This is a genomic window from Achromobacter pulmonis (genome assembly GCF_902859765.1).
In the GTDB taxonomy this organism is placed as follows: Bacteria; Pseudomonadota; Gammaproteobacteria; order Burkholderiales; family Burkholderiaceae_B; genus Achromobacter; species Achromobacter pulmonis.
This window is the reverse complement of record NZ_CADIJV010000009.1, coordinates 112,440-168,980: the sequence shown is the minus strand read 5'-3', so window position 1 is coordinate 168,980 and position 56,541 is coordinate 112,440. Positions and strand designations below refer to the sequence as shown.

At 68.3% G+C, this 56,541-nt stretch carries 48 protein-coding genes and 1 pseudogene (1 of these 49 cut by a window edge); 23 read left to right on the top strand and 26 right to left on the bottom strand.

Annotated features, from left to right (window positions below; all coding sequences use genetic code 11):
- From HV701_RS10570 to HV701_RS10535, 8 genes are all read right to left on the bottom strand, one after another.
- Positions 1-1,389 carry the 5' portion of an alpha-ketoacid dehydrogenase subunit alpha/beta gene (locus HV701_RS10570; protein ID WP_175133008.1) on the bottom strand. The gene continues 795 nt to the left of window position 1, outside the view, so the window shows 1,389 of its 2,184 coding nt (coding positions 1-1,389); the start codon lies at positions 1,387-1,389; its stop codon lies beyond the left edge, outside the window.
- 43 nt (positions 1,390-1,432) lie between these two features.
- Positions 1,433-2,221: an SDR family NAD(P)-dependent oxidoreductase gene (locus HV701_RS10565; RefSeq protein ID WP_175133007.1), complete on the bottom strand. Its 789-nt coding sequence runs from the start codon at positions 2,219-2,221 to the stop codon at positions 1,433-1,435.
- Positions 2,222-2,246: 25 nt separating this feature from the next.
- Positions 2,247-2,966, bottom strand: coding sequence for an ABC transporter ATP-binding protein (locus HV701_RS10560; RefSeq protein WP_175133006.1), 720 nt, complete (start codon positions 2,964-2,966; stop codon positions 2,247-2,249).
- Positions 2,963-3,715: an ABC transporter ATP-binding protein gene (locus HV701_RS10555; RefSeq protein WP_175133005.1), complete on the bottom strand. Its 753-nt coding sequence runs from the start codon at positions 3,713-3,715 to the stop codon at positions 2,963-2,965. The genes HV701_RS10560 and HV701_RS10555 overlap by 4 nt, the downstream gene beginning before the upstream one ends.
- Complete coding sequence (locus HV701_RS10550) at positions 3,712-4,986, bottom strand: branched-chain amino acid ABC transporter permease (RefSeq protein WP_175133004.1); 1,275 nt, start codon at positions 4,984-4,986, stop codon at positions 3,712-3,714. Before HV701_RS10550 ends, HV701_RS10555 begins: the two co-directional genes overlap by 4 nt.
- On the bottom strand, positions 4,983-5,924 hold the full coding sequence (locus HV701_RS10545) for a branched-chain amino acid ABC transporter permease (RefSeq protein ID WP_006386228.1): 942 nt from the start codon (positions 5,922-5,924) through the stop codon (positions 4,983-4,985). The genes HV701_RS10550 and HV701_RS10545 overlap by 4 nt, the downstream gene beginning before the upstream one ends.
- Before the next feature lie 136 nt (positions 5,925-6,060).
- Positions 6,061-7,296, bottom strand: coding sequence for a branched-chain amino acid ABC transporter substrate-binding protein (locus HV701_RS10540; protein WP_175133003.1), 1,236 nt, complete (start codon positions 7,294-7,296; stop codon positions 6,061-6,063).
- Positions 7,297-7,351: 55 nt separating this feature from the next.
- A complete protein-coding gene (locus HV701_RS10535; RefSeq protein ID WP_175133002.1) occupies positions 7,352-8,149 on the bottom strand; it encodes a shikimate dehydrogenase family protein in 798 nt (265 codons plus the stop codon).
- A gap of 237 nt (positions 8,150-8,386) precedes the next feature.
- Here HV701_RS10535 and HV701_RS10530 point away from each other — a divergent pair, with 237 nt between their 5' ends.
- Together HV701_RS10530 and HV701_RS10525 are read left to right on the top strand one after the other, a co-directional pair.
- Entirely contained in the window at positions 8,387-9,124 is a 738-nt protein-coding gene (locus HV701_RS10530; RefSeq protein WP_175133001.1) for an SDR family NAD(P)-dependent oxidoreductase, read from the top strand.
- Between the two features lie 151 nt (positions 9,125-9,275).
- Positions 9,276-10,037, top strand: coding sequence for a FadR/GntR family transcriptional regulator (locus HV701_RS10525; protein ID WP_175133000.1), 762 nt, complete (start codon positions 9,276-9,278; stop codon positions 10,035-10,037).
- Positions 10,038-10,040: 3 nt separating this feature from the next.
- Here HV701_RS10525 and HV701_RS10520 read toward each other — a convergent pair.
- The 3 genes and pseudogenes from HV701_RS10520 to thpR all read right to left on the bottom strand — a co-directional run bounded on the left by HV701_RS10520 (position 10,041) and on the right by thpR (position 12,665).
- A pseudogene (locus HV701_RS10520) lies at positions 10,041-11,378 on the bottom strand (NAD(P)H-dependent oxidoreductase).
- A gap of 140 nt (positions 11,379-11,518) precedes the next feature.
- Positions 11,519-12,079: a 5'-3'-deoxyribonucleotidase gene (locus tag HV701_RS10515; protein WP_175132999.1), complete on the bottom strand. Its 561-nt coding sequence runs from the start codon at positions 12,077-12,079 to the stop codon at positions 11,519-11,521.
- Between the two features lie 55 nt (positions 12,080-12,134).
- On the bottom strand, positions 12,135-12,665 hold the full coding sequence (gene thpR, locus HV701_RS10510) for an RNA 2',3'-cyclic phosphodiesterase (RefSeq protein ID WP_175132998.1): 531 nt from the start codon (positions 12,663-12,665) through the stop codon (positions 12,135-12,137).
- 211 nt (positions 12,666-12,876) lie between these two features.
- Between thpR and HV701_RS10505 the strand changes: the two genes are divergently transcribed.
- Genes HV701_RS10505 through HV701_RS10480 form a run of 6 tightly spaced genes read left to right on the top strand, consistent with a single transcriptional unit; the run spans position 12,877 to position 18,824 of the window.
- A complete protein-coding gene (locus HV701_RS10505; RefSeq protein ID WP_175132997.1) occupies positions 12,877-13,443 on the top strand; it encodes a Csu type fimbrial protein in 567 nt (188 codons plus the stop codon).
- 49 nt (positions 13,444-13,492) lie between these two features.
- Positions 13,493-14,017 (top strand): Csu type fimbrial protein, encoded by a 525-nt coding sequence (locus HV701_RS10500; protein WP_175132996.1) that lies wholly within the window; start codon positions 13,493-13,495, stop codon positions 14,015-14,017.
- A 38-nt stretch (positions 14,018-14,055) separates the two neighbouring features.
- Complete coding sequence (locus tag HV701_RS10495) at positions 14,056-14,568, top strand: Csu type fimbrial protein (protein WP_175132995.1); 513 nt, start codon at positions 14,056-14,058, stop codon at positions 14,566-14,568.
- 11 nt (positions 14,569-14,579) lie between these two features.
- Positions 14,580-15,386 (top strand): fimbrial biogenesis chaperone, encoded by an 807-nt coding sequence (locus HV701_RS10490; protein WP_175132994.1) that lies wholly within the window; start codon positions 14,580-14,582, stop codon positions 15,384-15,386.
- Positions 15,387-15,429: 43 nt separating this feature from the next.
- Positions 15,430-17,856, top strand: coding sequence for a fimbria/pilus outer membrane usher protein (locus HV701_RS10485; protein ID WP_175132993.1), 2,427 nt, complete (start codon positions 15,430-15,432; stop codon positions 17,854-17,856).
- Between the two features lie 11 nt (positions 17,857-17,867).
- A complete protein-coding gene (locus HV701_RS10480; RefSeq protein WP_175132992.1) occupies positions 17,868-18,824 on the top strand; it encodes a Csu type fimbrial protein in 957 nt (318 codons plus the stop codon).
- Between the two features lie 87 nt (positions 18,825-18,911).
- On the opposite strand, the gene HV701_RS10475 is transcribed toward HV701_RS10480, so the two are convergent.
- The 3 genes from HV701_RS10475 to HV701_RS10465 form a co-directional block, all read right to left on the bottom strand.
- On the bottom strand, positions 18,912-20,399 hold the full coding sequence (locus HV701_RS10475) for an efflux transporter outer membrane subunit (protein ID WP_175132991.1): 1,488 nt from the start codon (positions 20,397-20,399) through the stop codon (positions 18,912-18,914).
- 67 nt (positions 20,400-20,466) lie between these two features.
- On the bottom strand, positions 20,467-23,682 hold the full coding sequence (locus HV701_RS10470) for an efflux RND transporter permease subunit (protein WP_175132990.1): 3,216 nt from the start codon (positions 23,680-23,682) through the stop codon (positions 20,467-20,469).
- 36 nt (positions 23,683-23,718) lie between these two features.
- Entirely contained in the window at positions 23,719-24,909 is a 1,191-nt protein-coding gene (locus HV701_RS10465) for an efflux RND transporter periplasmic adaptor subunit (protein WP_175132989.1), read from the bottom strand.
- A 393-nt stretch (positions 24,910-25,302) separates the two neighbouring features.
- On the opposite strand from HV701_RS10465, the gene HV701_RS10460 reads away from it, so the two are divergent.
- From HV701_RS10460 to HV701_RS10450, 3 genes are all read left to right on the top strand, one after another.
- On the top strand, positions 25,303-26,367 hold the full coding sequence (locus HV701_RS10460; protein WP_175132988.1) for a LysR family transcriptional regulator: 1,065 nt from the start codon (positions 25,303-25,305) through the stop codon (positions 26,365-26,367).
- A gap of 183 nt (positions 26,368-26,550) precedes the next feature.
- Positions 26,551-27,663, top strand: a complete 1,113-nt coding sequence (locus tag HV701_RS10455; protein ID WP_175132987.1) for an AI-2E family transporter — start codon at positions 26,551-26,553, stop codon at positions 27,661-27,663.
- 188 nt (positions 27,664-27,851) lie between these two features.
- Positions 27,852-28,619 carry a phytanoyl-CoA dioxygenase family protein gene (locus HV701_RS10450; RefSeq protein WP_175132986.1) on the top strand — a complete coding sequence of 256 codons (768 nt, stop codon included), beginning with the start codon at positions 27,852-27,854 and terminating at the stop codon, positions 28,617-28,619.
- A 20-nt stretch (positions 28,620-28,639) separates the two neighbouring features.
- Here the strand turns inward: HV701_RS10450 and HV701_RS10445 are convergent, their stop codons facing one another.
- Positions 28,640-30,094 carry an MFS transporter gene (locus HV701_RS10445; protein ID WP_175132985.1) on the bottom strand — a complete coding sequence of 485 codons (1,455 nt, stop codon included), beginning with the start codon at positions 30,092-30,094 and terminating at the stop codon, positions 28,640-28,642.
- A gap of 95 nt (positions 30,095-30,189) precedes the next feature.
- Here HV701_RS10445 and HV701_RS10440 point away from each other — a divergent pair, with 95 nt between their 5' ends.
- From HV701_RS10440 to HV701_RS10425, 4 genes are all read left to right on the top strand, one after another.
- Positions 30,190-31,125 (top strand): helix-turn-helix transcriptional regulator, encoded by a 936-nt coding sequence (locus HV701_RS10440; protein ID WP_236755600.1) that lies wholly within the window; start codon positions 30,190-30,192, stop codon positions 31,123-31,125.
- A gap of 72 nt (positions 31,126-31,197) precedes the next feature.
- On the top strand, positions 31,198-32,094 hold the full coding sequence (locus HV701_RS10435) for a DMT family transporter (protein ID WP_175132984.1): 897 nt from the start codon (positions 31,198-31,200) through the stop codon (positions 32,092-32,094).
- 108 nt (positions 32,095-32,202) lie between these two features.
- Entirely contained in the window at positions 32,203-33,039 is an 837-nt protein-coding gene (locus tag HV701_RS26750) for a PadR family transcriptional regulator (RefSeq protein ID WP_254595160.1), read from the top strand.
- Positions 33,040-33,075: 36 nt separating this feature from the next.
- Positions 33,076-33,891, top strand: coding sequence for a siderophore-interacting protein (locus HV701_RS10425; RefSeq protein WP_175132983.1), 816 nt, complete (start codon positions 33,076-33,078; stop codon positions 33,889-33,891).
- Positions 33,892-33,957: 66 nt separating this feature from the next.
- Here HV701_RS10425 and HV701_RS10420 read toward each other — a convergent pair whose 3' ends face one another.
- Positions 33,958-34,836: a LysR family transcriptional regulator gene (locus HV701_RS10420; protein ID WP_175132982.1), complete on the bottom strand. Its 879-nt coding sequence runs from the start codon at positions 34,834-34,836 to the stop codon at positions 33,958-33,960.
- A 106-nt stretch (positions 34,837-34,942) separates the two neighbouring features.
- On the opposite strand from HV701_RS10420, the gene HV701_RS10415 reads away from it, so the two are divergent.
- On the top strand, positions 34,943-35,803 hold the full coding sequence (locus tag HV701_RS10415; RefSeq protein WP_175132981.1) for an isocitrate lyase/PEP mutase family protein: 861 nt from the start codon (positions 34,943-34,945) through the stop codon (positions 35,801-35,803).
- Between the two features lie 53 nt (positions 35,804-35,856).
- Here the strand turns inward: HV701_RS10415 and HV701_RS10410 are convergent, their stop codons facing one another.
- A complete protein-coding gene (locus HV701_RS10410; RefSeq protein ID WP_175132980.1) occupies positions 35,857-38,745 on the bottom strand; it encodes a WG repeat-containing protein in 2,889 nt (962 codons plus the stop codon).
- A gap of 2 nt (positions 38,746-38,747) precedes the next feature.
- Positions 38,748-41,738: a WG repeat-containing protein gene (locus HV701_RS10405; RefSeq protein WP_175132979.1), complete on the bottom strand. Its 2,991-nt coding sequence runs from the start codon at positions 41,736-41,738 to the stop codon at positions 38,748-38,750.
- Between the two features lie 429 nt (positions 41,739-42,167).
- Here HV701_RS10405 and HV701_RS10400 point away from each other — a divergent pair, with 429 nt between their 5' ends.
- Positions 42,168-43,358: an MFS transporter gene (locus HV701_RS10400; RefSeq protein WP_175133019.1), complete on the top strand. Its 1,191-nt coding sequence runs from the start codon at positions 42,168-42,170 to the stop codon at positions 43,356-43,358.
- Positions 43,359-43,374: 16 nt separating this feature from the next.
- Here HV701_RS10400 and HV701_RS10395 read toward each other — a convergent pair whose 3' ends face one another.
- Positions 43,375-43,755 (bottom strand): cupin domain-containing protein, encoded by a 381-nt coding sequence (locus HV701_RS10395; protein WP_175132978.1) that lies wholly within the window; start codon positions 43,753-43,755, stop codon positions 43,375-43,377.
- A gap of 86 nt (positions 43,756-43,841) precedes the next feature.
- Between HV701_RS10395 and HV701_RS10390 the strand changes: the two genes are divergently transcribed.
- The 4 genes from HV701_RS10390 to HV701_RS10375 all read left to right on the top strand — a co-directional run bounded on the left by HV701_RS10390 (position 43,842) and on the right by HV701_RS10375 (position 46,866).
- Positions 43,842-44,324: an SRPBCC family protein gene (locus tag HV701_RS10390; protein WP_175132977.1), complete on the top strand. Its 483-nt coding sequence runs from the start codon at positions 43,842-43,844 to the stop codon at positions 44,322-44,324.
- 81 nt (positions 44,325-44,405) lie between these two features.
- On the top strand, positions 44,406-44,645 hold the full coding sequence (locus tag HV701_RS10385; RefSeq protein WP_175132976.1) for an Arm DNA-binding domain-containing protein: 240 nt from the start codon (positions 44,406-44,408) through the stop codon (positions 44,643-44,645).
- Positions 44,642-45,190 (top strand): ureidoglycolate lyase, encoded by a 549-nt coding sequence (locus tag HV701_RS10380; RefSeq protein WP_175132975.1) that lies wholly within the window; start codon positions 44,642-44,644, stop codon positions 45,188-45,190. Before HV701_RS10385 ends, HV701_RS10380 begins: the two co-directional genes overlap by 4 nt.
- A gap of 206 nt (positions 45,191-45,396) precedes the next feature.
- A complete protein-coding gene (locus tag HV701_RS10375; protein WP_175132974.1) occupies positions 45,397-46,866 on the top strand; it encodes a DUF1254 domain-containing protein in 1,470 nt (489 codons plus the stop codon).
- A 60-nt stretch (positions 46,867-46,926) separates the two neighbouring features.
- Here the strand turns inward: HV701_RS10375 and HV701_RS10370 are convergent, their stop codons facing one another.
- Positions 46,927-47,607, bottom strand: a complete 681-nt coding sequence (locus HV701_RS10370) for an XRE family transcriptional regulator (protein WP_175132973.1) — start codon at positions 47,605-47,607, stop codon at positions 46,927-46,929.
- A 165-nt stretch (positions 47,608-47,772) separates the two neighbouring features.
- Here HV701_RS10370 and HV701_RS10365 point away from each other — a divergent pair, with 165 nt between their 5' ends.
- Complete coding sequence (locus HV701_RS10365; protein WP_244957869.1) at positions 47,773-48,333, top strand: hypothetical protein; 561 nt, start codon at positions 47,773-47,775, stop codon at positions 48,331-48,333.
- 98 nt (positions 48,334-48,431) lie between these two features.
- Positions 48,432-49,361, top strand: a complete 930-nt coding sequence (locus tag HV701_RS10360) for a LysR family transcriptional regulator (protein WP_175132972.1) — start codon at positions 48,432-48,434, stop codon at positions 49,359-49,361.
- 30 nt (positions 49,362-49,391) lie between these two features.
- Here HV701_RS10360 and HV701_RS10355 read toward each other — a convergent pair whose 3' ends face one another.
- From HV701_RS10355 to HV701_RS10330, 6 genes are all read right to left on the bottom strand, one after another.
- Entirely contained in the window at positions 49,392-50,210 is an 819-nt protein-coding gene (locus HV701_RS10355) for an SDR family oxidoreductase (RefSeq protein ID WP_175132971.1), read from the bottom strand.
- A 32-nt stretch (positions 50,211-50,242) separates the two neighbouring features.
- The gene (locus HV701_RS10350) at positions 50,243-51,442 is read right to left on the bottom strand and encodes an ABC transporter substrate-binding protein (RefSeq protein WP_175132970.1); all 1,200 of its coding nucleotides are present in this window, start codon (positions 51,440-51,442) and stop codon (positions 50,243-50,245) included.
- Between the two features lie 123 nt (positions 51,443-51,565).
- A complete protein-coding gene (gene kce, locus HV701_RS10345) occupies positions 51,566-52,501 on the bottom strand; it encodes a 3,5-dioxohexanoate:acetyl-CoA acetone transferase (protein WP_175132969.1) in 936 nt (311 codons plus the stop codon).
- A 234-nt stretch (positions 52,502-52,735) separates the two neighbouring features.
- The gene (locus HV701_RS10340; RefSeq protein ID WP_006385706.1) at positions 52,736-53,017 is read right to left on the bottom strand and encodes a peptidylprolyl isomerase; all 282 of its coding nucleotides are present in this window, start codon (positions 53,015-53,017) and stop codon (positions 52,736-52,738) included.
- 109 nt (positions 53,018-53,126) lie between these two features.
- On the bottom strand, positions 53,127-55,307 hold the full coding sequence (locus tag HV701_RS10335) for an ATP-dependent helicase (protein ID WP_254595158.1): 2,181 nt from the start codon (positions 55,305-55,307) through the stop codon (positions 53,127-53,129).
- A gap of 119 nt (positions 55,308-55,426) precedes the next feature.
- Complete coding sequence (locus HV701_RS10330; protein ID WP_175132968.1) at positions 55,427-56,443, bottom strand: amino acid ABC transporter substrate-binding protein; 1,017 nt, start codon at positions 56,441-56,443, stop codon at positions 55,427-55,429.
- Between the last annotated feature and the right edge of the window lie 98 nt (positions 56,444-56,541).

Here is a 56,541-nt window from a genome sequence, read left to right as displayed (position 1 = left end):
GCCGCCCAGGCCGGCGAAGGCGTTCTCGGAGATCGGCGTGCCCAGCACGCGGTCGGGGTACTTGTCTTTCAGGCCGCGGGTGGCGCCGTTGGTGCCACCCTTCAGGCGGTGCACGTCCTCGCCCAGCACCACGACGCCGGGGTCGGTTTCCATGCGGCGGTCGAGCACGTCGGCCACCGCGTCCACGAACTTGCGCTCGGCGCGGGCGCCGGCATGGTCGGCGGCGTCCTGGTAGCGCAGGCCGGCCAGTTCCGAGCCGTCGCTGCGCAGGCCCACGTCGCGGAAGTCGGGGCGCGGCCACAGGTCGGCGCGCACGCGGCGCTTGCCGCCGTCGGCGGTCTCGGTCAGGCGGCCGGCGACGTCCGTCATCACGTCCTTGCAGCGCTGGCGCAGGGCATCGACCTCGGCCTGGGTGATCAGCTGGCGGCCGATCATCTCGGCGGCAATCTTGTCCAGCGGATCGCGGCGGCGCCATTGCGCTTCCTCTTCCTTGCTGCGGTAGCCGAAGGCGCTGCCGGGGAAGGGACCGTTCTGATGGAAGAAGCGGTAGACGTCCACTTCGATGATGGTGGGGCCGTTGCCGGCGCGCATGTGGGCCACGGCTTCCGACATGGCCAGGTGCACGGCCAGCGGGTCCATGCCGTCGACCCGCCAGGCCGGGATGTTGAAGGCCTGGCCGCGGGCCGACAGGCGCGGCTCGGCGGTCGATTCCTCGACCGTGGTGGACACGGCGTAGCGGTTGTTCTCGATGAAGAAGCACAGCGGCGTCTTCCACGCGGCGGTCAGGTTCATCGTTTCGAGCACCGAGCCGATGTTGACGGCGCCGTCGCCGAAATAGGTCACGGCCACGCGGTCGGTGCCAGCGTGGCGGTGGGCCCAGGCCGCGCCGGCGGCCAGCGGCACGCCGCCGCCGACGATGGCGTTGGTGCCGAGGGCGCCGGCTTCCAGCCAGCGCAGGTGCATGCTGCCGCCACGGCCGCGGCAATAGCCTTGCGCCAGGCCCATGATCTCGGCCAGGGTCTTGTGCAGCACTTCGTCGATGGCGGGCGTGAGCGGGTCGCGCGGGTCCAGGCCCCGCGGCGCGACGTGTTGCAGCGCCTTGGCCAGGAACTGGTGGTGGCCGCGGTGCGAGCCGTTGATCTGGTCGCCGGCGCCCAGCGCCAGCACCGAGCCGACGGCGCCGCCTTCCTGGCCCACCGACGAGTGGGCGGGGCCGTGCACCAGGCCCGCGGCGGCCAGGTCCAGTACCGCTTCCTCGAAGGCGCGGATCCAGTGCAGCTGCGTCAGCATGGTGGCCAGCAGCGTGGGGTCGGCCTGTTGCCAGTCCGAGGCCTCGACGGTCAGTTGCCGCCAGGGCGCCTGGGAGCCAAGCGGTTGGTAGGTGGCCATGAATGAATCTCCAGAATGTGGGTAAGCGTCGATGCGGCAGAGGTCAGAGGTAGCTGTAGCGGCTCCAGCCGCCGTCGGCCACCAGGGTGTGTCCGGTGATGTAGGCGGCCTGGCGCGATGCCAGGAACACCGCCAGGTCGGCCATCTCGCCCGGCTGCGCCAGGCGCCGCAGCGGTGTGCGCTGCTTGAGGCGTTCGGGGTCGAGGCGGCCGCGCGCGGCCAGGTCGCGCACCAGGTCTGTCTCGACATAGCCGGGGGCCAGCGCGTTGACGCGCACGCCCGCCGGGCCCCATTCCACCGCCAGGGTCTCGGTCAGCAGCACCACCGCGCCCTTGGTGGCGCAGTAGGCGGCGCGGTCGGGCGCGGCCACCACGCCGTACATGGAGGCCAGGTTGATGATGCAGCCCTCGCCCTTGGGCACCATGCGGCGGCCGGCGGCCTGGGCGCACAGGAACACGCCGGTCAGGTTGATGTCGACGGCGCGGCGCCATTCGTCGGGCGTGACCTCCAGCGACGGTTTGTTGGCCGAGATGCCGGCGTTGTTGACCAGCACGTCGATGCCGCCCCAGGTCTGCTCGACCTGGACGAAGGCGCGCTCGACCGCGTCGGCGTCGGTGACCGAAGCCTGCGCGGCCAGGGCCTGCCCGCCGGCCGCCTGCAGCCCGGCCACGGCGGTGTCCAGCGCCGCCGGGTCCATGTCCAGCAGCGCCACCCGCGCGCCCTGGCGCGCGAACGCCTCGGCGGTGGCGTAGCCGATGCCTTTGGCGCCGCCGGTGATCACCACGTTCTTGCCGCGCAGCTCGGCGTGGCGTACTTCGGGAGTATTGTCCAAGTGCTTGCCTCTACAGATAGGGCGGTCAGACCGCCAGCCATTCCTGGACCACGTCCTGGCGCTCATGCAATTGCGCGGGCGGTCCTTCGAAAACGATGCGGCCGTGGCCCATCACGCTCACGCGGGTGGAGACCTTCAGCGCGATGGTCAGCTTCTGCTCGACCAGCACCACCGACACGCCGCGCTGGTGGATGTCGCGGATCACATCGGCGATCACTTCCACGATCTTCGGCGCCAGGCCTTCGGTGGGTTCGTCGATCAGCATGACCTTGGGGTTGCCCAGCAGCGAGCGGCACATGGTCAGCATCTGCTGCTCGCCGCCGGACAGGTTGCCGGCGCGGGTATTGCGGCGTTCCTTCAGGCGCGGGAAATAGCCGAACATTTGCTCGATGGTCCAGGCCGGCGCGTCGGGGCGGACCGGCTGCTCGCCCATGCGCAGGTTCTCGTCCACCGTCAGGTTGGCGAACACCTCGCGCTCTTCCGGCACGAAGCCCAGCCCGGCGCGGGCGATCTCGAAGGGGCGCTTGTTGGTGATGTCGCGGCCTTCGATGGCGATGCGGCCACCGGTCACTTCCACCAGCCCCATGATGCTTTTCATGGTGGTGGAGCGGCCGGCGCCGTTGCGCCCCAGCAGACTGACCACTTCGCCGCGCCCGACCGCCAGGTCGATGCCGTGCAGGATGTGGCTCTTGCCATAGTGGGCGTGCACGCCTTGCAGGGCCAGCAGGGGGGATTGCATGCTCATACCGTTTCCTCTCCCAGGTAGGCTTCGCGCACGCGGGCGTCGCCGCGGATCTCGGCGGGCGTGCCGGTGGCCAGGATCTCGCCATAGACCAGCACACTGATGCGGTCGGCCAGCGAGAACACCACCTGCATGTCGTGCTCGACGATCAGCAGGGTGCAGTCGCGCGTCACGTCCTTGATCAGCTCGACGGTGTAGTCGACCTCGTGCTGCGACATGCCGGCCATGGGCTCGTCCAGCAGGATCACCTTGGGCCGCGAGGCCAGCGTCATGCCGATTTCCAGCGAGCGCTGCTCGGAGTAGTTGAGGTCGCCCGCGGCGGTATGCTGCTTGGGCGCCAGGCGCACTTTCTCCAGCAGTTGGTCGACGTTCTCGTTGACCGCGCGGTGGCGCGCGATGGGGCGCCAGAAGTTGTAGACCAGGCCGTGCATGCGCAGCACCGCCAGCCGCAGGTTCTCGCGCACCGACAGGCGCGGAAAGACGTTGGTGATCTGGAATGAGCGCGCCAGGCCGAGGCGGTTGATGCGCTCGGGCGGCAGGCCGCCGATCGGGCGCGAACGCAGGCTGATGTCGCCCGAGGTCGGCGCGAACGAGCCAGACATCAGGTGGAACAGCGTGGACTTGCCGGCGCCGTTGGGGCCGATGACGGCGTGGCGTTCACCGGCCTCGACCTGCAGGTTGACGCCGCGGATGATCTGCGCGTCGCCGAAGGACTTGCGCACGTCGGTCAGGGTCAGGATGGCGTGGCTCATTTTGCGGTCTCCAGCACGGGCGTGGCCTCGGTCTGGCCGCGCCACAGGGCCTGCGCCCAGCGGCAGGCCAGCAGGCCGCCCGCGAACAGCGCCAGCGGCAGCAGCCAGGTCGACAGCGCCAGCGGCGCCCAGTCGTGGCCGAACAGGGGAATGGCGGGCCAGCCGGCCTCGGGGTTCAGCGCCAGCAGCGAGCGGTAGTCGCGCGCGAACATGCGTTGCAGCATCTCCACCGTGAACACCGTGGCGCCGGTCAGCAGCAGGCCGCCGGCGACGGACACCGCCGCGCGCGGCAGCCAGTCGGCCAGGCCGCGCTGGCGCAGCGACTTGGCGGCGCGTTGCACCAGGCCCACCAGGCCATCCGGAACGAACAGCATCACCAGCACGAACAGGATGCCCTGGTACAGCAGCCACGAACGGGTGATATCGGCCAGCGTCTGCGACAGGAAGGTCAGGATCGAGGCGCCCAGCACCGGGCCGAGGAAGGCGTTGACGCCACCGATATAGGCGAACAGCACCGCGTCGGTCGACAGCTTGACCTCGAACAGCACGTAGTTGCCGGCCTCGATGTTCAGCGCCTGCAGGCCGCCGGCGATGCCGGCGAACATGGCCGACAGCGCGAACACCATGGTCTTGAGCGTGTGCGGCCGATAGCCCAGGTAGCGCAGGCGGTTGGCGTTTTCGCGCAGGCCCAGTGTCAGCCGGCCCAGCGGCGTGCGGGTCAGGCCATAGAGCGCGGCCAGCGACACCAGCACCCAGGCCAGCACCAGGAAGTACACCTCGATATCGGAGCCGAAGGTGAAGCCCCAGGCCGGCATGCGCATGGCCGACAGCCCGGCTTCGCCGCCGAACACGCCCTTCAGGTGCGGCGCCAGCGCGTGCAGCAATTCGGCCAGCGCCAGCGTGATCATCGAGAAGTAGACGCCGGCGCGCAGGGTGGCGAACCAGCCCGCGACCAGGCCGAACAGCAGGCCGGCCACGCCGCCGGCCAGCGGCATCAGCGGCGTCGGCAACAGGCCGGCGCCGCCCAGCGCATTCATGGCGTGAATGGTGGCGAAGGTGCCGACACCGAAGTAGGCGGCGTGGCCGAAGGACAGCATGCCGCCCTGGCCGGCCAGCAGGTTGAAGGCGCAGGCGAACAGGGCCGCGATCAGCATCTGCACCGCCGCCACCAGTTGGCCCGGCGGCAGCAGCCAGGGCAGCGCGCACAGCGCCGCCACGCAGACGAGCAGCAGCAGGGCGGCGCTGGCGCGGCGCGAGGAATTCTGGTTCATGCCTGCTCTCCCTTCAGGCCCGAGGGCTTGACCAGCAGCACCACCAGCATCAGCAGGAACGGCAGCGTCGCCGCCAGGCTGGAGATCTTCACCGTCATCAGACCGCCAACGCTCTCGGCCCATTCGCCGGCGCCGAACAGGCCGAACAGGGTCGCCAGGCTGGCGTCGATGCCGACCGAGAACGAGCTGATCAGGCCGATCAGCAGCGAGGCGATCATGGCGCCTTCGAGCGATCCCAGGCCGCCCACCACGACCACCACGAACACCAGCACGCCCAGCTCCAGCGCCATGTTCGGATTGGTGGTGTAGAACGCGCCCGCGACCGCGCCGGCCAGGCCGGCCATCGCCGCGCCCACGCCGAACACGCTCATGAACACCAGCGGCACGTTGTGGCCCAGGGCCTCGGCCATGCGCGGCCGATAGATGGCCGAGCGCACCACGATGCCGACGCGGGTGCGCGACAGCAGCAGGTAGATCACCGCGAACATGGCCAGCGACACGCCGCCCATCAGCAGGCGGTAGAAGGGATAGTCGGCATCGAACACGCGGAAGGCCGCGAAGTTCAGGAATTGCGGCACGCGGTAGTCGACCGGGAAGTCGCCGTAGAACAGCTTGATCAGTTCGGCCACGATGAACGCCAGGCCGAAGGTCACCAGCAGTTCCTGCGCGTGGCCGAATTTGTGCACGCGGCGCAGGAAGAAGCGCTCCACGCCCATGCCGAGCACGCCGGCGATAACGGTGGCCAGCACCAGCGCGGTCCAGAACCCGGTGACGGGCGTCAGGGTGTAGGCGGCATACGCGCCTATCATGTAGAACGAGGCGTGCGCGAAGTTGAGCACACCCATCATTCCGAAGATCAGTGTCAGGCCTGCCGACACCATGAATAGCAGCAGGCCGTAAATCACGCCGTTCAACAGCGAGACGGTAAAGTATTCCATGTCCGCTCCAAAATCCTTGCGCGCAGGCGCAGCGCGCCTGGCGATCCATCACGCCCTGGTTTTCCGGCCCCGCGCCGGCGAGCGTTTTATTGGCGGGTGACCGCGGGCGACGCGCCGCCCGCGGCGACTCGCGGCATCAGTCCGGACGAACCATCTTGCAAGTGGCCTGCGGCGGCGCGGACACGTCCGCGGCGGACAGCACCTTGACCGGCTCGAAGCCCATGTCGGTGCCGTCGGCCTTGTACTTGGCGTTCTTGCTGACCTTGGACACCACCATCGGCAATTGCACCTGGTGGTCGGCCGCGCGCATGGTGTACGTGCCCAGCGCCGAGGTGTAGGTGACCTTCTCCAGCGCGCGCGCCAGGTCCGGCACCGACAGCTTGCCGTCCTTAGGCTTGACCTGCTTGAGCGCTTCGCCCAGGAAGGTGATGCCGATCACGGTCTGCGGCTCGGTGTAGCTCGGGTAGTGGCCGGTCTTGGACTTGTAGTCCTCGGCGAACCTGGCGCCTTCCTCGCCCGCGGCTTCGATGTTGTAGGGGTGGGCGATGTAATGGCCCAGCGCGACTTCGCCGGCGTTGGCGAGGTTGCCGACCTGGTCCAGGAACACGGTGGCAAAGCGCACCTTCAGCCCGGCCGACTGCGTCGCCTTCATCAGCAACAGCAGGTCGTTGGACCAGTTGCCGGTGATGACGGTGTCGGGATTGGCCGAGCGGATACGCGCCACGTAGGGCGCGAAGTCCTGAATCTTGTTGACTTCGTGCAGCGTCTTGCCGACCACTTCATAGCCGTACTGCTTGGCGAAGCGCTCAGTGGCGCCCTCCATGTCCTGGCCCCAGGAATAGTTCTGGTTGATGGCGTAGACGCGCTTGCCCAGCGTGCCGTCGGCCGCCATGACCGAGGTCAGCGCCTTGACGCGCAGGTCGGCGTTGGTGGCGAAGCGGAAATGGTAGAAGTGGCACTTCTGGCCGGTCAGTTCCAGCGCCTCGCCGCCCACGTTCAGGAACACGACTTCCTTGCCCGGGTTGCGCAGGTTGTGCTTGCGCACGTCTTCGGTGAGTTGGCCGGAGATGGCCGACGACGAGCCCTGCACCAGGATCTGCACGCCTTCGGCGGCCGCGGCGCGGAAGCGGTCGGAGGCGCCCACGGGGCCGCCCTGGTTGTCGAATTCGACCAGCTCCAGCGGTTGGCCATTCCAGCCGCCGGCGGCGTTGATGCGGTCCAGTTCGTACTTGACCGCGGCGCGGAATATCAGGCCGGTCGAGGCCTGCGGGCCGGACAGCGTCTCGATCAGGCCGATCTTGACGGGCGCGGCCTGGGCCGATGCGGCAATGCCGGCCAGGCACAGCAGGCCGGTGGTGAAAGCCAATTTCATGCGTGTCTCCTCCGTGGAACGGGAGTGGTAGGTCCGTGAATCAAGCAAGCGCGCTTTACCGCGGCTCTTCTATGCCCAGGAAGCGGGCAATTTCGGTGAGTTGTCCTTCCAGCATGTAGAGGCCGGGATGGGTGCGGCAGCCGCGCGCGGCGGCGGCGCGCAGCAGCGGCGTGTCGACGCGGCGCATCACGGCATCGGCCACCACGGCGCCGGTCGCCAGCGCATCCAGCTGGAAGGGCAGGGGATCGTTGTCGTCCAGGCCAAGCGTGGTCGCATTGATGGCGATGTCACAGGACTCGGGACGGGGACCGGCCAGCGAGATGGCCAGGCCGGGGAAGTGTTGCGCCAGGCGCGCGGCGAAGGCCTCGGCCTTGGCGGCCGAGCGGTTGTACAGGCGCAGGCTGGCCGGACCGGCCTCGGCAATGGCGCAGGCGATGGCCTTGCCGGCGCCGCCCAGGCCGGCCAGGTAGACATGGCGGCCGGCGGGGTCATGCCCCTGGCCGCGCAGGCCGGCGACAAAGCCCAGGCCGTCGAAGTTGCCGCCGGTCAGGCAGCCGTCGCGCACGCGCACGGCATTGACCGCGCCGATCAGTTCGGCGGCGGGGGTGAGGGCGTCGCACAGCGCGGCGGCGCTTTCCTTGTGCGGCACGGTGACCACCAGGCCGCCCAGGTTGGCCAGGCCGCGCAGGCCCGCGAACAGGCCGGGCAGGCCGGCGGCCGCGACGTGGAACGGCACCATGACGGCGTCGATGCCGCGCTCGCGCAGCAGGGCGTTGAGCCGCTGGGGCGTCTTGACGTGCACGATCGGGTCGGCCGCGATCGCGAATACGGTTGTGCTGCCGGTGATTTCCACCTGATTGTCCCCTGCCTGTCATGCGGCTATTGGCCGTGTTTTCTTGACGCCCTTGCTTGAAATCGCCAGTTGCTTTACGCTTTCAGTACAAGTTGTCAGGCAACTTTATTAAGTTGTCCGATAAATCATAGGGCAAGCGTTTTTCCCGTGTCAAGCGCTGCAATCAGCGGTTCAATCGAATTGCTGGCGGCGCCCCGGGCGCGGGCGCGGGCCGTCGAAAAAAGCTCTGGAGACAGCATGATTTCGTTTGAAGGACAGGTCGCCGCCATTACCGGCGCGGGCAATGGCATCGGTCTGGCGACCGCGCGGCTGATGGCCGCCCACGGCGCCCGCCTGGTGCTCACCGACATTGACAAGGCGCGCCTGGACGAGGTGGCCGCGGAACTGGACCCCAGCGGCCAGCGGGTGTTGGTGCAGGCGCTGGACGTGTCCGCCTCGCACGAGTGCGACCGGGTGCTGGAACGCGCCGCGCAGCATTTCGGCGGCATCGACCACCTGGTGCACTGCGCCGGCATCTATCCCGAGCAACTGGTCAAGGACACCAGCGACGAGGCCTGGAAGAAGCTGATGGGGGTGAATCTGGACGGCACCTTCTACGTGTGCCGCGCGGCCCAGCGCCACCTGCGCCAGAATGGCTCGGTCGTGCTGTTGACGTCGTTGGCGGCGCAGCGCGGCAGCTACGCCCATGCGGCGTACTCGGCGTCCAAGGGCGCGGTGCAGAGCTTCACCCGCAGCCTGGCGCTGGAACTGGCGCCGCAGATCCGCGTGAACGCGGTGGCGCCGGGCATCATCGCCACCTCCATGACGCACGACCTGATCGGCCAGAAGGGCGCGCAACTGCTGGAAAGCACGCCGTTGCGGCGCTTCGGCACGGCCGATGAAATCGCCGGCGCGATCGCCTTCCTGTGCTCGCCGCTGGCCGGTTTCGTGACCGGCGAGGTGATGCAGGTGAACGGCGGCATCTATATCGCGTAAAGTCTGAAACGGCCGCGCCCCTGCATCCGGCAAAATCCTATAATTTTCAAGGGCGTGGCGGCAGTGAAACGTCGAAAATTCCTATAACCACGGGCTGGCGCGCCCCAGGGTCCCTCCGGTGCGAGCCGCCTTCACGTTTTAACGATTCCTCATGCAGCCCATTCATCCTCAGGACCGGCGCGACCCCGAGCCGCAGCGCGGGGCGCCGAAACACTCGCTCTCGGCGGGCGTGGCCGACGCGCTGGCCGAACAGATCCGCCAGGGCACGCTGGCGCCCGGCGACCGCCTGCCCACCGAAAAGCAGCTGACCGAGCTGTATTCGGTCAGCCGCGCCGTGGTGCGCGAGGCGCTGGCGCGCCTGAAATCCGAAGGCCTGATCACCTCGCAGCAAGGCAGCGGCGTGTTCGTCGATCCCAACTTCCAGCGCAACGCCTTCCGCATTGCCGCGCCCACGCCGGGCGATAACCAGGACCTGGAACACATCCTGGAACTGATGCTGTCGATCGAAGTCACCGCGGCGCGTTACGCCGCACAGCGCCGCAGCGATGCCGACCTGAAGAAGATGCGGCAGGCGCTGGTGGGCATGGAATACGCGCTGATCAACGACAAGCTGGGCGATGAAGAGGATTATCAGTTCCACCAGGCCATCGTGCAGGCCACCCACAACCCGCATCTGGTGGCGCTGAACGATTACCTGGAAGCGAATGTGCGGCGGGTCATCCGCAGCGCCCGCAACAACACGGCGCGCATGTATGCCGAGCGCATGGCGGCGGTGCAGAGCGAGCACCAGGCGATCTTCGCCGCCATCGAGGGCGGCGATTCCGATGCCGCCGGCAAAGCGGCCGAGCAGCATCTGCGCAATGCGGCCGACCGCCTGCGCCTGTTCCAGGCCGAGCGGGCGCCCCCGGTCTGAGCCTCAGGCGAAGGTCTGCTCCATTTCGCGGCGGAACTGCACGGCGGCCGCGCGCTCGTCGTATTCGACGTCGCTCCAGCGGATCGCCTGCGACTGCCGCACCGGGTGCTTGAGCTTGACCTGGTGCGACAAGCCTAGCGGCAGGTAGCCTTCGTCGACCGAGTCGCGCGCCGGCATCAGCCGGCCATACACGGTATAGCCGCCTTCGCCGTCGAGCAATTGGCCGGCCTGCAGGTCGCGCTTGGCGGTGGCCACCACGTCGCCATGCCAGCCGGCGGGCGCGCCGGTGGGCTCGCATCGCAGGCCGACGCTGGCCACGCTGATGCCCAGTTCCAGGCCGATCAGGTGATACGGCTTGTACATGGCGGTGTAGTTGCCGCTGGGGTCGGTGACCAGGCCATATTCCTTGAAGCAGCGGCGCACGTAGTCGCTGTCGGCGGCCAGCGTCACGTACACGCCCCAGCGCAGGTCGCGGAACACCGGCCGGCCGTCGCGTTCCAGCGAGGAAATCACTTCCACCTGGCCGCGATGGTGCAGCATGCCGCCGTCCGCGCGCGGTCGCAGCACCCGCGCCAGGTCGTCGACGCCGCAGGGCGGAAAATGCAGGCCGGAGGGCGAGGGCAACAGGCCGGTGGCATTGGCGACCGACGCCATTTCGATGGCGCTCTTGGTGCCGTCCAGGAAGCTGTTGAACACCTGCGCGTTGAAGTCGCCGGCGGCCACCATCTCGGCGGTGAAGCCGTAGTAGGGCCAGACGGTGTCGGGCGTGGAGGTATGGAATTCGGGCAGGTACTTGGTGCCCTTGCCGGCGGCCATCACTTCGAAGCCGGCGGCGCGGGCCCAGTCGACCATTTCGCAGATCAGCGCCGGCTGGTCGCCGTAGGCCAGCGAATAGACAATGCCGGCCTAGCGCGCGCGCCGCGCCAGCAGCGGGCCGGCGAGCGCGTCGGCCTCGACGTTGACCATGATGATGTGCTTGCCATGCTCGCAGCAGGCCAGCACGTGAGCGATGCCGGCCGCCGCTTGCCCGGTGGCGTCGATGACGATGTCGACGTCCGGGCTGGCGATGACCGCGTGGGGATCGTCGGTGAAATAGACCTTGCCCTGCTTGAGGGCGTCGCCGGTGCTGGCGGCGTTGAGCGCCGTGGCCGGCCAGCCGACCCGGGTCAGCGCGGCACGGGCCCGGTCGGGCGTCAGGTCGGCCACCGCTACCAGCCGCATGCCGGGCGTGCGGGGGGCCTGGCTCATGAACATCGCGCCGAACTTGCCGGCGCCCAGCAGCGCGACACGCAAGGGCTTCTGGTCGGCTTCTCGCTGCTTGAGCAAGCGGTGCAGATTCATGGTGCAGGCTCCTCCGGGGGGTGGGGATACAGCACCACAGAATAGTCCCAACCCCGGCCGCTGAACAGGGCCGGGCGCGGCCGCGCCGGCGCTGTCACCGTGGCGTCATCGGGCCTCGGGCCGGCCTTGCCGCGCTGCTTTCATTCGTCTGCCGTATACAACTCACCCGCCAGGACGTTGCGCCAGTTGCGCCAGGTGATGCGGGGGCGGTCGGCGACGTCGCGGTTGTAGGGGGCGTCGAACAGGATGTGCTTCCAGCGCGGCTGGGCCGCGCCCTGGATCAGGGGCTTGTCGTCAATCAGCAGGTGGCCGTGCACCAGGGTCTTGTCCTTGGTCAGGATCAGCCGGTTGGTGGCTTCGCGCCCCAGGTGTTTCTCGACCCACAGGTATTTCTCGGCCACGCAGTTCTCGAACTGCGACAGCGGCGAGGTGCAGATGCGCACGTCCATGCCCAGCGCCAGCAGTTCCTTCACGGCCTCCAGCGCCCCCGGCACCGGCGGCAGGTCGCGGATGAAGCCGGGCGCGGTGTAGATGGCCTCGGCCATGCCGCGCAGCTCGGGCGCGTAGTCCTCGCGGATGTAGAAGGACTTGCGATCCTCGAACGCCACCGGCGCGATGTCGGGGTGACGCGCGCGCCAGGCGTCGATGAAGGCGTGTTCGAAGTCGGCCAGCACGCCGTCTTGGTCGAGCAGGATGATCATGGCGATCCTAAGTCGTTGCGACGCGCTCGATTGTGCCAGAGCGCCGGGCCCGGTCTCAGCCGGGTTGCGGCCGGGAGCGGGCGACGACGCGGTAGCGGCTGCCGCCGTCGGTGGATTCGGACGCCACCAGCACCATGCGGTCATAGCGCCAGGTCAGGGGCGGCGGGGCGCTGGCGGGCGGATCGTGGCGTTCGATGTTGCGCAGCAGCGTGACGTGGGGGCGGAAGGGTTGGGCCGGCGGGGCGAAGCCGAAGGCCGACAGCCACAGCCAGAGGCCGTCATGGCTGGCCTGCAGCCCATCTGGCGTCTGCGCCGGGCCGGCCCACAGGATGCGGGGGCGGTCGAAGACGCCGTACCGATCGAGGGTGACGCTGCCGGGTTGCAGGCGGTGGTAGGCCGTGGCGTCGATCAGTTCGTCGGCGATTTCGCGTTCCACCTGCCCCAGGAAGGCCAGCGTCATGTGCAGGGTTTCGGTGCGCATGGGGCGGCCGTGGCTGTGCGGCTGGGCCAGGGCCGCCCAGGTGGACAGCGTTTGTGCCATGGGCGGATCGGGCCACAGGGCATAGAAGAGGCGGGCGGTGGGCATGACGGAATTGTAGGGCGCATTGCGGCGGTGCCGCCGGCCCGGGGTCAGATGATTCTGAATCACGCGTGCCGCGGCCGGCCTGGCAGGCGTACCGGAATTGTCTGATTCAAGAACAGGGTTCCCATTGCTGTAATGCGTTTCGCACCGCAACACGCCTACGCCGATGCGGAAAGTTCCCTCTCCCTTCACTGAGTCAGACCAGAGCAATCCTATGAAGAACACCCTCCTGAGCGCCGCCATCCTGGGCGGCTGCGCTTTTTCCGCCGCGGCGTTCGCTGCCGATCCGCCCGCCCCGACCTACTCCTCTGGCGAGGTGCGTGGCCAGCTTGCCGTCGAGCTGACCATCGGCAAGGGCTGCGAAGTGATCAACGGCACCGTCAACGGCGCCAATGCCTTCGGCACGCTGAGCTTCGGCGAGGTCTCGTCGCTGGCGAACAACGTGATCGACGCGCAGGCCAAGGGCTCGGGCGGCGCCATCGTCAAGCTCAACTGCACCAAGGACGTGGCCTATCGCGTGTCGCTGGATGACGGCCGCCACTCGGCGGGCGCAGGCGCCCGGCGCCTGGCGCTGGTCGGCGGCGCCACGGATGCCTTTGTGCCCTACAACCTGTACCAGGACGCTGCCCGCAGCAAGGTCTGGGACAGCCAGAACCCGTACACCGGAACGGGTAGCGGCGCCGCCGAAGAGATGGTGGTGTATGGCCGCATCCCGACCATGAAAGAGACGCCCGCCTCCGGCAAGTACGCGGATGTCGTCATGCTGACCGTCAGTTGGTAAATCGCCTTTGAGGAGGGGGCCGGGCCAACGCCGCGAGCCCCCGATCACCATGTTTCCCCGCGCTCTACTTTCCCTCGTCTGCATGTGCGCCGCCAGCTCCGCCGGCGCGCAGAGTTTCGCGTATTCCGGCAACGCCACCCTGGGCGTGCGCGTCGTCATCGCCAACCTGTGTTCCGCCGGATCGGCGGGCGCGGGCAGTACCGCGATCGCGTTCGGCAAACTCGACTTCGGCACGCATGCCAGCCTGTCGAGCGCGTTGAGCGGCCGCGGCGGCGCGGGCCAGGCCGGCATACGGGTGCAATGCGCCGTCGGCGTGCCGTATCGCGTCGTGCTGGGCGCGGGCGACAACGACGCGGGCCCGCAACGCCGGTTGAAAGGACCCAGCGGCGCGTTCGTGCGCTACGGGCTGTATAGCGATGCCTCGCTCAGCCGGCCCTGGACCGAGGCCGCGCCGGTGGCGCGCGCCGGGACCGGCGCGGAAGAGGTGATCCCGGTCTACGCTGCGATTGAACCCCAGGCCACGCCCGCCGCCGGTGTCTATCGCGACACCGTCAAGGTGACAATCCAATGGTAAGCGCGCCGCCTCGCCGGCGCCGGGGATGGGCGCTGGCCTTGCTGGCATGCGCCCTGGCGCATGCCTCGGATGGCCGTGCCGAGAGCGTCACGCAGGTGCTGACGGTGCGCGCGGCGATCACGCCCGGTTGCTGGTTCGGCACCAGCCGCACGCCGTTGCTGTCGCTGGGCACGATCGACTTCGGCACGGTGCCGCGCCTGGACAAGGACGTGAAGACCAAATCGTCCGTCGGGGCCGGCACGATCGTGATGACCTGCACGCCCGGCACGCAGTTCCGGGTGGACATCAACGACGGCAGCAACACCAGCGGGATGCTGATGTGGTACTCCGGCCGGCAATTGAAGCACGCGGCCAGCGGCAATGTACTCAAGTACGACCTGTATCGCGACAGCGGTTACAGCCAGCGCTGGGGCACCGGCGGCGAGGGCGTGCAGATGACCGCGACGGGTGGGCCCGTTGAACTTCCCGTCTACGCCAAGTTGCAGAGCACGACGACCCAGCCTACGCCGGGCGTCTACACCGACGACCTGATCGTCACCGTCTACTACTGAGCATGTTTTCCATGAAATCCCTTGTCCGCCTGACCGCCGCGGTGATCGCGCTGTGCCTGACCGGCACGGCCTTCGCGGCCGCCTCCATTCTCGTCTGGCCCATCGACCCGGTTATCGAACACGATGATTCCGGCGCGGCGATCTGGCTGGAGAACAACGGCAAGTCCGCCTCCCGCATCCAGATCCGCGCCCTGCGCTGGACCCAGGCCAATGGCGCCGATGAGCTGGTCGCCCAGGACAGCATCGTGGTCAGTCCGCCCGCCGCCGAGATCCAGCCGGGGCAACGCCAGCTACTGCGTCTTATCCGGACCGTCGCGGTTCCGCCAGGCAAGCAGGAAGCCTATCGCATCCTGATCGACGAGATTCCCGGCGATAGCGGCGCGGCCCCGGCCGGCGACGGCAGCGGGCGGCACGGCCAGGCGCCGCAGGCAGCAGCCGACGGGGGCGCCGGGCTGGCTTTCCAACTGCGCTACTCCGTGCCCCTGTTTGTCAGCGGAGAGGGCGCCTGGACGCGCGAGGACCTCCGCAAGCATCCGGACCCGAAGACCGCCGCGCAGCCGGTACTGACCTATTCGGTGCAGAACAAGGCTGGCCAGCGCTGGCTGGTCGTGCGCAACAGCGGCGCCGTCCATGCGCGCCTGTCGCAGGTCGGCTACACGCTGGCAGGGCGTGAGGTCTGGACGGTGCCGGGATTGCTCGGCTACGTCCTGCCCGGCGCCGAAATGCGTTTCGAAGTTCCCGCCGCGGTCCAGGCTGGCGGTGTGCTGAAGGCGCACGTCAACGCCGATCGCGAAGCCCGCGTGATTGCTCCCCGTTGAACCAATCGTGAATCCTGTCCGCCAACGTCTCTCGTATCGCCATATGGCATGCGCCGTCCGTCGCCTTGCCGCCCTGTCGCTGGCGGCCGCCGGCTGGGCCGCCCACGCGCAGGGCGCGGCGGCGGCCTTCTCGATGCCGGATGGCGTGCTGTATCTCGATGTCCTGGTCAACGGCAAGTCGGTGGGGCCGGTGCAGCGGGTGGATTACCGGCAAGGGCACTATTACCTGCCGGCGTCCGTGCTCAAGGGCGTGGGCGTAAAGGTGGAAGCGCCTGGGCAGGACCCGGTGGCGGTTGACCAGATTCCCGGGGTGCGGGTGGAGCTGGACAACGCGACCCAGCAACTGGCGGTCACCGTGCCCTCGGAGTGGTTGCCGCGGCAGGTCGTGGACATGGACGCGCGTGAACAGGCATCGTTGCCAGCCGCCAGCTCCACCGGCGTGCTGGTGAACTATGACGCGTATCTGAACCGGAACCGGCGCATAACCGCGCTGTCGGTGTGGAGCGAACAGCGGCTGTTCAGCCCCTATGGCGCGGTGTCGTCGACCGGTACGTGGCGCGGCACCGTGAAGGGGGAGGCGGGAGCCGGTTCACCGGGCTTCATGCGCTACGACACGCAATGGCGCTACAACGATCCGGCCACCATGCACAAATATGTGGTGGGCGACCTGATTACCGACGCCCTGGCCGACTCCAGCTCGGTACGCATGGCGGGTTTGCAGTTCGGCCGCAATTTCGCCACGCGCCCCGACCTGGTCACCTATCCCGTGCCACAGTTCGCCGGCCAGGCCGCGGTGCCGACCGCTGTAGACCTGTTCATCAATAACTACCGGATGGGTACGCAACAGGTGGACCCGGGCCCATTCACGCTGCAAAGCCTGCCCTATATCAATGGCGCCGGCACCGCGACGGTGGTGACGCGTGACGCGCTGGGTCGCGAGGTCAGTCAGGAAGTGTCGTTCTACGTGTCGAACGACCTGTTGCGGCCGGGCCTGTCCGACTACAGCGCCTCCGTGGGATTCCTGCGCCGGCGCTATGGCGTGGCTTCTTTCGATTATGGCGATCTGGCGGCCAGCGGGGTGTTCCGGCGTGGCTTGACGCCCGGATGGACCGCGACCGGCTGGGCGCAAGGCGCGCCGGGCTTTGCCGCGGGCGGTATCGGTTCGAATGTGCAATTGGGCGTTTTCGGTGTGTTGAACGCCACGGCAGCGGCCAGCCATGCCGCGGCGGGCAGGGTCGGACGGCCGCTCAGCGGCGAATGGGGGCCGCGGGCCTCCTACGAAGCGCTGCTCGGGCGCGGCACGGGCGTCGCGACCACCGACTACAACCGGGCTGCGATGAGAGGCGGACAATGGTCGCTCGGTTATTCATACGCCAATCAACGCTTCAGCGTCGGCCTGCGCCATACGCGGCGCGACGAAGGCTTTGCCAATCTGGGCTTGTATCGCAGCGCGGGCCGCCTGGCCCGCCAGGAAAATCAGGCCACCGCCAGCGTTTCGCTGGGGCGCTACGGCTCGGTGGGCATGGGGTGGTTCGACATGAACTACGGACCCGGCCAGCGCACCCGCCTGCTCAACCTGTCGTATGGCGTGGCGCTGGGACACGGCGTCAGCCTCTATACCAGCGCCAACCGCGAGATCGGCTCTCCCGGTTACAGCGCGCAGTTGTCGTTGTCGATCTCGCTGGGCGATGGGACGTCGGCCAGCGCCGGGGCCACCCGTGACCGCGAAGGCCGCCGCACCGAACAGGCCAACTACATGAAAGCCGCGCCGCTGGCCGGTGGCATCGGCTGGAGCCTGGGGGCGAGCCATAGCGCCGCCAGCAGTGTCTACAGCCAGGCCGAGGTCAACTGGCGCACCCAGCGCTTCGACCTGCGCAGCGGCGTCTACGGTCCGGCGGGCGACCTGTCGCAATGGGCGCAATTGGGCGGTTCGATCATCGCCATGGATAGCGCGCTGCATCTGTCGCGCCCGGTGACGGATGCCTTCGCGCTGGTGTCCACCGACGGCTATGCCGGCGTGCCCGTGAGCTTCGAGAACCAGTATGTGGGCGATACCAACGCCAGCGGCCATTTGCTGATTCCGTCGGTCACGTCCTGGTACGCCGCCCATTTCGAGATCGATCCGGTGAACCTGCCGGCGGATGTGAAGATTCCCGTCGCCAAGACCGAGGCCGCCATTCGCGACGGCAGCGGGCTGTTGCTGCGCTTCCCCGTCGAGAAATTGCGGGCAGGAGTTTTTGCGGCGATGGGCGCAAATGGACGGCCAATCGCCGCCGGCAGCCGCGTTCAGGCGGACGGCAAGGACGTCGCCTGGGTCGGCCGCGAGGGCGAGGTGTACCTGGAAACGCTTCCCGCCACTCCGATCCTGCGGATCATCCCGGCCGATGGCGGCCCCGCGTGCCAAGTATCGCTCGGGTCCCTTCCACCCCAGTCCGGCATCGTCCGGCTCGGCTCCCTTTTCTGCCAATGAGTCCACTCATCATGCGCCTCAAGATCCGATCCTTGCTGTCCTTCTTCGTCCTGATGGCCGGCCTGGTCGCAGGCGCCCAGGCGGCCGAGAACTGCCAGGGCGGCACCGCGCCACCAGTCAACTTCGGTGCCTTTTTTTCCTGGGAACTGTTCAAAAGCCAGAACTCGCGGCAGTTCGATTCCAGCTTCCAGTGCAACTTCTTTTCGCTCATCAATCTGGGGACGAATTCCGAGCTCAAGGTGACGGCGCAAAGCGCCGGTAACGGTGCGATGAACGCCCTATTTGGCCTGACCCGGTTGTCGTACAAGCTGTACAGCGACGCGAAGGGCACCGTCAACCTGCCGTTCGGTCAGCAAGTCAGCATACCGCAGGGGGGGTTGAGTTTCCTGGGAATGGGCGGATCGGTCGGAGGTAGCGTGCAGCTCTTTTTGGAGACGCAGGCCGGCGCGGTGCCTGTCGCGACGACCTACACTGATACCATCACCCTGAAATGGGAATGGGGCTATTGCTCGCTGGGAGCGCTCGGCGTGTGCGCGCCGTTCTCCTGGCACAGCGGTACGTCGATCACCACCGTCAATGTGTCGCTCGACGTGCGCAAGTCCTGCGCCTTCAACGGCGCCACGGCCACGCTGAACTTCGGCGCGCAGCCGCTAGTGTCGATGTTCAAGCCGTCGACCGCCAATCTTGGTATCTACTGCACCGCGCTGGCGCCGTACAAGCTGTACATCGGCGATGGGGAAAACGCCGTCAACGGCATGCGCAGGATGAAAGGGCCGGGCGATAACTATATCGAGTACCAGCTATACCAGCACGGCACGGATATCGTGATCGCCGCCGGCACCCCCCTCAGTGGGATGGGGCTGGGCAGCTTTCAGCCGGTTGCCATCGAAGGACGCATCAATACCAAGCAGGCCGATGTGCCAGTGGGTGACTACATCGATCGGCCGATCATGGTGATCGAGTATTGAGGCGGCGCCTAGCTGGACGCCTGGAGGGGGGCATGGCCGCGAGGCAAGGGGGGATCGGCAAGCGCCGCCTCCCCCCCTTGCCGGGCATCACGGATTGGCTGCGACCGTCTCGGCGCCCGGAACGGGGTTGCCCCAGCCGCCGCCGATCGCGCGAATCAGATCCACCGCCGAGCGCGCCTGTTCCCCGCTCAACTGCACCGCCACGCGTTGCTGCAGCAGCACGCTGCGGTCCGCCTCGATCACGTCCAGATAGCTGATCGAGCCTTCGCGGTATTGCGTGTGCGACAGCTTGGCGGCGCGGGCCGACGCTTGCACCGCCGCGTCCTGCGCGCGCGTCTGGTCGGCCAGGATGCGCAGGTTGGCCAGGTTGTCCTCGACTTCGCGGAACGCGTTCAGCACCGTCTGGCGGTAGACCGCCACGTCTTCCTCGTAGACCGCGCGGGCGCGGTCCAGGCCGGCCTGGCGGCGGCCGCCGTCGAAGATCGGCATCGACAGCGCGGCGCCGACCAGCGGGCCCAGCAGGAACGTGCGGCTCGACCATTGGAACAGGTTGCCCAGTTCCGACGACTCGTAGCCGAAGGCCCCGGTGATGTCCAGGCGCGGGAAAAACGCCGACTTGGCGGCGCCCACGCGGGCGTTGGCGGCGGCCATGGCGCGTTCGGCCGCGGCGATGTCGGGGCGGCGTTCCAGCAGCGTCGAGGGCAGGCCGGCCGGAATCGACAGGGCGACCTTCTCGATCGGCTTGGGCGGCATGGCGAATTCCGACGGCGCGCGGCCCAGCAGCACGGCCAGCGCGTGTTCGCCGGCGGCGCGGCGGCGGTCGATGCCCAGCGCCTCGGATTGCGCCGAGGCCAGTTCGGCCTTGGCGCGCGCCAGGTCCAACTCGCTGATGTCGCCCGCGTCGTAGCGACGCTGGATCAGCTGCAGGGTCTCGCTGCGCAATTGCACCGTCTGGCGGTACAGCGCGGCTTCGGCGTCCTGCTCACGCACCAGGAAGTAGGTGCTGGCGACGTCGGCCTGCAGCGCCAGCAGCACCGAGCGGTACAGCGCCTCGTTCTGTTGCGCGTCGGCGGTGGCGGCATCGGCGGTGGAGGCGACGCGGCCGAACAGGTCGGCCTCGTACGACACCGTGCCTTGCGCGCGCCAGGTGGTGGACGGCTGCGTCGGCGTGCCATCGGGCAGGCCTTGCGACACCGCCGAGGGGCGCTGGCGGCTGGGGCCGAAGCCGGCGTCCAGGCTGGGGAAGAAGCCGGCGCGGGCCTCGCGTTGCAGCGCGCGCGCCTGCGCCAGGCGGGCGGCGGCGGCCTGCAGGTTCTGGTTGGCCTTTTGCGCTTCTTCCTGCAATTGGTTCAGGCCGTCGTCGCCGAACACCTTCCACCATTCGCCGCGCAACTGTTCTTCCGAGGGTTGGGCGGGTTTCCAGTTGCCCGCCTCGGAGGCGGGCAGGGCGGCTTCCTTGTAGGCCGCCGGGGTGGCGGCCGCGGGCCGTTCGTAGGTCGGGCCCACCGCGCAGCCGGCCAGCACGAGCAGGACGGCAAGCAGGGCGGAACCGCGGATCAGTCTTTTGGTCTTCATGACGATTCTCTTGGGGGCGCGCCCCGCCGTGCGGGACGGGGCGCGCTGGCTGTTTTTCCAGGCCGGATCAGGGGTTGTGCTGCGGGGCGGGCGGCGCGTGCGGGTCGATGTGCGGCACGCACACCGGCGCTTCATGCGGCGCGGCCGAGTGCAGCGTCTTGCCCCCCAGCGAACGCAGCAGCACGTAGAACACCGGCGTCAGGAACAGGCCGAACAGGGTCACGCCGAGCATGCCGAAGAACACCGCGACGCCCATGGCGTGACGCATCTCCGAGCCGGCGCCGGACGACAGCACCAGCGGCACCACGCCCATGATGAAAGCGATCGACGTCATCAGGATCGGACGCAGGCGCAGGCGGCTGGCCTCGATCGCGGCTTCCAGCGGCTTGCGGCCGTTCATCTCCAGCTCGCGGGCGAATTCCACGATCAGGATCGCGTTCTTGGCCGACAGCCCCACCAGCACCATCAGGCCGATCTGGGTGAAGATGTTGTTGTCGTTGCCCGTCAGGTAGACGCCGGTCAGCGCCGCCAGGATGCTCATCGGCACGATCAGGATCACGGCCAGCGGCAGGGTCAGGCTTTCATACAAGGCGGCCAGCACCAGGAACACCAGCAGCACGCTGATCGGGAACACCCACAGGCCGGCGTTGCCCGCCAGGATCTGCTGGTAGGTCAGGTCGGTCCACTCGAACTTCACGCCGCGCGGCAAGGTCTCGGCCGCCACGCGCTCGGCCGCGGCCTGCGCCTGGTTGGTCGAGTAGCCCGGAGCCGGGCCGCCGTTGATGTCGGCGGCGGTATAGCCGTTGTAGCGCACCACCATTTCCGGGCCGAAGGTCTGCTTGACCGTCACCAGCGACGACAGCGGCACCATCTCGCCAGCGGCATTGCGCGTCTTGAGCTGCAGGATGTCGTCGGCGTGGGCGCGGTACGGCGCATCGGCCTGGGCCCGCACCTGGAACACGCGGCCAAAGCGATTGAAGTCGTTGACGTACATCGAACCCAGGTAGATCTGCATGGTGTCGAACACTTCCGTCACCGGCACACCCAGCTGCTTGGCCTTGACCCGGTCCAGGTCGACGTCCAGCTGCGGCACGTTGATCTCATAGCTCGAGAACGCCGGGCCCAGTTCGGGCGTCTGGCGGGCCTTGGCCAGGAAGGCCTGCTTGGCCTTGTCCAGCTCGGCATACCCCAGCGCCGCGCGGTCTTCCAATTGCAGCTTGAAGCCGCCCAGCGTACCCAGGCCCAGCACCGGCGGGGGCGGGAACACGGCAATGAAGGCATCCTGGATGGCGCTGAACTTCTGGTTCAGCGAACCCGCGATGGCGTTGCCCGACAGCGCCGCGCCCTTGCGTTCTTCGAACGGCTTGAGGGTCACGAACACGATGCCGGCGCTGGAACTGTTGGTGAAGCCGTTGATCGACAGGCCCGGGAAGGCGATGGCGCTCTGCACGCCGGGTTCCTTCAGGGCGATGTCGCTCATGCGGCGGATCACGTCTTCGGTGCGGTCCAGCGAGGCGCCGTTGGGCAACTGCGTGAAGCCGATCAGGTACTGCTTGTCCTGCGCCGGCACGAAGCCGCCGGGCACCAGGTACGACACGCCGATGGTGGCGGCCACCAGCACGGCATAGACGCCCATGGCGCCGGCCTTGCGGCGGATCACGCCGGACACGCCCACGCCGTAGTTCTCCGAGGCGCGGCCGAACATGTTGTTGAACCAGTTGAAGAAGCGGCCGAACACGCGGTTCATGCCACGGGTCAGCCAGTCCGGCTTGTCGTGGTGGCTCTTGAGCAGCAGGGCCGACAGGGCCGGCGACAGCGTCAGCGAGTTGAAGGCCGAGATCACCGTCGAGATGGCGATGGTCATGGCGAACTGTTTGTAGAACTGGCCGGTCAGGCCGGTCATGAACGCCAGCGGGACGAACACCGCGCACAGCGTCAGCGCGATGGCGATGATGGGCCCGCTCACCTCACGCATGGCGCGATAGGTGGCGTCGCGCGGACTCAGGCCCGCGGCGATGTTGCGCTCGACGTTTTCCACCACCACGATCGCGTCGTCGACCACGATCCCGATGGCCAGCACCATCCCGAACAAGGAAAGCGCGTTGATCGAATAGCCGAACATCAGCAGCAGGCCGAAGGTGCCGACGATCGACACCGGCACCGCCAGCAGCGGGATGATGGAGGCGCGCCAGGTCTGCAGGAACAGGATCACCACCAGCACCACCAGCGCGATGGCTTCCAGCAGCGTGTGCACCACGGCCTCGATGCTGGAACGCACGAACTGGGTCGGGTCGTATTCGATGCGGTATTCCACGCCCGGCGGGAAGTCCTGGGCCAGCTCGGTCATGGCGGCGCGCACCTGCGAGGACACGTCCAGCGCGTTGGCGCCCGGCGATTGCATGATGCCCATGCCCACCGCCTGCTTGTTGTCCAGCAGCGAACGCAGGCCGTATTCCTGGGCGTCCAGTTCCACGCGGGCCACGTCCGACAGGTGCGTCACGGCGCCGTCGGGCGAGGTCTTGAGGATGATGTCGCGGAATTCCTCTTCGGTCTGCAGGCGGCCGCGCGCATTCACGTTCAGCTGCAGCGGCACGTCGCCCTGGGTCGGGGACGCGCCGATCACGCCGGCGGCGACCTGCACGTTCTGTTCGCGGATGGCGGCCACCACTTCGCTGGCCGTCATGCCGCGCTGCGCGACCTTCTGCGGGTCGAGCCACACGCGCATCGAGTAGTTGCCCGCGCCCCACACCGTGACTTCACCCACGCCGGTGATGCGCGCCAGGCGGTCCTTGATGTTCAGGATCGCGTAGTTGCGCAGGTAGGTGATGTCGTAGCGGTCATTGGGCGAGATCAGGTGCACCACCAGCGTCAGGGTGGGCGAGCTCTTGGTGGTCGTGACGCCCAGCCGCTGCACGTCCGGCGGCAGGCGCGGCAGCGCCTGCGACACGCGGTTCTGCACCAGCTGCTGCGCCTTGTCCGGGTCCACGCCCAGCTTGAAGTTGACCGTCAGCGTCAGGTTGCCGTCGCTGTTGGCCTGCGACTGCATGTACAGCATGTTTTCCACGCCGTTGATGGATTCCTCCAGCGGCGAGGCGACGGTTTCGGCGATGACCTTGGGGTTGGCGCCCGGGTACTGTGCGCGCACCACCACCGAGGGCGGCACCACTTCCGGGTATTCCGAGATCGGCAGCTGGAACATGGCCAGCAGGCCGCCCAGCAACACCAGCACGGACAAGACCCCGGCAAAGATCGGCCGGTCGATGAAGAATTTCGAGATATTCATGAACGTTCTCGTTCTGCTTTGCGGTTCACCGGCGGCTTAGTTGACGGCCGCGGTCTTGACCGGGTTGCGTTGCGCCGCGACCATGGGCACCACGGTCGGGCTTACGGCATCGCCGGGGCGCACGCGCTGCAGTCCATTGACCACGATGCGTTCGCCGGCGGCCAGGCCGGCGTCCACCACCCGCAGGCCTTCCTGGTTGGCGCCCAGCTTGACCTGGCGGTAGTTGGCGTGATTCTTGTCGTCCAGCACCAGCACGTAGCGCTTGTCCTGGTCGGTGCCGATGGCCTTTTCGTCGATCAGCACGGCGCTGCGCGGTTCGCTGCCGCCCAGGCGGATGCGGGCGTACAGGCCGGGCAGCAGGGTGCCGTCGGCGTTGTCGAACTCGGCGCGCACGCGGATGGTGCCGGACGTGGTGTCCAGGCGGTTGTCCACCGATTGCACGAAGCCGGTGCGCGAATAGCCTTCCTCGTTGGCCAGGCCCAGTTCGACCGGCACCGAGCCGGCCTTGTCGTTGCGGGCGGGGTTCACGTACTTCAGGAAGGTCTGTTCGTCGACGTCGAACGAGGCGTACATCTTCGAGACCGACACCAGCGTGGTCAGCGGCACCGAGGCGGCGCCGGCGGCGACCACGTTGCCGACCGTGACTTCGGCGCGCGACACGCGGCCGGTGACCGGCGCTTCGATGCGGGTATAGCCCAGGTTGAGCTTGGCGTAGTCGAGCGCGGCCTGCGCGCCCTGCAGATTGGCCGCGGCCTCGCGGGCGGCGTTCTGCTTTTCCTCGAAATCGCGGCGCGCGATGGCGTTGTCGGCCAGCAGGCGCTTGCCACGCGCCAGTTCGGTGGCCGTGTACGAGGCGCGGGCCTTGGCGGCGGTCAGCGCGGCGGCGGCGCGGTCGACTTCGGCGGCATAGGGGCGCGGGTCGATGGTGAAGAGGACGTCGCCTTTCTTGACGATGCTGCCGTCCTTGAAATGCACGGCGGTCAGGGTGCCGGAGACCAGCGGGCGGATATCCACCCGGTCAATGGCCTCCAGCCGGCCGGAATAGCGCTGCCAGTCGACGATGGTCTTGCTGACCACTTCCGCCACTTCGACCGGAGGCGCGGCGGGCGCGCTCTGCGCCTGGGCCGCATTGGCGCCCGCGGGGGCGCGAAGCAGGGCGTAGCTACCGCCGGCCGCGATGACGGCCGCGAAGACGACGAGCACAGCAATACGATTACGCGAAACCATGATGTTCCTTGAGGTTGGTGTCGGGGTGAAGCGCGCTGGCCAGGACCGCGAGGGGGCGGGAGGGCGGCGGGGGCGGGCATCGCGGCGGGGCTGTCAGTCCTGAAACACCGATGTCATATTGCAGTGCAACATGCGGGGTGATTACCCTTCCCTGGTGAAATCCGTCTTTTTGGGGACGGATTCTGCCGGGATCGGAATCTGAGGATTGACAGGCCCTGGGATGGCGCCGGGCGGCACGGGCACTTCAAGATGGTTTGCATTCTGAATGTTTTGCCCGCGCGGATAAACCTGTCTATCTCGGCAACACGGTTCGACAGAATTGTCTAATCCAGGCCGAATTCGGGTTATGCTCCGTACACCCCGACCCAATTGCCCTAAAAGGACACCGTCGCCATGGACCGTTTTCAGGCTATGCAGGTGTTTGTGCGCGTCGTGGATGCCAATAGCTTCACCCGGGCGGCCCGCAGCCTCTCGCTTCCGCGCACCACCGTCACCACCATCATCCAGAATCTCGAACGCCTGCTGGGCGTGCGCCTGCTCAACCGCACCACCCGCCGCATCGGCCTGACGCCCGACGGCGCCGGCTACTACCAGCATTGCGTGCGCATCCTGGCCGATGTCGAGGAAACCGAGGCCTGCTTCCAGGAAGCGGCGCTGCGCCTGAAGGGCCGGCTGCGCATCGACGTGCCGACCTGTATCGGCCGCTTGATCCTGATCCCCTCATTGTGTGATTTCCACGACAAGTATCCCGATGTCGAGCTGGTGCTGGGGATGGGCGACCGTCCCGTGGATATGGTGCAGGAGGCCGTCGACTGCGTCATCCGCGCCGGCGACCTGGAAGACTCCGGCCTGGTGGCGCGCCGCATCGGCACGCTGCAGACCGTGACCTGCGCCTCGCCGACCTACGTCGCGCGCCATGGCATGCCGCAGACCATCGAAGAACTGCGCAATCACCACGCGGTGCATTATTTTTCGAGCCGCACCGGCCGCAACTGCGCCTGGGACTTCAAGATCGACGGCAAGCACCAGGAAGTGGACATGCGCGGCACCGTGGCGGTGAACGAAGCCGGCGCCTATCTGGATTGCGGCCTGAAGGGTTTCGGCCTGATCCAGGCGCCGCGCTACATGGCGCTGCCCTATCTGCAGTCGGGGGAACTGATCGAAGTGCTGCCGCAATGGAAGCCCAGCGCCACCGCGATCTCGGTGCTGTATCCGCAAAGCCGCCCGCTCTCGCCCAAGGTGCGCGCCTTCGCCGACTGGGCGGCGGAACTGTTCGCCAGCTGCCCGCTGCTCAGCGGCCGCGACGAAACCGATCCGGCCGCCGCCAGCTGCGGCGTGTTCCAGCAGCGTCAGGTCAGCCAGGCCAGGCAAATGGCCATGGCCGGCGTGGCCGCCGCCAACGAGCCCATGCCGCGCCGCCGCACCGCGCGCGAAGAGGCCGCCGAATACGCCTTGTAGCCGTCAATCGTGCCGGCCGGCGTGGCGGGCCCCGGGGGCGCGCCACGCCGGCAAGTCGCCGGCAAAATCCCGAAACACCGGGAAACCCCGTAGTAAATACAGGGCTGGTGTCCTTCGTGTGTTTCGAAACGTCTGTATAGTCCGACAGTCAAAGCCTCAACGCATTCTCTGTCGATCCGCGCTATGCAGCCTGTACTCCCCGCTTATCTGATCGCCCGTTGGCTTTTGCTGCTCGTCCTGCTGGCGGGGGTGTACTTCCTGAGCGGTTTCCTGGTGCCCGCGCTGGCCGCGCTGATCATCGGCCTGGCCAGTTGGCCGCTGTACCAGCGCCTGGTGGTGCGTTGCGGCGGCCGCACCGCGCTGGCCGCCTCGCTGGCGTTGCTGATGGTGATCGTGGTGCTGATCGTGCCGCTGTCGCTGGCGCTGTCCTACGCCATCAAGGAAGCCAGCACGTTCTTCGCCTGGGCCATCGCCGCCAACCGCCACGGCGTAGAGGTGCCCAACTGGATCACCTCGATGCCGGTGCTGGGCGACCGGCTCTCCGAATACTGGCAGGCGTACATTGGCCAGCCGCATGCGCTGGGCGCCCTGGTCGAGGCCGTCAGCGGCGAACACCTGGGCAATATCTACCGCATGGTGCTGGCCGCCACCGGCAACGTGTTCCAGCTGCTGCTGACGGTGCTGTTCATGCTGATCACGCTGTTCTTCGTCTACAAGGACGGCATGCGCATGGTGGCGCAACTGGACGTGCTGGGCGAACGCATCCTGCCGGCGCGCTGGCAGCGCTTTTCGCGCGTGGTGCCGGCCACCATCAATTCCACCGTCACCGGCATGGGCCTGATCGCATTGGGCGAGGGCCTGGTGCTGGGCGTTGCCTACTGGGTTGCCGGCGTGCCCTCGCCGGTGCTGCTGGGCGTGGTCACCGGCTTCATGGCGCTGATCCCGGGCGGCGCGCCGCTGTCGTTCACGCTGGTGTCGCTGTACCTAGTGGGCTCCGGCCACGTGGTGGCGGGCATCGCCCTGATGGTGTGGGGCAGCGTCGAGCTGTTCATCGTCGACAAGACGCTGCGGCCGCGCCTGGTAGGCGGCCCGGTCAAGCTGCCGTTCCTGCCGACCTTTTTCGGGCTGGTGGGCGGGGTCAAAACCATGGGCCTCGTCGGCCTGTTCGTCGGCCCTGTGCTGATGGCGCTGCTGGTGGCCGTATGGCGCGAATGGGTGCACCACGAGGAAGTCGAGCGCGACACGGCCCGGATCAAGGCCGCGGCGCCGTCCAACAAGACCGCGGCCGGCGGCTAGCGCGGCCGTGGGGCGCGGGCGGCAACGCCGCTGCTGACTCGGCAAGCGGGCCTGCGTTCCGGCCGCGTGGGGTTTGGGTGTAATCTAGCGCTCCCCGCGCCCGCCGGCGCCTCGTCCGGCACGCGCCTGCCCTGTGCGCAGACGCTTTGCAGCTTACGCCGCGGGGTCTGAGGGTTGGCAGGTTCAGCATGTCCCGGTCATTGCAAGAAGATGAGTTGGCGGTCCTGCGCGAGCAGGGTTTCGTGGTCGCGCGCCAGTTCGCGGACCCGGCGCGGGTCGCGGCGCTGCGGGCATTGGCCGAGCGCCATCTGCGCGAACACGTGGCACCGATCGAATACGAAGCGGATCTGCGCTATCCCGGCGCGCCTGCGTCGCGCGAGGCGGCCGGCGGCCTGACCGTGCGGCGCCTGCTCGGCGCCTATGGCCGCGACCCGCTGTTCGCGCAATGGGCCACGGATGCGGCCATCGGCCAATCGCTGTCCCGTTATTTCGGCGAGACGCCGGTGCTGTCGACCGTGCATCACAACTGCGTGATGACCAAGCACCCGGCCTACGGCAGCCTGACCGGCTGGCACCAGGACATCCGCTACTGGTCGTTTTCCGACACGGACCTGGTGTCCTGTTGGCTGGCCCTGGGCGATGAAACCTGGGACAACGGCGGGCTGTCGTTCATTCCCGGTTCGCACGCGGCAGCTTTCCAGCCGGCGCAATTCGATGCGCAGAAGTTCTTCCGCGACGACGCGCCGGAGAACGCCGCATGGATCGCGCGCGCCGTTTGCCCCGAGTTGCGCGCCGGCGATCTGGTGTTCTTCCATTGCCGCACCTTGCACGCGGCCCAGGGAAACCGCAGTGACCGCGTCAAGCTGTCGCTGGTGCATACCTACTATCCGCAGTCCTGCCACCCGCTGCCGGGCACGCGATCGGCCAGCCAGCCGGGCGTACCGCTGGCCGGTTAGCGTGGCGCGCGCCGGCGCCATCAGCGGCGCCGGGCCAGCCACCACAGCAGCAGCACCGAGGCGCCGATGGCCGCCAGGTTGAAGCGCATCGCGCTGGCGAAAGCCTGGGCGTAGCGGTCGCCGAGGGCCGCGCCGGCCATGGCATCGAGCGTGCCGCTGAACAGCATGCCGGCGGCTGACACGCCCAGCGCCGCGCCCACCTGCTGCAGGGTGGCCACCACGCCCGCGGCCATGCCGGCCTGATGGTCGTCGACCAGTCCCAAGGCCAGATTGACCAGCGGCGTGTTGACCGCGCCTTGCGCCGCGCCCAGCCAGACCAGCGCGGGCACCAGCGACCACGGCGCGAGCGCGGCGCCGGCCGCTCCCACTTGCAGCATCAACGCGGCCGTGGCGCCGCCATACAGCAGCGCGGCCACGGTGACCGCGCGCGTGCCGAAGCGCGCCGCCAGCCGCGGCGCCGCCATCGACCCGGCCACGAAGCCCACGCTGGCCGGCGCGAACACCGTGCCAGCCGTCAGCGCATCCACGCCCAGCCCGGTCTGCAACAGCAGGGCGTAGCACAGGAACATCGCACTGGCGGTGGAGAACACCAGCGTCACCAGCAGGCAGCCCGCCGCGAAACGCGGCTGCGCCAGCAGCGCCATGTCGATCAGCGGCACGCGGCCGGCGGCCCCGGCGCGGCGTTGCAGCCACACGAACAGCGCCAGCAATGCGACCGCCGCCGCGCCGCAGGCCAGCGTCCACGCGGGCCAGTGGCGCGCCGGCCCTTCGACCAGCGCCAGCAGCAACAGCCCCAGCCCCGCCCCGACCAGCGCCGAGCCGCCCCAGTCCATCGGCGCGCCGGCGGCGTCGCGCGATTCGGGGATGTGGCGCGCCAGCCGCCAGGCCAGCACGCCGAGCGGCACGTTCACCAGGAAGATCGTGCGCCACGCCAGGCCGAACAGGTCGGCATGCACGATCCAGCCGCCCAGCACCTGGCCGGCAATGGCCGCCAGCCCCAGCGTCATGCCGAGCAGGCCGAAGGCGCGCCGCCGCGCGTGGCCGTCGTAGCTGACGCGGATCAGCGCGTAGACCTGCGGGAACAGCATGGCCGCCGCCACGCCCTGCAGCACGCGCGCGCCGATCAGCGTGTTGGCGTCGGGCGCCAGTCCACATAGCGCCGAGGCCAGCGCGAAACCGGCCATGCCCAGCATGAACAGGCGCCGGCGGCCATGGCGGTCGCCCAGCCGGCTGCCGGCGATCAGCAGCACGCCATAGGCCAGTTCGTAGGCGACGATGATGAAGTTGATCTGCGCGAAGCTGGCCGACAGCGTGCGCTGCATGCTGGGGATGGCGACGTTGACCACGAACAGGTCGAAGATCGTGATGAAGCCGCCGGACAGCAGCACGGCCAGGCCGAGCCGGCCGGGGGTGGCGGGCTTGGCGGGTTTGGCGCAGGCATCGGGGCGGGGCGAGGGCAGGGTGGCGGAGGGCATGAACAGGCCTTCAGAGTGGGAATCGGCGCTATTCTGTGGGCTGTTCGAGCCTCATACAATTTAGCTGTTTATGCTATTACTGAAGGCAATAGTCCATGCCCCGTCCTGCCCTGCGTGACCCGGCCGCCGCGCCCCTGCCACCCGCGCGTCCCGACGCCGAGACAGGCGCCCAGCGCCTGGATCGCACCCGCGCCGACCTCGCCGAATTCCTGCGCCTGCGCCGCGAGCGTCTGAGCCCCGCCGCGTTGGGCCTGCCGGCCGGCGGCCGCCGCCGCACGCCCGGGCTGCGGCGCGAGGAAGTGGCGGCGCTGGCCGGCGTGGGCCTGGCCTGGTACACCTGGTTCGAGCAGGGCCGCAACATCAGCGTGTCGGCCACTTTCCTGGAGAACCTGGCGCGGGTGCTGAAGCTGGACGCGGCCGAACGGCGCCACCTGTACCTGCTGGCGCACCAACGCCCGCCGGCCGAGCCGGGCCGCACCTGGTGCACCGTGCCGCCGCAGGTGCGGCGCCTGATGGACGACCTGCCCGCGCGCCCCGCTTATGTCCTCAACCTGCGCTGGGACGTGGTGGCGTGGAACGCCGCCGCCGAACGCGTGTTCGGCTTCGGCGCGCAACCGGCCGGACGGCGCAACTTGCTGTGGATGCTGTTCGTGGCGCCGGCGATGCGGGATTTGTTCGTCGATTGGCCGGCGCAGGCGCCGGCCATGCTGTCCACGTTCCGGCGCGATTTCGCCTCGGCCTCGGGCGCGCCGGACATCACCGAACTGGTCGATGAACTCGAACGCGTCGCCCCCGAATTCAAGGCGTGGTGGCGCGAGCACGACGTGCATGGCGCCTGCATGGGCGTGCGCAGCCTGCGCCTGCCGGCGCTGGGCGAGGTGGCGTTCGAGCATGCCACCCTGTCGGTCGATGAAAGCCGCCATCTGCGCCTGGTGGTCTACGCGCCGGCGCCGGATGAACCGCTGGCCGCGGCCTTTGCGCGCTGGCTGGCGCGCAAGCCGCGCGCGGGCGCGCGTGGCTCCAGGGAATAGGCGCCGCGTGGCGCTACGGCGGGGCGCGGCGCGCTTCTATAGTCGGGGCGGTTCGCCCCTTCCCCGTTCGCCATGTCCACCGAAATCCTGTCCCGCCGCAAGGCCTTGTCGCTGCTCGTCGTGGTGGTGCTGGCCTGGGGCTTCACCTGGGTCGTCAGCAAGCTGCTGCTGCAATACCTGACGCCGCTCTGGGCGGTGGCCGCGCGCAGCGTCGTCGGCGCCGCCGCATTGCTGTTGCTGGGCCTGGCGCTGCGGCGGGTGGCCCGGCCGGTCAAGGCCGACCTGCCGGTGATTCTGAGCGTGGGCCTGCTGCACATGGGCGCGTTCGCCGCGCTGGTCAGCCTGGGCCTGCAATACGTGCCGGCCGGCCGCTCGGTGGTGCTGGCCTACACCACGCCGCTGTGGGTCATCCCGGCCGCGCGCATGTTCCTGGGCGAGCCGATCGGGCGCGGACGGCAACTGGGGCTTGCGCTCGGCCTGCTGGGGCTGGCGGTCATCTTCAATCCGCTGTCCTTCGACTGGGGCAATCACGATGCCCTGTTGGGCAACGGCCTGGTGCTGCTGGCGGCGTTGTGCTGGGCTGCCAACATCGTCTACGTGCGCGCGCATCGCTGGGTCACGCCGCCGTTCGAGCTGGCGTTCTGGCAGGCGTTGCTGGCGTCGGGGGGGCTGGCCGCGGTCGCCTGGGCGGCGGAGGGCGCGCCGCGCGTGGCGTGGCATGCGGACCTGGCCTGGCTGCTGGGTTATGGCGGCGTGTTCGGCATCGCGGTGGCGTACTGGGCGGCGGTGAATGTGAACCGGTCGCTGCCGGCGGGCGTTACCGCGATCGGCCTGCTGGGCGTGCCGGTGGTGGGCCTGCTGTGCTCGGCGGCGGTGCTGCATGAGCCGCTGGACCTGCCGTTGTCGCTGGGGATGGCGTTGATCGTGGGCGGCATCGCCGCCGGGGTGTTGGACAAGGCGCGCGGATAGCGGCGGGCCAAAAAAGGCGCTTGACGCCTGGAATCCGGTCTGTGTATCGTACGATCTATGTCTTAAGATATATCGTAAGTAAAACGTCAGACACCCGCGAGGCCCTTCATGCGCCATTTCCATTTCCTGACCGCCTTTGCCCGTGGCGCCCGCCACGCCCATCCTGAGTGCCACGGCCATCATCACGACCGTCACGCCCATCAACACCATGACGGCGATCACGGCCCTCAAAGTCATCACGATCACCCGGCATTCCATGCTCATCGCGGCCACGGCTCGGACTTCGCGTTCGGCGGCTGGCACGAGGGCGGCCGTGGCCGTCACGGACGCCACGCCGGGGGCGGCGGCTGGTTCGGCGGCGGCCCGTGGGGCGGCCGCGGCGGCGACGCCGACGACGGCTTCGGCGGCGATGGCCGCCACTTTGCGCGCGGCCGCAAGGTCACCGCCGACGACCTGCAGTTGATGCTGCTTGGCCTGCTGGAGCAGAACCCCAGCCATGGCTACGAACTGATCAAGGCGCTGGGCGCCATGTCCAACGGTTTCTACACGCCCAGCCCCGGCATGGTGTATCCCGCGCTGACCTACCTGGAGGAACTGGGCTACGCCACCGTCGAGCAGGAAGGCAGCAAGAAGCGCTATCACCTGGCCGAGCCGGGCCGCGCGCATCTGGACGCCAATCGCGAGCGCCTGTCGGTGATGTTCAACAAGCTCAAGCACGTGGCCCGCAAGATGGACTGGATGCGCCAGGCCTGGAGCGGCGAACCGCGCGCGGCCGCCGGCGATGATGAAAACGCCGCCGGCTGGATCGACGAATTCGTGCATGCGCGCCAGGCGATCCGTCACGCGCTGCTGCAACGCACCGACGCCTCGCCGGCCGAGCAGCGCCGCATCGCCGCCATCCTGCGCCGCGCCACCGAGGAAATCACGGGCAAGGACTGTGGCTGATCCCGGCCCTTTCCCGTCCATCCCTTTGGAGACTTCATGACCCAGACCGACCTGACCGTCGAACGTGTGCGCCATCCGCTCAAGATGCGCATCCTGACCGTGGCGCGTGTCGAACGCATCGCGGGCCTGTTGGCCCGCATCACCTTCACCGGCGAGGATCTGCATGACTTCGTGTCCGCGTCGTTCGACGACCACGTGAAGCTGTTCTTTCCCGCCGATCCCTCGCAACCGCCGGCCCTGCCCGAAGTCGGCCCCGACGGCATCACGTTCCCCGAGGGCATGCCGCGCCCGGCGGCGCGCGACTACACCCCGCGCCGCTTCGACGCCACGCGCCAGGAACTGGGCATCGATTTCGTGCTGCACGGCGATGGCCCGGCCGCCACCTGGGCCGAGCAGGCCACGGTTGGCCAGCGCCTGGGCATCGGCGGCCCGCGCGGCTCGTTCGTGGTGCCTGCGGGCTTCGACTGGCATGTGCTGATCGGCGATGAAACCGCGCTGCCGGCCATCGCCCGCCGCCTCGAAGAGCTGCCCGCCACGACGCAGGCGCTGGTGCGGGTCGAAGTGCCCAGTGCCGGCAACGAGATTCCGCTGACCACGCGGGCCCAGGCCTCAGTGCGCTGGCTGCATCGCAATGGCACGGCCGCCGGCTACAGCACCCTGCTGCTGGAAGCGGCGCGCGAACTGACGCTGCCGGCGGGCGCGGGTTATGTCTGGGTGGCGGCCGAATCCGCGGTGGCCAAGGCGGTGCGTGAAATCATGGTGGCGCAGCATGGCATCGACAAGCGCCGCATCCGCGCGGCCAGCTACTGGAAGCGCGGGGCCATCGCGGTGCACGAATCGCACGACGACTGAGCCACCGTGGCGGCGACGGGCGGCTTGAGGGCGGCACCGGCCAGCGGCCCGCCATGGCCACGGCGCCTAAGCGTGCGCCAGCGCCAGCAGATTGGCCACGCGCCCGCCGGGCGCGTCCTCGCGCACCGCCAGCCCCAGCACCGCGCGCGGCCAGTCCAGCGCGAACGGGCGGTACACCACGCCGTCCGGCCGCAGGTGCCGCAGCGACGCGGGCACGATCGCCACGCCCATGCCGGCCGCCACCAGGTTCACCGCCGAGGATAACTGCGGCGCGCGCTGGCCGGGCAGCGGGTTCAGTCCGTGCTGGCGGCATGCCGCCATGATGTCGGCGCTCAGGCCGTAGCCGGACTTGCGCGAATACTGGATGAAGCGTTCGTGCGCCAGGTCGGCCGGCGCCAGCCGCTTGCGCCGCGCCAGCCGATGGCTCAGCGGCAGCGCCACCATCAAGGGTTCTTCCGTCAACTGCATGAAGCGCAAACCGCCGTCCATGGCGAACGGCGGCCGCACGAAGGCCGCGTCGATCAGGCCGGCGCGCAGGCGCGCCACCAGCGTTTCGCTGTCGTCTTGGGACAGCGTCATTTCCACGTCGGGATATTGCTGCCGGTAGAGCCGTATCAGTTCCGTCACGACCGGGTGGAACGAGGCCGATTCGGTGAACCCCAGCGACAGCTCGCCGACTTCGCCTCGCGCGGCGCGCTGCGCCATTTCCACCGCCGCCTGCGCGCGTTGCAGGATGTCCTGCGCGCACGCCAGGAAAGCGCGGCCGGCATCGTTCAGGCTGACGCCGCGTCCGCGCCGGTCGAACAGCGGCGTGCCCACTTCCTCTTCCAGTTGCCGTATCTGCTGCGACAGCGGCGGTTGCGCCATGCCGAGCTGTTCGGCCGCGCGGGTGAAGTGCTGGGCTTCGGCCGTGGCCACGAAGTAACGCAGATGGCGCAGTTCCATTTGATATCCAAAAAGTACTGATATTCAATTTTCCATATATTGGACATTCTAGTTCGGCGGCGGGATGATGCGGGCATCGACGTATCGTTTTCCCAAGGAATGTCCCATGCCCCAGACCCTCACTCCCGGCGCCCGGTTGCGTCAGCATCTCGCCCAGGACATCGTGGTGGCGCCCGGCGCCTATGACGGCCTGTCGGCCCGCCTGGTGGCGGCCGCCGGCTTCAACGCGGTCTACGCCAGCGGCGGCGCGATCGCGCGTGCTGCCGGTTATCCCGACATCGGCCTGCTGAGCTTCACCGAGGTCATGGACCGGGTCGAGAAAATCGTCGACGCCAGCGGCCTGCCGGTGGTGGCCGACGCCGACACCGGTTTCGGCGGCTCGGCCAACGTCGAGCGCACGGTGCGCGCCATGGAGCGCGCCGGCGTGGCGGCCTTCCATATCGAGGATCAGTCGTTTCCCAAGCGCTGCGGCCACCTGGATGACAAGAGCCTGGTCGATACGCAGGAAATGTGCCGCAAGGTGCACATCGCGCGCCAGACGCTGGCCGATGCCGACACGCTGGTGATCGCCCGCACCGACGCCATCGCGGTCGAGGGCTTCGAGGCCGCCATCGCGCGCGCGGAACACTACCTGCGGGCGGGCGCCGACATGGTGTTCGTCGAGGCCCCGGAAACGCTGGAACAGATCCGCGCCATCGCGGACCGGCTGCCCGGCCTGAAGCTCATCAACATGTTCTATGGCGGCAAGACGCCGCTGGTGCCGCTGCCGGATCTGGCGGCCATGGGCTATCGCCTGGCGATCATTCCGTCGGACCTGCAGCGCGCCGCCATCCACGCCATGCAGGCCACGCTGGCGGCGATCCGCGAGACCGGCGACAGCAGCGCGCTGGCAGACCGCCTGACCAGCTTCAAGGAACGCGAGGAGATCGTGCAGACGCGCCGCTACCTGGCGCTGGACACGCAGTAGGGGCTAAGCCATTGCGGACGCGGGCGAGCGCGGCGCGCGCCGCCCGCGCGGCGTCACTGGCGGCAGCGCTGCGGCATCGACAGCGGCCACAGGCGCTGGTTGTAGGCGCCGTAGAGCGTGCGGATGCCGCACACCAGCGTGACGCGCGCCACCATCGCGCCGCGTTCGTCCAGGATCATCGACTGCGCGCGCGTCGACACCACCGCGCGCTGGTTGGCGTAGTCCGAGGCCCACAGATAGGCGGGCGCAACCGCCATGCGGCCCTGGCCATCGGCGTAGCCGAAGTAATCGCCGACGGCGGCGACCGACAGGCCGTTGCGGCGCGGCCCCAGATGGGTGAAGGTCGGCCCGGACGCGACGCCCTTGTCGTTGATCGCGCGCATGCCGCCATCGGGCAGCACCAACGCGGCCTGGCCCTCCGAGAACGCGGTGCCGTTGCCGGCCAGTGTCAGGCGAGTCTTGCCGGCGGTGTCGACGTAGGCGGTGATCGGTTTGCCGTTATCGTCGCTGCCATGCCGCACCAGCCAGGCCGATCCCGCCGGCCAGTACCATTGGCCGGCCGGCAGGTTGATGACGGTCTTGCCATGCTCGTCGATCAGGCGCGCGCCGCCGTCGCCGCTGATCAACGCGCGCGCCGGCCTGCCCTGGAAGGGCGTGCCCGCCACCGGGCCGGGCGCGACTTGCCAGCGGCCCTGGCTGTCAACGTAGCCGTGCCGGTCGGCGCGGCGGATCGCCAGCCAGTCGCCCATCGGGACGTATTGGGCGTCTTCCAGGTCGAGCGTGCCGGAGGCGTCGGGCGCGATCAGCCAGCGCTGCTTTTCGCTGTAGGCAATGTAGCTGCCATTGGCCTCGCGCGACACCTCCAGCGCCGGCTGGAAGGCGGTCAGGACGCGCCCGTCACGATTGACCAGCGCGGCCGGCCGGCGGTAATCGTCCGCTTGCGGCCCGGCTTGCAGCACCCGCCACAGCTTGTCGCTGACCCGCTCGACGGCGTGGTGGCGGGGTGGCACCACCCACTGGCCCTGCGGATCGATCACGCCGGCCTTGCCGGCGCCGAGCGAGGCGGCGGCCTGGCCATGCTGGAATCGGCCGATGTGCTGGAAGGCTGGCGGCGACACTTCCTTGCCGGCGATGAAATCGTACAGGCCCCACGGGTCGCCCTCGGCCGCGGTCTTCAGATAGCGCACCCGTCCGGGCGCCACCACCTCGGCCTCGAAATAGTCCGGCAGCGCATAGATCCTGCCGGTCCGGTCGATCAGCCGGGTCTGGCCCTTGGCGTAGATCAGCGCATAGCCCTGATGGAAGGCGCCGATGTACTGCTGTAGCGGTAGATCCATGGGCTGGCCGCGGCCATCGAGCAACTGCACGCCGGCCTCGGTCTGCGCGGCAAAGCGCAGGTCGCCAGCGCCGAGGGGGGCGGCCCCGGCCTCGTCGTCGGCGCCGTTGTCGTCGCGCGCCCCGTCCAGCGGCACGATCTCGGTCCAGTCCTTATGCGTGGCAACGCTGCCGTCGGCCAGCAGCAGGCCGGCGCCGCCGTCCGTGCAGTGGCAGTAGCCCTGGCCCAGCAGGCCCAGCGGGCCGCCCGGCACGTCCAGCGGCAGGTCGCGCAGTTGCGCCCCTTGCGCCGCTGCCAGGGCGTCGGGCTGCAGGATCGCGCGGCCGTCGGCGTCCAGGGCGTTGAGCAATTGGCCGTCCTGGCTGGACAGCCACAGCTTGCCCTGGCGCAGCGCCATCCGGCCGACATCGGCTAGCCACTGCGGCGCGCTCTCGCCATGCAGCCACACGCCCTTGGGCGTCAGCAGGCCGGCCACCTGGCCCGCCGGATTGCGGAACAGCAGATAGCCGCCTTCGTTCTGTTCGGCGCGCATGCCGCTGCCCAGCACCACCGGTTCGGCCCGGCCGGCCACATAGGCCTTGAGTGTGTCGCCCGACGCGTACACCAGCGTGTCGTCATGGATCGCCGAGGTGCGCGCCTCGGCCGGCGTAAGCGTCGCCAGCGGCCGTCCGCCGGCATCCAGCAGGGCATACCCCTTGCCGCGTGGCAGCTCGGCGCTCCAGAAGGCCCGGCCCACGCGGGTCAGGCGCTCGTAGCGCATGCCCTGGCCAATCACATTGCCGTCAGCGTCGATCAGCACCTCTTCTTCCATGCCGGCGCCAAGCGCCAGGGCGTCGTCGTCGCGCCGCGAGATGTCGTGGTATTGCGGCGGCACGCGCCAGTTCCAGTCGCTATCGAGCAGGCCGTACATACCGTGGTTGTCCACGCCGATGAACAGGCCGTTGCCGTAGCTGGACAGCACTTGCACGCCGGGCTTGGCGTAGCGGCGCTCGCCATTGGCGGCGCGGAATTCCTCGCGATAGGTGATCGACAGCCGGGCCGGCTTGCCTTCGCCCAGGCGCACGCTGTCGACGCTGGCATCGATGGCGTCGCCCACCGCCTTGCCGGCGCGGTCGATCAATTGGTACTGGCCGTCCTGCGTCACCACCGCCAGCCCGCCCGCGACGAAATCCGAAGCGCTGTCGTAGCGCGGCGGCACCGCCATCCCGCCCTTGGCGTCGATATAGCCCCACTTGCCTTTCCAGCGCACCGCGGCCAGGCCATGATGGAAATCGCCGACCCGTTCGAACTGCGGCGCCACGGCCAGTCTGCCGTTGGCGTCGACAAAACCCCAGGCGTGGCGGCGCAGCGAAGCGTCGGTGGGCACGCGGTCGATCTCTTCGAGCGAGGAGGGCAGCAGCACCGCGGCGCGGTCTTCCGACAGCGGGCCGATGCAGCCGGCGGGGCCGGCATCGCCATGGCGGGCATCGCGCACGGCGGTCACGTCCATGGGGCCGTCGATGCAGGAGATGCCATCATGGCGGTACTGGGCGGTGGCGGATAGCGAGCACCCCAGCGCGGCCAGGGCGCAGGCGAGGCGGGTAGCGTGAAACGCGCGTGAAGTCATGGTCATTGTGCCTGGGCGGATTCAGGGGGCGGCGCGCGTCCGAGGTCGCGGGCGTCAGGGCAGGTCAGTGTTTCGCGCGGCCAGGTCAGCCGTCCGTGCGCGTCGAATACAACGACCTGGCCGCAGATCAGGCCGAACAGCGCCGTGGTGGCGCCGCGTGTGTCGATGAATTCCAACTGCCCCTCGCGGCGCACCAGGGCGCGGCCTTCGCTGAAGTCATCGGCCCAGCCGAACGCCGGCGCGATGACGTAGCGGCCGGTCAGGTCGATGTAGCCCAGCAGCTTGCCGCTGCGTTGTTCGCGCCGCGCCAGCGCCAGGCCGTCGCGCAACGGGCCGAGCCGGTCGAAGTAAGGGCCGACCACGCGCTTGCCGTCGGCATTGACGAAGCCATAGCGGTCGTTCTGGCCGCGATAGACCACCACGCCTTCGCTGGCATTGCGTTCCTCCAGCGCGAATTCGCCCTGCAAGCGGGTGATTTCGCGGCCTTGCAGATCGGTCATCACGCTTTGCGAATTCTTGCCGTCGCGGAACACCACGCGCTTCATCGAAGCCAGCGGCGTGCCGTCGCCACGCGCGGCCAGCAGCGTCTTGCCGTTCTCGTCCATCAGCCGGTAGCGCTGGCCGTCGAAGACGCGCGCCAGGCCTTCGGGCTGCACGAAGAAGGGGTTGAATTCGCCCTGGGTGGCGGGCACCTTGAAGTTGCCCCGGGCGTCGATGGCGCCGTTGCGCGAACGGTACTGCACGTAGATCCAGTCGCCGAACGGTTCCTTGCGCTCGGGCTCGCCTTCGAACAGCCGGGTCATGCCGCCCTGGGCGTCGAACAGCAGCGTGGCGCCGTCCTTGCCCTGCGCCAGATAGCGGCCGCGCTTGAGGTCCTGCGGACGGTCGTGCAGCACCACGCTGCGCTTGCCGGTGCGCAGGTCGATCAGGCGATAGTCGTCGCCGTAGCCGGTGTCATCCTCGCGCTTCGGTTCCCGCGCCAGCAAATAGCCGTTCCCCAGGTAATCGAGTTCATAGCTGCTGGAGTAGGTGGCGGCGACCACCCATTTGCCGTGGCGGTCGATGACGCCCCAAAGGCCCTGATCCTGCGCCTTGGCCCAGTCGTCGGTGAAATCTTCGATGCGTTCGAGTGTCGGCTTGACGGCCTCGCGGGCGCTGCGGATGTTCCACAGGCCCCAGCGGCGGTCGCGGCGTCCGTCCAGCGCATAGAAGTAGAGCAGATCGCCGTCGAGCTTGTCGCCGTTGACCTCGATGCGCGCCGGCAGCTTCTGCGGATTGCCGCGGGTATCGATCAGCACGGCGGCATTGCGGTCCGTGTCGGGCATGCGGGCCCACGCGTAAGCGCCCTTGAAGCCGCCGATGCTGGCGAACCTGGGCGGCAGGATCCAGTTGCCCTCGGCATCAATGGCGCCGACGGTGCGCTTGCGGGTCTGCACCAGCAGGGGGGCGCTGGCGTCATAGCTGCTCATGTCGTCCCATTCCGGGTTGGTGACGATCTTGCCCGAACGCGTCAGGATGCCGGTCGGCTGGCTGTAGTCGTGGGGATGCAGCAACGCCAGCGGCAGCGCTTCGGCCTGCGTCTTGCCGTCGCGCCGGGGGCTGAACGGCGTGACGCGGTATTGGGCCAGCCGTGCGACCGTGCCGGCGTCCAGCAACGGCGTGCCGTCGGCGCGATAGATCTGCGTCAGGGTCGCTTCGGTGTCGTAGCCCCCCGCATCGGCGCTGACCGCAGCGTCGGCGGCGGCCATGGCAGCGTCGGCGGCAGCCGCGGCGGTGTCGGTCGCCGCTTCGACGGCTTGCGGCGCATCGGCGGCTTCGGCCGCCTCTACGGCCTGCGGTGGGGCCGGATCGGTGGGCGATGCCATGGCCGCCGCGGCCGCCGGCTGCCGGGCGCTGAGCCAGGCCAGGCCGTGTCTGACGCTGACGCGGCCGAAGTCCGCGCGCACCACCTGCGGCTTGCCGTTGGGCGGGATCAGGATCACCGCGTCGATGTCGCTCAACACCTTCCAGCCATCGGTCGCCTCGACGCCGACGTACGGCTGGGAGAAGGTATGCAGCGGCTCCAGTCGTGCGTCCAGCAGCGCGTCGGGGCCTTGCCCTTTGGGCCGCTTCACCAGCCACAGCCCGCGCGCCACGCGCGTCACATTTTCATAACCGTCGCCGTTGAGCGCCGTGCCATCGGGCCGCACGAAGCGCCAGGCGCCCTCGCGCAGCACGGCCAGCGTGTCGCCGTCGCGCAGCGGCGCTTGCTGCGAGCGCAGCACCTCCGGCGCGATGGCCCAGCGGCCGTCGGCATCCAGCAAGCCCCACTCGCCGCCATAACGCGAACTGCGCCGTTGCGCCGGCAGGTCGCCGGAGTCGGACGGCGCCAGCATCATCACATCGGCGGGCAGCGTCAGCGCGCGGCCGGTCGCGGTGTTGAACAACCGCGGCGGCTGCGGCACTTCCATTTCCGCGAGTTTCTGGCCGCGTTGGAAGCCCCACGAGCGCGTGCCCAGCACGAAGGTCTTGACCACCTGGCCCTGGCGATCGATCAGCACGTCGCGTTCGTCCTGCTCGACCAGCGCGGTGCCTGCGGCGTTGAAGCCCGAGGCGCGCGTGAAGCGCGGTTCGATGGCCCAGTTGCCACGCGGGTCGATGTAGCCCCACAGGTCGCCCTGGCGCACCGCCGCCAGGCCGTTCTGGAACGACTCGGCTTCCTGGAACGCTGGCGCGATGACCATCCCGCCCTGCTTGTCGATGTAGCCCCAGGTGCCGGCCGCATCGTCGGCCTTGCCGGTGATCACGGCGGCCAGGCCTTCGGCATACCCGCGCTGGCAGCTGACGTCGGGGGTGACCGCATAGGTGCGGCCGACGCAGTCGCGTTGCCAGTCAGCGTATTCGTCGGCGCTGGCCAGCGCGGAGCCCAGGCTCAGGCTGGCCAGCGCCGCGACCAGCGCCAGCGGCCGCCGCCCCGGCCGGCAGAGCGCGCGCGAGCGGAACGCGCCCCTCATGATGCGACGGGCGCGCAGCGCGCCTGATCGCGCGCGGGCGCAATGGATGGGAACGGGCGGGGCCGGGCGTGCCGCATGATGGAAGTGCCTGTGGGGATAGGAACGAGGACAGCACTGTAACCAGCCATCGCCCGCAAAAAGACGGCATATGTAACGATAGAAAACCAACCGTTAACATCGCCCGCCTTGGCGGCTGCCGGCCTGCCAGGCAGGGCGCGGCGGCGGGCCCGGGCGATGCCTGCTGGCATTCCCGCGGCGCATGCAGTCGGCGAAAAATAATCGGTTGAAGGGCGGCCCGGGCGCCCCTGTAATAGCGGCATTCGCCCCTGCGCGGGCGCCGACGTTTCACGCCAGAGGTTCGCCATGTCCGCCGTTCCCGCCGTCGCCGCTCCGTCCGACCCCGCCCCCCCGTCACGCAAACTGTGGCTGATGGTGCTGGCCGGAGGCATCGTCATGGGCCTGGCGCTGGGCGTGCGGCACGTGCAGGGCCTGTTCCTGCTTCCCGTCACCATGGATCGCGGCTGGTCGCGCGAGGCCTTCGCCATGGCCATGGCGGTGCAGAACCTGACCTGGGGCGTGGCGCAGCCCTTCACCGGCATGATTGCCGACCGCTATGGCTCGGCCAAGGTGGTCCTGGGCGGCCTGGTGTTCTATGCGCTGGGGCTGGTCGGGATGGCGCACGCTACCAGCACGGCGGCCTTCATGTGGAGCGCCGGCATCTGCATCGGCATCGCCTTGTCGGGCACCGCGTTCGCCGTGATTTACGGCGCGCTCAGCCGGCTGGTGCCGCCTGAACGGCGCGGCTGGGCCCTGGGCGTGGCCGGCGCGGTCGGCGGGCTGGGGCAGTTCACCCTGGTGCCGGCGGCGCAGTGGCTGATTGGCGGCTGGGGCTGGGTGAGCGCCTTGCTGATCTTCGCGGCGGTGCTGGCGGCGGCGCTGCCGCTGGCCTGGCCGCTGAAGGAAACCGTCCGCGTGGCGGCGGCGCCCGGCGCCGCGCAGCCCGGGCAACGGTTGGGCGCGGCGATCCGCGAGGCCTTCGCGCAACCGGGCTTCTGGCTGCTGAACCTCGGGTTCCTGGCCTGCGGCTTCCAGTTGGCCTTCATCGGCACACACCTGCCGGCCTATCTGATGGACAAGGGCATGCGCGCGGCGGACGCCGTCGCCGCGCTGGCCATCATCGCGCTTGCCAATGTGGCCGGCACTTACGTCTGCGGCATCCTCGGCGCGCACCATCGCCGCAAGTACCTGCTGGCCGGCATCTACCTGCTGCGCACCGGCGCCATGGCGCTGTTTTTCCTGTTGCCGCTGTCGCCAGCGTCGGTCTACGTGTTCGCGGCGGTCATGGGCTTTGTCTGGCTCGGCACGGTGCCGCTGACCAACGGCCTGATCGCGCAGGTGTTCGGGGTGCGCTACATCACGACGCTGTTCGGTTTCGTTTTTTTTGGCCACCAGCTCGGTTCGTTCCTGGGCGTTTGGCTGGGCGGCGTCGTGTTCGAGGCGACCCATTCGTACGACCTGATCTGGCTGGGCGCGATGGCGCTGGGCGTGGTGTCGGCGGCGCTGCACTGGCCCATCGACGATCGCGAGCTGCCGCGCGCACGCGCCGCCGTGGCCGCCTGAGCGGCGGACGGCGGGACTACAGGGGCCGGTGCTGCGTGCCCGCGCCCAGCGTGACGTGCAGCATGCGACAGGGTTCGATGACCTTGACCGTATGCCAGACGCCCTTGGGAATCACGTAGGCGCTTCCGGCTTCCAGCCGCACCGACTGGATGCCGGTGGGCCATTCCAGCTGCAGCTCGGCCGTGCCGGACATCAGGCGCACGATCTCGTCGGCCTGCGGGTGCATTTCCCATTGCGGCCAGTCGGCGCTGAAGGTGTATTCCGACAACAGCCAGCCGTGGCCATAAGGTTCCAGCGCCTCGCGCGGCAGGGACCAGAAGGCGTTGCCGCCCTCGACCGTGGCGGCGTGGCCGGCGGTATCCAGAAAGAGGTAGTGCGACGACAGATCGATGGGCATGCGGTTTCTCCAGGGAGCGGCCTATACGCGTTATAACAGTGTCGCGGGCCGCGTCGGCGGCACGCCTTTGCGTCAAGGAGCCCCGCATGCAGATCGAATCCCGTTGGTTGTTTCCGTGCGAGCCCCGCCACATCTGGCCGCATTTCCTGCACGCGCGCATGGACGACACCCGGCCGCTGCTGTTTCGGCTCGGCGTGCCCAAGCCGATCAGTTGCAAGGTGCTCGAAGGCACGCCCGCCGTGGGCCTCACGCGCCAGTGCACCACCGACCGTGGCACCATCGATCAGCGCATCCTGATCCTGCAGCCCGACGAACGCCTGCGCTACCAGATGCAGCGCAGCACCGTGTGGTGCGCGGGCTGGGTCGGTTCCCTGGTCGACACCTTCGAGTTGCGGCCGGTGCCGGGGCGCGGCACCGAGGTCCGGCGCGTCACGCAGTTCGAGGCCGCGGGCATCCTGCGCTGGGCCAAGCGCCTGGGCCTGTGGGCCGGGCTGCGCCAGGCGCATGCCTATGCCAGCCGCAATTGGCGCCGCCTGGCGGCGGCCAGCCAGGCCGCGGAAAACGGCTGAAACCGCATGCCCCGATTCGGGCAAAACTGCGATAATCCCGGACTTTCGAGCAGGCGCCCGAGCGCCTGCGGGGCAGGGGGCATGAGCAAAGGCTTCGACGGCGTCAGGCCGGCATCCGAATCGTCCATCGAGATCGGCTTCTTCCACCAGGGCCGACATTGCGTGGAGCGCATCCGCGTCAAACCCACTGCGGCCAACCTCAAGCGCGCCGCCGAACGACGCGCCGCCATCCTGGCGGCCATCGCACGCGGCGACTTCGACTACGACGCCGAATTCCCCCGGCGTGCCATTGCTTCCCCTCCCGCAAAGGACCCCACATGACCGGCGCCGCCGCCTTGCCCGTGCACGACCTGACCGCCGATGCCTTCACCGCCTACGGCTGGATGCTGGGCAAGCCCATCCCGCTGGGCAACGGCGTGCCGATGTTCAGCAACGAGGCCACCGACTTCTGGCAGGAACATGTCTTCAACACCGGCGCCGGCGGCGACGCCGAGGTGCTGTGGGTCAATTACCGCAGCGCCGCTTCCGAGATCGCCAGCCTGGAAAAGCACCTGCTGACGCAACAGGCGATCGTGCCGCTCACCGGCGCCATCATCCAGGTGGTGGCGCGCAGCGCGGCCGACGGCAGCCCGGACCTGGCAACCCTGGCGGCGTTCCGCGTCGAGCCGGGGCAGGGCGTGTGCATGCGCCCGGGCTGTTGGCACGCCACGCGCGTGGACGAGGCCGAAGTCACCTGCCTGATGCTGACGCGCCGCTCGACCACGCTGGACCTGATCCAGCACCTGACCATCGACGCCACCCCCAGCGAAAGCGCGATCACGGCGATTCCGGCGCGGCAACTGGAGCCGCTGCGTTTGCCGGACTGAATCCTGGCGGACGGGCAGGCGGTGTCCGGCGCATGGTGTTGGCGCATTGCATCGCCGCCCCATGGCCCGCAAAAAGATAGTGCCGTCATCTCCGTGCGCTTTCACTACCCTGGTGAAATGTGCCAGAATTTCAGCGACTGTTTGTCCTGTCCGCGACGCTGCCGCCATTCGGGCGTTGCCAACCGCTATCCGAGTTGGAGCATGGAATGCGCATACGCCGCGCTGGCGTCGGATCTTCCACCGGAGCTTTGCCCGGCCTTTTCCTTTGGCTCCGAGGCGTCGCCGCGCTGGCATTGATTGCCGGCGCCAGCGGTTGCAGCTTCACCTCGCCCGACGCGGCGACTGGTTCGCAGTACGTCGGCATTGACGGTGTCACGGCGCCCGAGGCGCAGCGCATCGCCAAAGAGGCCTACATCTACGGCTATCCGATGGTCGCCAACTACCAGGCCATCCACGCGGCCAGCATCGACACCGGCAATCCGCAGTACAAGGCTCCGTTCAACACCATCAGCCACGCCCCGCCCCAAGACATGGCGGCGGTGGCGCCCAGCGTCGACGCGCCCGAGTCCTCGGCGGTGCTGGATCTGCGCGCCGAACCCGTCGTCATCCGCGTGCCGCCGATGGAATCCCGCCGCTATTTTTCGCTGCGGCTGCGCGATCTGTATGGCTACAACTTCGCCTATATCGGCAGCCGTGTCGGCGGCAACGGCGGCGGGCGGTACCTGGTGGTCGGGCCGCGCTGGAACGGCGCCGAGCCCCCGGGCTTCACCAAGGTGATCCGCGCCGAGACCGAACTGGTCAGCATGACGGCGCGCACCCAATGGTTCGGAGCGGCGGACCTGCCGCATCTGAAGCGCATCCAGGCCGGCTACAAGGTCCAGCCGCTGTCGGCCTACCTGCGCAGAAAACCGGCGCCCGCGCCGGCCGCCGTGGCCTGGCTTGCGCCGGAGCCCCCCGCGCAAATGCGCAGCTCGCTCGAGTTCTACAACCAACTGGGCTTTGTGCTGCAATTCGCGCCGGTTCTGCATAGCGAGCGGACATTGCGCAAGCGCCTGGACAGCCTGCGTATCCGTCCCGGCGCGCCGGTCGTCACCGATACCCTGAACCCACGGCTGCGGCAGGTCATGCGCGAAGGCATGCACGACGGCCAGAACGACATCGACAAGCATCGGGTGGCGCTGGCCGGCAAGACCGATACGCTGTTCGGCGACCGCCAGACCCTGCGCCACGACTACCTCGCGCGCGCCACTGGCGCCCAGGTCGACCTGGGCGGCGACAATCGCGAAGAGGCGATGGCCACGGTGCTGGCCACCGACGCGGCGGGGCAGCCGCTGGACGGCGCGCATTCGTACACCCTGCGTTTCGCGCCGCGCGGCCTGCCGCCGGTCAACGCGTTCTGGTCGGTGACCTTGTATCGCATGCCGGGGCGGCAGTTGGCGCCCAATCCCATCGGCCGCCACGCGATCGATGCCGCGATGCTGCCCACGCTCAAGCGCGACCGCGATGGCGGGCTGACGCTGCGCATCCAGCATCAAGCGCCCGGCAAGGGCGACCAGGCCAACTGGCTGCCGGCACCGGCCGGGCCGTTCATGCTGACGCTGCGCTACTACTGGCCCCAGCCGGCCTTGCTGGACGGCGCGTGGCAGCCGCCGCAGGCGCAGCGCGTCGGGCCGTAGCGGCGTCGCGGCGGGTGGCCGCAGCGGCCGGCGTCGTGCCTGGCCGCGCGCCGTGGCGGGTCATAGATCCTCGCTGCGCCAGACCTTCAGGACCCGCCCGAAGATCTGCAGGTCCATGTCTTCGGTGATGTCCCAGGCGTCGTACTTGGTGTTCTCGGATTTGGCGCGGATCAGCAGCCCGTTCGCGCTGGGAATGCGCTGCAGGCGCTTGATGAAGCCTTCATTGCCGACGCGAAAGAAAAACACGCCATCGACGTCGGCCTTGACCACTCCCAGGTCCACCAGCAGCGGATCGCCCGGGTTGTACATGGGCCGCATGCTGTCGCCAAAGCCGGTCACCACGCACAGATTGGCCGCCGCGGTGTAGTGGCGCAGGTTCTTGTGCAGCCACTCCTGGCTGACGCGCAGGCTCTGGATCACGCCGGGCTGGTCGCGCAACTCCACCCCCGGGCCCATGGCGCCGCCGGTATCGAAACGGGGAATGCGCAGGTCGTCGGCGGCGCCGTCGTCGGCCGGCCCGGCCAGCACGATGTCGGGCGGATGCTGCGCGGCTTCGTCCAGCAGTTGTTCCAGTGACAGCCCCAGCCCCGCCGCCAGCCGCGCGGCGTATTTGGAGCGTTCGCTGTCGCGCCCTTCGAGGGCGGCGATGGTGCCCACCCCCACGCCGGTGCGCGCTTCCAGCTGTTCCAGGGTAAGACCGAGGGCGGCGCGGTAGCGCCTGATTTGTTTTCCGAGAGCCATGATGCGGACGCTAAACAGTTGTGGAAAATTGTGCAACAACAAGTGTTGAAATCACGATTATACATTTGTAGAATTCTACCCATGGATTACCCGAAACGTGTGTTGCTATCAGACGGAAGCGTGGGTAGCGTATCGCTACCAAAATCCCACAGCAAGGAGCGGCAAATGAATCAGGCAGGAAACATGGCGCTGCGGGCGCCGCAGGACTGGGTCGCCACGGCATCGCAGGCGGGCGCCGCGATCGCGCGTTCGTTCACCGCGCGCCCGGTGGCCGCGCCGCAGGGGGCGCGCCGCAGCCTGCACGCGCAAAACCCGGAGGGCCATGGCATGACGCGAGAAGAATCAGACCAGGTCGAAGCACTGATCATGGAGTGGTACCACTGGAGTCGCGGCTACCGGCCCCAGCTCGGCGTGGGCAAGGTGTCCGCGTTCGCGCGCGGCATGGTGTCCGAGGAGGCCTATGACGACGAAGACGTCGACGCCCGCCTGGCCGCCACGCGTGGCGAGCAGACCGAGCTTTGCATCGATGAACTGCCCTGGCAGCAGCGCTCGGCGATTGGCGTGCATGCCGGCAACAAGGCTGCCGGCGCCCGCGTTTTCAGCAATCCGCGCCTGACGCCCGCGCAGCAGCATGCGGCCTACCAGGAAGCCAAGGCGGCGCTGTTGCCGGCCCTGCGGCGGCGCGCGCTGGTGACGGCGCCGCCGGCGCGACCGTCCATCCGCTAGTGCCAGACCCGCGGCTGTCCGCCAGGACCCCGACTCGACCTAGAATCGGGTACCAGGCGGAGCGCGGCTCCGCCCCAACCGGAGCGCCGCGACGCCGCATGAAGCGCAATTTCAACATCCACGACCTGCGCATCTTCTACACCGTGGTCATGACCGGGTCCACCCGGCAGGCCGCGCAGGCCATGCACATGACGCAGCCCGCCATCAGCCACGCCATTTCGCGGCTCGAGCACGCCACCGGCGTGCAGCTGTTCGACCGTTCCCACAAAACGTTGCGCCCGACCGAGGCCGGGCAGTACCTGTACGGTGAAGCCAAGTTCGTGCTGGACGAGCTGGTGCGCATCGACGAGGCGCTGCACAGCATCGAGCAGTTCGGCGGGCGCGGCCTGCGCATTGCCACCTCGCCGGCGCTGGCGCTGGCCTACGCGCCGGATGCCTTGCATTGCTACGTGCAGACCCATGGCACACGGCCGTTCTCGATCGACCTGGAATCCTCGGTGCAGGTGATCAGCGCCGTGGACACCATGCGCGCCGACTTCGGGCTGGGGGCCGTGTCGCAGGACAGCGCCCGGCTGGCCTTCCGGCCGTTTCTGCGCGCCGAGGTGATGGCTATCGCGCATCGCGAGCATCCGCTGGCGCGCGGCGAGGTCGTGGCCGTCGGCGACATCCGCCCCGAAAGCTATGTGCAGCCGTTGTGGTCCGACTACGTCATGCCGCAAGGCGACATCGCCGAGTCGCTGCAGCTGCGTTCCGGCATGCAGGCGCATATGTCGCTGCTGCCGGGCACGGTGCGCGCGGTGCGTGGCATCAGCCTGATCAACGCGCTGTCGGCGGCCGACATCGTGGCGGCCTATCCCGAGCTGGTGGCGCTGCCGCTGGCCGCGCGCCAGTGGTTCGATTTCGTGCTGATCGCGCGCAACGAGGCAGCCAGCCTGGAGCTGGCCGAGCGCCTGCTGGACGCCTTGCGGGCCGCGGCCCGGGCGCGGCAACAAGGCGTCTACGCGCGGACCATCCAACTGTTGTCGTAGCGGCCCGGCCCTGAAGGAGGGGGGGCGGCCTCAGTCGGCGGGCGGCTGCCACGGCAGCGATTGCAGGTCGCCGTCGATGCTGATGGCCTGGCCGCTGATCAGCGCGCCAAACGGGCTCGCCAGGAACAAGGCCATGTTGGCGATGTCCGCCGCGCGCACGAATTGCCCCAGGCTGACGCCGGCCAGCTCCAGCCGGGTTTCCTCGGCCACCGTCACCCCCATGTTGCGGGCGCGGGCCTCGATCACCCGGTCGATGCGCGGACCGGCCACCAGACCCGGCAGCAGCGCGTTGACGCGGATGCCATGGCCGCCCAGTTCCACCGCCAATGAGCGCGTCAGGCCGATCACGCCCCACTTGGTGGCGGCGTAGGGCGTGCGCATCGGCACGCCCATGCGGCCAGCGACCGAACTGATGTTGATGATGCTGCCGCCACCGGCCTGGCGCAGCGCCGGCAGCGCGTGGCGCACGGTGTGGAATTGCGCGGCCAGGTTGATGTCGAGCGTCGCATCCAGCTCCTGCGGCGCAATCTCGCCAATGCCGGCCGTGGGCCCGGCGATGCCGGCGTTGTTCACCAGCACGTCCAGCCCGCCCAGGTGCGCCAGCGCTTCGCCCATATAGCGGTCGATTTGGTCGCGCCGGCTCACGTCCGCGCGCGACCAGGCATGCGGGCAGGCCGACAGGGCCTGCTCGTCCACGTCGCACACATGCACGCGCGCGCCGCGCGCCGCGAACGCGCCGGCGATGGCCGCGCCGATGCCGGCCGCGCCCGCGGTGACGATGACACGCTGGCCGGTCAGGTCCACGGGTAGGGCGCCGATGTCTGCCGGGATGGGATGCTTCACAGTCATGCTTGTTCCTTGTGGGACAGACCCGCGCGGGGTCAGGGCTTCATCAGGCGGCAGGTGGACTGGGCCGGCGAGGTGTAGATCTGGTCGCCCGGCGCGCGCGCCACCAGCTTGTAGTAGTCCCACGGGCCTTTCGACTCCGCCGGCGTTTTCACTTGCATCAGGAACATGTCGTGCACCATCAGGCCATCGGCGCGAATCCTGCCGTCCTTGACGAAGAAGTCGTTCACCGGATTGGCCTTGAGCCACTTCATCACCGTATCGCCATCGGTGCTGCCGGTGGCCGCAACCGCCTTCAGATAGGTGGTCGCGGCGGAGTAGTCGCCGGCCTGCAGCATGGACGGCTTCTTCTGCATGGTCTTCTCGAAGCGCGCGGCCCATTGGCGCGAGGCGTCGTCCTGGTCCCAGTACCAGGCCGTGGTCAGGTACATGTCTTGCGCCGCCGGCAGGCCGAGCGCGTGGATGTCGCTGATCAGCACCAGCAGGCCGGCGATCTTCATTTTGGGTGTCAGGCCGAACTCGGCGGCCGCCTTCACCGCGTTACTGGTGTCGCTGGCGGAATTGGCCAGGCCCAGCACCGAGGCGCCCGAGGCTTGCGCCTGCAGGATGAACGAGGAGAAGTCGGCGGTGTTGAGCGGATGACGCACGCGTCCCTTCACGGTGCCGCCCTCGGCCTGCACCACGGCCGACGCATCGCGCTCCAGCGCCTGGCCGAAGGCGTGGTCCACCGTCAGGAAGAACCAGTCCTTGTTGCCCTCCTTGAGCATCGCGCGCGCCGTGCCGCGCGCCAGCGATACGGTGTCGTAGGCGTAGTGGACGGTATAGGGCGTGCATTGCGAATTGGTCAGTTCCGAAGCGCCCGCGCTCACCACGAAGAAGGGCGTCTTCTTTTCCTCGGCCACCTTGGCCATGGCCAGCGCGGCCGCCGAGTTGGCGCCGGCGATCAGCATGTTCACGCCTTTCTGGTCGAGCCATTCGCGCGCCCGCGCCGAGGCGATATCGGCGCGGTTCTGGTGATCGGCCACCAGCACCTCGACCTTCCTGCCCGCCACTTCGCCGCCCAGGTCGGCCACCGCCATCTTGATGGCCTCGGCGCCGCCCGGACCATCGGCGTCCGCCGACAGGCCCGACATGTCGGTGATGAAGCCGATACGGATCACGCCGTCATCGGCGCGGGCCGCGCCCGTCCAGCCCAGTACGGTGGCCAGCGCGGCTGCGCACAGTGTCTTTTTCATGGTGGTCTCCTCGATCCTGCGGATCTTGTGGTGTTCAAGTGCCCCGATGGCGGGGATGCTGTCGCGCCGCCGCCGCGGCGCCTGGCCCCGGCGGGGGCGGCAGGCGCCACGGGACGGGCGTATTCAAAAGGCGACGGCGTGCCCGCCCTTCAGGCCTAGCGTGGCGCGCGCCTCGTCGGGCGTGGCGATGCGCAGCGACAGGTCTTCCAGGATGCGGCGGATGCGCCGCACCTGGTCGGCGTTGGAGCGCGCCAGTTCACCCGGCCCGTCCCACAGCGAATCCTCCAGCCCCACGCGCACGTTGCCGCCCAGCGTCGCCGCCAGGGTGGCCAGGGGCGTCTGCTTGCGTCCGGCCGCCAGCACCGACCAGACGTAGTCGGCGCCGAACAGGCGGTCGGCGGTGCGCTTCATCATCATCACGTCCTCGGGGTGCGTGCCGATGCCGCCACGGATGCCGAAGACGGACTGGATCAGGAAGGGCGGCTTGAGCAGTTGGCGGTCGACGAAGTGGGCGGCGGTGTACAGATGGCCGATGTCGTAGCACTCGATCTCGAAGCGCGTGCCGTTGTCGCCGCAGGACACCAGGATGTGCTCGATGTCCTTGAAGGTGTTCTTGAAGATCAGGTCGTTGCTGCTTTCGAGGTAAGGGCGCTCCCAGGGGTGCGTGAAGGTCTTGAACCGTTCCAGCAGTTCATACATGCCGAAATTCATCGACCCCATGTTCAGCGAAGCCACCTCGGGCTTGAAGCGCAGTGCCGGCGCCATGCGGTCGGCCAGCGGCAGCACCGGCGAGCCGCCCGTGGTGATGTTGATCACCACATCGCAGGCGGCCTTGATGCGCGGCAGGAACTGCGCGTATAGCGCCGGGTCCTGCGTTGGCTGGCCGGTTTCGGGCTGGCGCGCGTGCAGGTGCACGATGGCCGCGCCTGCCTCGGCCGCCTCGATGGCGGCGCGGGCGATCTCGTCCGGCGTGACCGGCAGGTGGGGCGACATCGACGGCGTGTGGACCGAGCCGGTGATGGCGCAGGTGATGATGACCTTGTTCCTGGATGGCTGCATGGGCCTGGCACCTCTTGGATGGTGGAGCCCGGCTGTCTCCCGCCGGGCGCAGGCCATTCTGTCGCACGCCACCGGCCGCTGTCACCTGAACAGAAATTATCAATTGATAGGGAATCCGGTGCTGCGGCGCAGCGGTGGCGGGCGTACGCCGCTCACGGCCAGCCGCCATGCCCTGAAAAAAAACCGCCGCCGGAAATTTCCGGCGGCGGCGTGGTCCTGCGTTGCGGCGGGGACTCAGTCCTTGCGGCTGGTCACTTCCACCAGGTGGTAGCCGAACTGGGTCTTGACCGGACCCTGGACTTCACCGACCGGGGCGCTGAACACCACGGTGTCGAATTCCTTGACCATCTGGCCGGGGCCGAAGGTGCCCAGGTTGCCGCCGTCGCGGCTGGACGGGCAGCTGGAGTTTTCCTTGGCCAGTTGCGCGAAGTCGGCGCCGTTCTCGATGGCGGTCTTCAGTTCGTTGGCCTTGGCTTCGGTCGAAACCAGGATGTGGCGGGCGGAGGCTTGTGCCATGTTGAGGCTCCTTGCGGGGAATGATTGGGGTGGGGAGAGTAACGCATTTGCGCCGACTCGCTACCGTGCCATCATAAACGCGCAGCGGAAATGCCGTGGAAGGGACGGATCACGGCTGCGCCAGCCAATTCTTGAACGGCTCCAGATCCAGGTGGCCCGGGACGTACCATACCTTTCTCGTGCGATCCCACTGAGCGCCCAAAGCCTTCACCACATCCCTATTGGCATACGCAACTTTCAGGTCCCGTTGGCCAACAGACGCGGTGGGCAGGGCCAGATTGCGGCGGACGGCGTTGTTGGCGCGGTTTTGGGTGCTGGTCAGCTGCATCTGGGCAATGAAAGGGCTGCGCTGCGCGGGGTCTTCCGTTGGAATCAGGGTGAGTCGCGACTTGGCGCGCGTTGCCGCGACGTAGAAGAGGTTTTCTTCTTCGGGGCGTGCGCGTAGCGGGTTGGGGAATTCGCCCTGGTCGAGAAAGGGCAGAATCACGTGCTCGAATTCCTTGCCTTTGACGTTCGCCACGCAATCCAACAACACCATGTTCTTGCCGGGCCGCGCCCCAACGAACATCTCTGCGGCGCCAATCCAGGCTGAGAAGTCCGGCAGGTTCAGTTTCAGGTCACGTGCCGCCGCGATGAATCCCTTCACAGACTTGGTCACGACCGCGGCTTCGTACGGGTGAACGTAGAGCCGCCGCGCCAGTTTTTCCATGTCGACGAGTTCGCAGACGGCTTCGAATGCCGTATGTGCGGGGGCGCCGGACTCGAGGCCGCGCAGATGCATCACCGCGTTTTCGATACGCGTTCGAGCGGCGGGGTTTCCAACACGCTGGATCTGGCCTTTGAAGAAATACTCAAGTGTCGCCGGGTCCTTGGAGATCGTCGCTTTGGCCTCGTTGAGTTCGTCCGGCGTCAGGGGGACTTCGGCGAAAGTGGCCAATGCTTCCACAATGGCCGAGCGCGTGTCGGCCGACGCCACGTTATGAAAGTCGCCCAGCGCGATGGCAAGCATGCCGCGCAGGAAAAGAATTTCATCGCGCCGCAGATAACTTTTCATCGTCAACGTGCGATATTGCACTTGCGCCCGCATCAGCGCGTTTTCAACCTCGATGGACTGGTGATGGTCGCGCAACAGGATGCAGCAGCCATCCAGCGCCTTCCCATCGTTTTTCCACTGAAGGATGGCCTGCACGACCTGTTGTCCGCAAGCGCCCGGCACGGCGCCATAGGGCGCTTCGCGGATCTCGGTGTGCAGCGGCAGAGTCGAATCGACAATCTTGTTCTTGAACGCTTCCATGGCATATGCCAGATGCGGTCCGTGGCGGTATGTCATCGACAACGGGAAAGCGACGCAGCCCGGGAAGCTGGCCGCGATTCGATACTGCAGGAACGAGCAGTCGGCTCCCAGATGCGAGTAAATGACCTGATCTTTGTCGCCGACCCCGACAAAGTAGGGCTTGTGAACGTTGAGCAGCGATTCAATGATGCAGAACGAGGCTTCATTGACATCGTGCAGCTCGTCGCAGACCACCAGCTTGAAAGCGGGAAGGGCCTCATGCATTTCTGGCGTTGCGCGCAGGGTGCACGCCAGGTCATAGGTGGCGTCGAAAAAGCCGCGCGCCTCCACATAGCCGAAGGCATCTATACGCTGCCTTTCATATTCCACGGCCCACAGATAGTCGCCCAGCGGAATGCCCAGGCTTTCCGCCGCGGAGTCGGGGTCCGTGCCTGCCTCGTCGCGGGCCAGCGTCATGGTGGCCTTCAACCTGAGCAGATTCTCCAGGAACTGACTGATCGCCGTGTTGTGGGTGCTGATATCGAGCGCATCCGCCCTGTCTGGATTATTCGGCCCCACGTTCTCCAGCGCCGAAAGCGCAAAAGCCCTCTGCTCGCGGGCGGCGTGAAGGCTGACGGGCACATTGTCTTCAAGCCTGGACAGCACGGTCCGCGAAAATTCCTCGACCGTCTGCACGCGAACGCGCCTGGCCGTGTTGTACGCAATGCCGATGGCGGTCAGGCGAGTCTGCATCACCTGCTTGGCTTCATCGGTGAAAGTCAGCGCAAGGATATCTTCAGGCGCCATCCCCCTGCTGATGGCCTCGCCGATGCGCAGCGCGAGCGTGGTCGTCTTGGCCGCGCCCGCATTGGCGATGACAAGATTGGTCCGATGGCGGGAACCCTGGATATTTCTCTGTTCGTCGGTCGGGGTAAAACCCGTGGGCGTGAATTGAACGGAGATCGATGAAGTGGTCATGTACGTGGATGAGGGGGAGACAAAGCTGGCCGCGGTCATCAACGATACTACTTAAGGTGAAACGCAGGCGTTCTGCGGCTGACCTGCCATGTATTGCCGGTATGCCCCCAAAAAAAACGAGCGCAATGTGCGCTCGCTTTTTGATGCCAAGGCCGCCTTTACCGCAACGGCCACCCATACATCAACCCGCCATCCCGATATGACGCATTCAAGCCCCGCGTCAGCTTCATCGGGCTGGATTCCCCAAGGTTCTTTTCGAAGCTCTCGCCGTAATTGCCGATCTGCTTGATGATGTTGTAGGCCCACTTGTCATCCACGCCCAGGTTCTTGCCCATGCCGGGCGTCACGCCCAGGATGCGTTGGATGTTGGGATTGGTGCTCTTGAGCATCTCGTCCACGTTCTTGGACGTGATGCCGTATTCCTCGGCTTCCAGCATCGCATTCAGCGACCAGCGCACCACGTTGAACCATTGCTCATCGCCCTGGCGCACCATGGGGCCCAGCGGCTCCTTGGAGAAATTCTCCGGCAGGATGTCGTACAGCGCCGGGTTCTCCAGATTGGTGCGGGCCGCGGCCAGCTGCGACTTGTCGCCGGTGAAAGCATCGCAACGGCCCACCGCGAAGGCGCGGATGATCTCGTCCAGGCGCTCGACCACTACGGGCTTGAAGGCAATGTTGTGTGAGCGGAACCAGTCGGACAGGTTCAGTTCGGAGGTGGTGCCGGGCTGCACGCAGACGGTGGCGCCGTCCAGCTCCTTGGCGCTCTTCACATTCAGGGACTTGTTCACCATGATGCCCTGGCTGTCGTAGTAGTTCACGCCCACGCCGATCAGGCCCAGGGTGGTGTCCCGGGTCAGAGACAAGGTGGTGTTGCGCGGCAGCACGTCGACCTCGCCGGACTGCAGCGCGGTAAAGCGCTGCACCGCGCTGACGGCCATGATCTTGGCCTTGGAGGCATCGCCGAACATGGTCACGGCGATGGCGCGGCACAGGTCCACGTCCAGACCCATCCAGCCGCCCTTGCTGTCGTTGACCGAGAAGCCCGCCACGCCGGTGGACACGCCGCACTGCACGAAGCCCTTGCTCTTGACGCTGTCGAACGTCACGCCCGCGCTGGCGCCCCACGACGAAAAAAGGAGCGCGGCGCCTGCCGCGACGGTGGTCAGTGCTTTCATGGTGTCTCCGCGCAGGGGCGCAACATATTGGTCTGGATCCGCCGGTCGGCGGAAATGCGGCGAATGGTATCGGCCGGACCCTGGGGGGATAATCGGGG

Excerpts from the sequence above, each read along its gene's own strand:
- HV701_RS10560 (WP_175133006.1), bottom strand. The coding sequence starts at position 2,966 with ATGAGCATGCAATCCCCCCTGCTGGCCCTGCAAGGCGTGCACGCCCAC.
- HV701_RS10555 (WP_175133005.1), bottom strand. The coding sequence starts at position 3,715 with ATGAGCCACGCCATCCTGACCCTGACCGACGTGCGCAAGTCCTTCGGC.
- HV701_RS10550 (WP_175133004.1), bottom strand. The coding sequence starts at position 4,986 with ATGAACCAGAATTCCTCGCGCCGCGCCAGCGCCGCCCTGCTGCTGCTC.
- HV701_RS10545 (WP_006386228.1), bottom strand. The coding sequence starts at position 5,924 with ATGGAATACTTTACCGTCTCGCTGTTGAACGGCGTGATTTACGGCCTG.
- HV701_RS10540 (WP_175133003.1), bottom strand. The coding sequence starts at position 7,296 with ATGAAATTGGCTTTCACCACCGGCCTGCTGTGCCTGGCCGGCATTGCC.
- HV701_RS10530 (WP_175133001.1), top strand. The coding sequence starts at position 8,387 with ATGATTTCGTTTGAAGGACAGGTCGCCGCCATTACCGGCGCGGGCAAT.
- HV701_RS10525 (WP_175133000.1), top strand. The coding sequence starts at position 9,276 with ATGCAGCCCATTCATCCTCAGGACCGGCGCGACCCCGAGCCGCAGCGC.
- HV701_RS10515 (WP_175132999.1), bottom strand. The coding sequence starts at position 12,079 with ATGATCATCCTGCTCGACCAAGACGGCGTGCTGGCCGACTTCGAACAC.
- thpR (WP_175132998.1), bottom strand. The coding sequence starts at position 12,665 with ATGCCCACCGCCCGCCTCTTCTATGCCCTGTGGCCCGATCCGCCCATG.
- HV701_RS10505 (WP_175132997.1), top strand. The coding sequence starts at position 12,877 with ATGAAGAACACCCTCCTGAGCGCCGCCATCCTGGGCGGCTGCGCTTTT.
- HV701_RS10500 (WP_175132996.1), top strand. The coding sequence starts at position 13,493 with ATGTTTCCCCGCGCTCTACTTTCCCTCGTCTGCATGTGCGCCGCCAGC.
- HV701_RS10490 (WP_175132994.1), top strand. The coding sequence starts at position 14,580 with ATGAAATCCCTTGTCCGCCTGACCGCCGCGGTGATCGCGCTGTGCCTG.
- HV701_RS10485 (WP_175132993.1), top strand. The coding sequence starts at position 15,430 with ATGGCATGCGCCGTCCGTCGCCTTGCCGCCCTGTCGCTGGCGGCCGCC.
- HV701_RS10480 (WP_175132992.1), top strand. The coding sequence starts at position 17,868 with ATGCGCCTCAAGATCCGATCCTTGCTGTCCTTCTTCGTCCTGATGGCC.
- HV701_RS10475 (WP_175132991.1), bottom strand. The coding sequence starts at position 20,399 with ATGAAGACCAAAAGACTGATCCGCGGTTCCGCCCTGCTTGCCGTCCTG.
- HV701_RS10470 (WP_175132990.1), bottom strand. The coding sequence starts at position 23,682 with ATGAATATCTCGAAATTCTTCATCGACCGGCCGATCTTTGCCGGGGTC.
- HV701_RS10465 (WP_175132989.1), bottom strand. The coding sequence starts at position 24,909 with ATGGTTTCGCGTAATCGTATTGCTGTGCTCGTCGTCTTCGCGGCCGTC.
- HV701_RS10460 (WP_175132988.1), top strand. The coding sequence starts at position 25,303 with ATGGACCGTTTTCAGGCTATGCAGGTGTTTGTGCGCGTCGTGGATGCC.
- HV701_RS10455 (WP_175132987.1), top strand. The coding sequence starts at position 26,551 with ATGCAGCCTGTACTCCCCGCTTATCTGATCGCCCGTTGGCTTTTGCTG.
- HV701_RS10450 (WP_175132986.1), top strand. The coding sequence starts at position 27,852 with ATGTCCCGGTCATTGCAAGAAGATGAGTTGGCGGTCCTGCGCGAGCAG.
- HV701_RS10445 (WP_175132985.1), bottom strand. The coding sequence starts at position 30,094 with ATGCCCTCCGCCACCCTGCCCTCGCCCCGCCCCGATGCCTGCGCCAAA.
- HV701_RS10440 (WP_236755600.1), top strand. The coding sequence starts at position 30,190 with ATGCCCCGTCCTGCCCTGCGTGACCCGGCCGCCGCGCCCCTGCCACCC.
- HV701_RS10435 (WP_175132984.1), top strand. The coding sequence starts at position 31,198 with ATGTCCACCGAAATCCTGTCCCGCCGCAAGGCCTTGTCGCTGCTCGTC.
- HV701_RS26750 (WP_254595160.1), top strand. The coding sequence starts at position 32,203 with ATGCGCCATTTCCATTTCCTGACCGCCTTTGCCCGTGGCGCCCGCCAC.
- HV701_RS10425 (WP_175132983.1), top strand. The coding sequence starts at position 33,076 with ATGACCCAGACCGACCTGACCGTCGAACGTGTGCGCCATCCGCTCAAG.
- HV701_RS10420 (WP_175132982.1), bottom strand. The coding sequence starts at position 34,836 with ATGGAACTGCGCCATCTGCGTTACTTCGTGGCCACGGCCGAAGCCCAG.
- HV701_RS10415 (WP_175132981.1), top strand. The coding sequence starts at position 34,943 with ATGCCCCAGACCCTCACTCCCGGCGCCCGGTTGCGTCAGCATCTCGCC.
- HV701_RS10410 (WP_175132980.1), bottom strand. The coding sequence starts at position 38,745 with ATGACTTCACGCGCGTTTCACGCTACCCGCCTCGCCTGCGCCCTGGCC.
- HV701_RS10405 (WP_175132979.1), bottom strand. The coding sequence starts at position 41,738 with ATGAGGGGCGCGTTCCGCTCGCGCGCGCTCTGCCGGCCGGGGCGGCGG.
- HV701_RS10400 (WP_175133019.1), top strand. The coding sequence starts at position 42,168 with ATGGTGCTGGCCGGAGGCATCGTCATGGGCCTGGCGCTGGGCGTGCGG.
- HV701_RS10395 (WP_175132978.1), bottom strand. The coding sequence starts at position 43,755 with ATGCCCATCGATCTGTCGTCGCACTACCTCTTTCTGGATACCGCCGGC.
- HV701_RS10390 (WP_175132977.1), top strand. The coding sequence starts at position 43,842 with ATGCAGATCGAATCCCGTTGGTTGTTTCCGTGCGAGCCCCGCCACATC.
- HV701_RS10385 (WP_175132976.1), top strand. The coding sequence starts at position 44,406 with ATGAGCAAAGGCTTCGACGGCGTCAGGCCGGCATCCGAATCGTCCATC.
- HV701_RS10380 (WP_175132975.1), top strand. The coding sequence starts at position 44,642 with ATGACCGGCGCCGCCGCCTTGCCCGTGCACGACCTGACCGCCGATGCC.
- HV701_RS10375 (WP_175132974.1), top strand. The coding sequence starts at position 45,397 with ATGCGCATACGCCGCGCTGGCGTCGGATCTTCCACCGGAGCTTTGCCC.
- HV701_RS10370 (WP_175132973.1), bottom strand. The coding sequence starts at position 47,607 with ATGGCTCTCGGAAAACAAATCAGGCGCTACCGCGCCGCCCTCGGTCTT.
- HV701_RS10365 (WP_244957869.1), top strand. The coding sequence starts at position 47,773 with ATGAATCAGGCAGGAAACATGGCGCTGCGGGCGCCGCAGGACTGGGTC.
- HV701_RS10360 (WP_175132972.1), top strand. The coding sequence starts at position 48,432 with ATGAAGCGCAATTTCAACATCCACGACCTGCGCATCTTCTACACCGTG.
- HV701_RS10355 (WP_175132971.1), bottom strand. The coding sequence starts at position 50,210 with ATGACTGTGAAGCATCCCATCCCGGCAGACATCGGCGCCCTACCCGTG.
- HV701_RS10350 (WP_175132970.1), bottom strand. The coding sequence starts at position 51,442 with ATGAAAAAGACACTGTGCGCAGCCGCGCTGGCCACCGTACTGGGCTGG.
- kce (WP_175132969.1), bottom strand. The coding sequence starts at position 52,501 with ATGCAGCCATCCAGGAACAAGGTCATCATCACCTGCGCCATCACCGGC.
- HV701_RS10340 (WP_006385706.1), bottom strand. The coding sequence starts at position 53,017 with ATGGCACAAGCCTCCGCCCGCCACATCCTGGTTTCGACCGAAGCCAAG.
- HV701_RS10335 (WP_254595158.1), bottom strand. The coding sequence starts at position 55,307 with ATGACCGCGGCCAGCTTTGTCTCCCCCTCATCCACGTACATGACCACT.
- HV701_RS10330 (WP_175132968.1), bottom strand. The coding sequence starts at position 56,443 with ATGAAAGCACTGACCACCGTCGCGGCAGGCGCCGCGCTCCTTTTTTCG.